Here is a 54,081-nt window from a genome sequence, read left to right on the forward strand (position 1 = left end):
ACGTCAACCCCATCATTTGGGCCTACCGGGACCCTCGCCGATCCCTCAGGTAGGCACACCGCATGCGCGCATTTTGAGTGAGGCAACGTATACCGGCTTCGCGCGCATAAAAGGCGAGTCAACGCGGACCCGGGTTGTCGGTGGTCGAATGTATGTTCGAATGATGTTGGCGACTCCGGTGGACGTGGCGATGACCGCCCTGCGCGCCGCCCACGAGTCGCTGGCCGCCTGTGACCTGGAGATGCTCACCCACCGCGAACTGCTGACAGTGCTGGATGAGCTCGAGACCCTGTCGTGTCAGTTGCCCGCCCAGTGGCATCGCGCCCTGGCCCGGTTGCAGGCCCAGACCACCCCCAAAGAGTTGGGCGCCAAGAACTGGAAAGACGTGCTGCGGATCCGGTGGCGCCTCTCAGCGACCGAGGCCAACCGCCGCCTGACCGAAGCTGAGGTGTTGGGGCCGCGGCGCACCCTGACCGGTGAACCACTGGCGCCGGTGCTGGCGGCCACCGCCGCCGCCCAAGGCGCCGGACAGATCAACGCCGAGCATGTCGACAAGATCCGCGACGCGATGGACCGCCTCCCCGGCTGGGTCGACACGGTCACCCGTGAGCAGATCGAGGCGCAGCTGGTCGGCATCGCGGCCGGTGTCGGACCGGCGGAGTTGAAGAAAGTCGCCGACGATGTGCTGTTTCTGCTGGATCAGGACGGCCCCGCCCCCGATGACACCGAACGCCAGAGGAAACGCGGTCTGCACTGCGGCCCCCAACAACGCGACGGCATGGTGCCCATCCGGGGCTACCTCACCCCCGAAGCGTGGGCGATCTGGGAAGCCATCTTCGCCAAAACCGCCGCACCCGGGATGTGTAACCCCGACGACGAAAACCCGTGCGTCAGCGGCACACCGTCACAGGAACAGATCGACACCGATCACCGCACCCCCGACCAACGCCAACACGACGCTTTCTTGGCGGTCGGGCGCAATGCGCTGGAATCCGGGCAGTTGGGTCAACACAACGGGTTGCCGACCTCGATCATCATCCGCACCACCCTGCAAGACCTCGAATCCCGCGCCGGGGTCGGCACCACCGGCGGGGGCACCACGATGCCCATCACCGACGTCATCCGCCTCGCCGGCCACGCCCACCACTGGCTCGCGGTCTTCGACAAAGCCACCGGACAAGCCCTGGACCTGTTCCGCACCCGACGCACGGCTTCGCCGGCGCAGCGGATCATGCTGATCGCGCGCGACGGCGGCTGCACCAAACCCTGCTGCACAGTCCCGGCCTACGGCGCCCAAGTCCACCACGCCGCCGCCGATTGGGCCGATGGCGGCAACACCAACGTCAACGACATGACCCTGGCCTGCGGCCCCGACAACCGCCTCGTTGCCAAAGACGGTTGGACCACCACCATCAACCATCGCGGCGACGTCGAATGGGCCCCACCACCCGACCTCGACACCGGCCAAACCCGCATCAACTACTACCACCGCCCCGAACTACTCCTCCGCCCACCAGACCAACCCGACGAAAACCCAGACCGCGGACCATAAGTCGCGAACAGTCGCCTCAGCCACCGAAGCGCGCCGCCAGCGCTCGACGGTCCACCTTGCCGATACCGCGACGCGGAATCTCGTCCACGACGTGGATCTCCCGCGGTGCCGCGGTGACGTCCAGACTCGCTGCCACGTGGGTGCGGATTTCGGCCAGCGTAGGGGCGGCGCGTCCGGGCGTCACCACGACCGCGGCCACGACCCGTTGTCCCAGCCGTTCGTCGTCGACGCCGAACACCACACATTCGGCCACCGCCCCGTGCGACGCCACCGCTGCCTCCACCAGTTGCGGCAACACGGTCAACCCGCCCGTGCTGATCGCGTCGTCCACTCGGCCCAGCACCGCCAGCACCCCCGAGTCGTCAACGGCGCCGACATCGTCGGTGCGAAACCACCCGGGCTCGACAAACGGATCGGGTTCGACGGGATTGCGGTAGCCCTTGGCCAGAGTGGCGCCGCCGAGTACCACCCGTCCGCCGTCGATGCGCATCCGCACTCCGTCGAGCGGCAGCCCGTCATACACACAGCCACCCGCCGTCTCGCTCATCCCGTACGTTCGGACCACGGGAATGCCCGCAGCGCAGGCGCGTTCGGCGACTCCAGCCGGCATCGGCCCGCCTCCGATCAGCACGGCGTCCATTGACGCCAACGCGGCGGAGGCGGCCGGATCGCCCAAGGACTTGTCGAGCTGCGCGGCCACCAACGATACGTAGCGTCGTCCGGACCCGAGGGAGTCGACGGCTGAAACCAGCTCCGCCGCAGAGAATCCCGCGGAGATCGCCACCGGGGTGGTTCCCGCGACGACGCTGCGCACCAGCACCTGCAGGCCGGCCACGTGATGCGCGGACAGGGCCAGCAGCCACTGACCGGCACCGCCGAGGCGATCGTGGGTCGCCGACGCGCTGGCCGTCAACGCGGCCGCCGTCAGCATGGCGCCCTTCGGCGTTCCCGTCGTGCCGGACGTGGACACCACGACGGCCACATCGTCATCGATCTCTGCGCCTGCCCGCAATGATGTTGTGATCAGCGAGGTTTCGCGCTCGTCGTCCATCGGCACCGGCAACACCGTCGTGCGTCCGGCGAGTGCGTCCTCCACCACCGGTAGCATCGAAAGCGCCGCAGCGCCGGCCGGGACGGCGACGGGGCGGAGGACAGCTATGCGCCCTCCTCCGGATCACGCGGGTCGTCCAGCGGCCAGCCCTTTGTGGCCAGCCGTGCCCGCACTCGCTCGACGTCCTCGGGCGTCGGTAGCTCGTCGGTGATCTGGAGGATCTGCACGCCGATATCGGCACTGTCGAACTCACCGAGATCCTTCAGCTCCTTGGTGACGGCCTTCACCTCGTCATCGGAAAGGCGGCGCTTGAGAAGCGCGAAGAGCGGCACTCGATCAGGACCGGGCACGCCCTCCGGGTAGCCGGCGGTGATCCACGCGACGATCTTGGCCAGAAAGGTCACTGTCCCTCCGAAATGTCGCGTGTGGTCGATGAGTTTCCGATGCTAATCCGCTTCGGGGACGGTGCGATGACCGCGCTGGGCATCCGTTTACCCCCGCCAAGTCGAACAATGCGTGAACACCTGGCCAGGTCAGATGAAGTGCCTGATCGACACGCCATTTTGAAGGTGCGTTTGGTTAGGCAAATGGCATCCCCGGGCCGCAGAATTAGCGCCGTGAGCGCAGAGCTGATCATCCTGGTGCTGTTGATCGCAACGGCACTGGCATTCGACTTCACGAATGGGTTCCACGACACCGGCAATGCGATGGCGACCTCGATCGCCACCGGCGCACTCAAGCCCAAGACCGCGGTGCTCCTGGCCGGTGTCCTGAACCTCGTCGGGGCGTTCCTCTCGGTCGAGGTCGCGGTCACCGTGACCACCTCGGTGCTGAACGTCCAGGACAGTAAGACCGGCGCGATGCTGCCGGGTATCGACGCGTCGACGGGGCTGACGATCATCTTCGCCGGCCTGATCGGCGGCATCCTCTGGAATCTGCTCACCTGGCTGTTCGGTATCCCCTCCAGTTCCTCGCATGCCCTGTTCGGCGGTCTGATCGGCGCGGGCCTCGCGGCGCTGGGTCTGGCGGGTGTCAACTGGTCCGGGGTCACCGGCAAGGTGCTGATCCCGGCCATCGCCGCACCGGTCATCGCGTGCCTCGTGGCCGCGGGTGGCACGTGGCTGGTGTACCGGATCACCCGCCGGATCGCGGAGAGCCGGCGTCGGGAAGGCTTCCGCTGGGGACAGATCGCCACCGCTTCACTGGTCGCGCTGTCGCACGGAACCAACGATGCCCAGAAGACGATGGGTGTCATCGCCCTCGCACTCATCACGACCGGCCACCTGACGGGCGACGTCAAGGAGAACGGGCTGCCGTTCTGGATCATCTTCAGCTGCGCGGTCGCCATCGGTCTCGGTACCTACCTCGGTGGCTGGCGGGTGATCCGCACCCTGGGCAAAGGGCTCGTCGAGATCGATTCGCCGCAGGGTTTCGCCGCCGAAGCATCCTCGGCCGCAATCATTTTGAGCTCAAGCGCCGCGGGCATGGCGCTGTCGACCACCCATGTCGCCACGGGATCGATCCTGGGCAGCGGCGTCGGAAGGCCGGGTGCCCAGGTGCGGTGGGCCGTGGCGGGCCGGATGGCCGTCGCATGGCTGATCACCCTGCCCGCCGCCGGCCTCGTCGGCGCCCTCTCGTATTGGCTGTCGGACGCGGTCAAGTCGCTGACCCACTCGGCGCTGGCAGGCGACGGCGTGATCTTCCTCGTGTTGGTGGGTCTGTCCTTCTATATGTGGTGGCGCGCCAAGCAGCAGAAAGTGGACAGCAGCAACGTCAACGCCGATTGGGACAGCTCCACGAATTCCGTCGTGCCTTCGGATGTCCGTGGAGCCGCCAAGGAATTCACGCCAACCGCCTCGGTCTAACGGAGAAGCAAGGAACGTTGATGACGTATTTCGAAAACATCTTCAAGGTGCTCGCCGTGGGACTGCTCCTCGGCGCGGGCCTGCCCGCGGTGTTCGCGGCCGGGCTGGTGGCCTACTCCAACGGAGCTGGCGGCCAGAATGCCGACGGCACCACCGTCGCCCCCAACCCGATGGTGAAGTACCTCGGCATCGCACTGTTCGTGTTCGTCGGCTGGGTGATCCTGACCGCAGTCCTCTGGATCACCAGGGGAACGATCATCCACCACACCGGTATTGACCTCTTCCCCTTCATGCCCAAGAAATGAGCGCAGGCGCTATGGCAATGAACCAGACCGTTCTGGACAATGTGCTCGGCTGGCTGCACAAGGGCTATCCCGAGGGTGTGCCGCCGACAGACTATTTCGCGCTGCTCGCCCTGCTGAAGCGCTCGCTGACCGAGGAAGAAGTCATCCGGGCCGCCCAGGTGATCCTGAAGAAGTCCGATTCCGACACCGTGACCGAGGACGAGATCCGCACCGCGGTGCAGGCCGTCATCGACAAGGAGCCCAACCCCGAAGAGGTCCATCAGGTCGCCGCACGGCTGGCCTCGGTGGGCTGGCCGCTGGCGGCGGCCCGCTGACGCTACTGACGGTTGTCGCGACGCAGCGGATGGGTTTCGGGGACCTGCACGAAGATCAGTAGCGTCCCGTCGGGATCGGTGACGTGCATCTCGTGCAAGCCCCACGGCTCTTGGCGGGCTTCACGGTCGATGGGCACGCCGCGGCCGGTCAGTTCCTGCTCGGCGGCGTACACGTCGCGAACCTGAAGCCACATCGTGCCGCCCGCGGTTGGTGCGCCGTGGCCGGCGATTTCGATCAGTGACTGGCCGGCGTAGAACACCGTGCCCGCACCGTAGTCGCGCGCGATCGCCAGTCCGATCTCGTCGCGGTAGAACGTCAGCGAGCGTTCATAGTCCGCCGGCCGGATGAGCATGCGACTGGCCAGGATCTCCATATGGACGTGTCTATCACGCGCGCTCAGCCGATTCGACGGTCGACGCCCGCCCAGTACGGTTCACGAAGCGCTCGTTTGAGGAGCTTGCCGCTCGGGTTGCGGGGCAACACCTTGGCGAAGTCAACGGATTTGGGCAGCTTGAAACCGGCGAGGCGCTCGCGTGCGTAGGCGATCAGTTCGGCCTCGGTCGGTGCGGCCCCCGCGGCAGGCACGACAACGGCCTTCACCGCCTCACCCCACCTCTCGTCGGGAATCCCGATGATCGCCACATCGTCGACGGCGGGATGGGTCATCAACACGTTCTCGACCTCGGTGGGGTACACATTCTCGCCGCCGGAGACGATCATGTCCTTCTTCCGGTCGTGCAGGTAGACGAAGCCGTCGTGGTCGACGTAGCCGGCGTCCCCGGTCTTCAGCCAGCCCTCGTCGGTGACGGTCGCGGCGGTGGCGTCGGGGTTGTTCCAGTAGCCGCGCATGTTCTGCGCCGACCGCGTCCACACCTCACCCACCGTGCCGACCGGCACTTCGCGGCCGTCGTCGTCGACGATGCGCAGTTCGACCCATGGATAGGGCTTGCCGCAGGATCGCAGGAGGTCCGGTCGCCCGACCGGGTCGTGCTCGTCGAGTTGCGTTACGGAGCCGGTGGTTTCGGTCAGCCCGTACACCTGGAGGAACTCACATCCGAAGCGTTCAAGACCCTTCACCAGCACATCGTCGGTGATCGGTGAGGCGCCGTAGACGATGGCCCGCACGCTCGAGAAGTCCGCGGCCTCGACACCCGGAGCGCCAAGCAGCATCTGGATCACCGCGGGCACCAGCAGCAGGTTGGTGACCCGATGTCGGACAACGGAATCCAGGATCGCCACCGGGTCGACGTCGCGCAGCACCACGGTGGTGGCACCTTCGTAGAGTCCGACCAGCACCCACCCCGAACCGGCCATATGGAACATCGGCATCACTGCGAGGCTGACGCTGTCGGCGCTGAACCGCCACTGGTGTGCGATACCGCTGGACTTGCAGAGGTAGTTGCCGTTGGTCAGCATGACGCCCTTGGGCAACCCAGTGGTGCCCGATGTGTACATCAGGAAGGCGATATCGTCGGAACCCGTTGTGACACCAGGGTCTTCATCGGGATGACCGGCCAGCCAGTCCTCGAAGTCCTGCCAGCGGTCGTGCGCTCCGATCGCCACGATGGCGCGCACCGTCGTGAATCGGTCCTCGATCGTTTCGAGATGGCCGAAGAACTCCGATCCCACGACGACGATGTGAGCCTGCGAATCCTCGATGACGTGCAGCATCTCCGGTGGCGCGAGCCGCCAGTTCACCGGCACGCCAATGGCCCCCAGCTTGGCGAGACCGCAGACCACTTCGAAGAACTCAGCGCCGTTCTTCTCGACGAAGGCGACGCGATCGCCGAAGCCGACACCCGACGCGCGGAACGCCTGGGCGGCTCGGCTGGACCGCGCGTCGAGCTCCGCGAAAGAGATCGTCCTTTCGCCGACGACGAGCGCCGCGGCGTCGGGCCGAACCCGCGCCTGGACGCGCACGATATCGGCGATGGTTGAGATCTCGGGCACGGTCAGCTGCTGGGTTGAACGCGTTGCCGTTTCATCAGCGTGTTCACCACACCGGGTGCGACGCTGTTCACCGCTTGGGCGGTGACGGCCATCCGCGGTGCGATACGTATCGGGCGCACGCGCGCCGCCGTGATCATCCAATCGGCGGCCTCGTCGGCGCTCAATCCGGGCAGGCCGTCGTAGGCCCGGGTGGGGGCGATCATCGGCGTAAGGACCAGCGGGTAGAACAGCGTCGTCGAATGGACCCCGTCGTCGCCCCATTCGGTCTCGATGATCCGGCTGACGGAGGTGAGCGCCGCCTTCGACGCGTTGTAGACCGAGAACAACGGCGACGATTCGTTCAGCACGCCCCATGTCGACACGTTGATGATGTGCCCGTCGCCGCGCTCACGCATGCCCGGCGCCAGGCCCCGGATGAGTCGCAGCGGTGAATAGTAGTTCAGCGCCATGGTGCGCTCGACGTCGTGCCATCGGTCCAGGGAGTCCGCCAGTGGTCTGCGGATCGAGCGTCCGGCGTTGTTGATCAGGATGTCGATGCCGCCGAGGTCGCGTTCGAGCTTGGCGCACAGCTCGTCGACGGCGTCCAGATCGGACAGGTCGCAGGCGTGGGCCACGGCCGATCCGCCGGTGGCGGTGATCCGGTCGACCAATTCGTCCAGGAGTTCCTGGCGGCGGGCGGCGACGACGACGGTGGCACCGCGGCGGGCGAACTTCGCAGCGGCGGCCTCGCCGATCCCCGACGAAGCCCCGGTCAGCAGGATCCGCTTGCCGTCGAGGTCGACCTCGTCGCGGTCGGGGCGGTGCAGCATCAGTTGCGGGTCGAGCGGCGGTCGCATGCCGGCCAGCAGCACCTGTTCGGAGAGCCAGCGCAGCGGATTCTTACTCACAGCAGGCGAGTCTAGGTGGCGCCCAATTGCGGTTTGTGGAGTCTTAACCGCGCTCACCGCGGCCGCGGCTCCACAAATCGCAACTAGAAGTAGCGGGGGAACTGGCTCCAGTCGGGGTCGCGCTTCTCAAGGAACGCGTCGCGGCCCTCGACGGCCTCGTCGGTCATGTACGCCAATCGTGTTGCCTCACCGGCGAACAGCTGCTGGCCCATCAGGCCGTCGTCGGTCAGGTTGAACGCGTACTTGAGCATCCGGACCGCCTGGGGGGACTTGCCGTTGATGGCCGCCGCCCACTCGAGCCCGACGGTTTCCAGCGAGGCGTGGTCGACGACCTCGTTGACCGCGCCCATCGCGTGCATCTGCTCGGCGTCATAGGGCCTGCCGAGGAAGAAGATCTCGCGGGCGAACTTCTGGCCGACCTGCTTGGCGAGGTATGCGCTGCCGTAGCCGCCGTCGAAGCTGCCGACGTCGGCATCGGTCTGCTTGAAGCGGGCGTGTTCGCGGCTGGCCAGCGTCAGGTCGCACGTGACGTGCAGGCTGTGCCCGCCGCCGGCCGCCCAGCCGTTGACCAGACAGATGACGACCTTGGGCATGAATCGGATCAGTCGTTGCACCTCGAGGATGTGCAGCCGTCCGGCGCGCGCGGGATCGACCGACTCCGCAGTCTCACCGGATGCGTATTGGTAGCCGCTGCGACCACGGATGCGCTGGTCTCCGCCTGAGCAGAACGCCCAGCCGCCGTCCTTCGGGCTCGGGCCGTTTCCGGTGAGCAGGACGACGCCGATCTCGGGCCACATCCGGGCATGGTCGAGCACCCGGTACAGCTCGTCGACACTGTGCGGACGGAACGCATTGCGCACCTCGGGTCGGTCGAAGGCCACCCGCACCGTCGGCTGCGGTTTCCCGTCGACGACGTGACGGTGATACGTGATGTCGGTGAGGTCGAATCCGTCGACCGGTCGCCACACCGACGGGTCAAAAGGGTTGTCGCTCATGTGCTTACCGCATCGAACCGGAAGACGGGGCAGCGGCCCGCCAGTGCCTCGTATTCGTCGGGGTTCGGACCGGTCACCAGCCCTGCATTCTTGAGGAAACTCACGCCCGTCGGCACCCCGACAGGGAACAGCCGCAGCAGCGGCCTGGCCTCATCGGGCGGCAACTCCACGACGCGGACACGTTCGGTGCTCTTGCCTTGTTTGAGTTCAGCCGCGCCAGCCGCCCGCAGATTGGCGGCCCAGTCGCTGCCCGGCAACCCGCCGAGCACGTACCGCTTGCCCTCGACGACCATCGGGGTGATCGGTGTCGAACGCAGCTTGCCGCTCTTGCGCCCCGGCACGACCAGGATCACCGGACCGTTCTCGCCCATGGGGATGCCGAGTTTCTGGATACCGATCATGATTTTGTTGACGTACTTCAGCCACCACGGCGGCCGGATACGCGCGCTGTCGGACATGGCTGAAACGCTACGCGACCGGTTCGATGCGAAACACCGGCAGGCGGCGGGCCAATCCCGGGCGAACGGATGGGTCGGGACCCGTCATACCTGGACGCCGTAGCCGGCAAGCCCGTCGCGCAGACCGTCGTGGCGCTGCGTCGTCGGCAGCGGATCGACGAGGACGAATCCGCAGCCGAGGGCTCGGGCGCCGCCGTCGGCCTCGTCGCTGTCACCCACCATCACCGCGCGCGAAGCCTCGACCCCCAGCCGGCTCAGTGCGGTCTGGAAGATCGCCGCGTCAGGTTTGATAGCGCCGACCTCGAAGGACAGCACGAATTCGTCGACGAACCCGGCCGCACCGATCGACTCGAACGCCGGCCGGACGTCGAATGCGATGTTGGACACGACCGCGGTCTTGATGCCCTGCCGGTGCAGGCCCTCCAGCACCCCGGCGGTGTCGGGGTAGGGCGTCCAGTTCAGCGGGTCGATCATCAGACCGTAGAGCGCTTCGGCCTGCTGGTCGGCCACCCCGGATTCGCGAAGTACGTGCAGGTAGGCCTCACGATGCAGGTGTGGTGCGAGGTCACGGTTCACCCACGCGTGGTGCGCTTCAGGAGTCATCTCGACGGTCTGGCCCGTCGGCGCGGTCATCCTGCGCATCAGCTCGGCCTGCACGTGGCCGTCGATCTGGCGTTCGTCGACTTCGATGCCGTGAAACCAGCTGTCATCCTCTTCAAGGCGGAACAGGGTGCCGGAATAGTCGAACAGGGCGGCCTGAATATTCACGTGCCCCATGCTGCCAGGTGTGAACTGTGGCGAAACCGGCTAATTAACTGGCATGGCGGAGCTGGAGCAGGCGGTCGTGGTGGTACCTGCGCACAATGAGATCGAGAGTCTGCCGCGCTCCCTGTCCGCGCTGATCGCGGCCTCCATGCACACGTCGGTGCCGGTTCTGATCGTGGTTGTCCTCGATGCCTGCGACGACGGCAGTGATCAGCTCGCTGAGCGGTTCGGGCCGAATGTCCACTTCATCTCGACCGAGGCGGGCAATGTCGGCGCCGCCCGGGCAGCGGGATTCGAGTACGCGCGGTCGGTGTGCACCGACGTCGAGCCGGCGCGCACCTGGTTTGCCACGACCGACGCCGACACCATCGTCGGCAGTCAGTGGCTGACACAGATGATGGAGGCCGGCGCCGACATGGTGCTCGGCACGGTGCGGATATCGGTATGGCGGTTACCCGTGGAGGTTGCCCGCCGCTATCTGGCCGCCTACAACTCAAAAGGGCCCGGCCACGATCACGTCCACGGCGCCAACATGGGGTTCCGGGCCGACGCGTACTGGGCTGTCGGAGGCTTCCGTGCGCTCAGCACCGCTGAGGACGTCGACCTCGTCGAACGATTCACCTCGGCGCACATGAGCATCCACCGGGATGCCAAGCTTTCGGTGGCGACGTCGGCCCGTGAAGATGGCCGCGCGCCCAACGGATTCGCCGCGCACCTCCGCGGACTTGCCCGGCCCCGTCGCAAGGTGCACGTGGAGACATGACAGGTGGACTGATCCGCAGGTGGATTGACTCGGGCGCGTTGGATCTACCGCTCCCCGGCGGCGGTGACACGGCACAACGTTGGCGGCGCCTCGCCGAGCTGGCCGAGGTCGACATCGTCGTCGCCCGCCTCGCCGAGGCCCACGTCGACGCGGTCGCGATCATGGCCGAACTCGGTGCGGATGAGGCGAAACCAGGCCGACTGTGGGGTGTTTGGGCCGCCGAGTCGCGTGATGCGGTGCTCAGCGCGAAGGTCGGCAGGGACGCGACGACGCTCGACGGCACCAAGGTGTGGTGCTCAGGTGCCGGGCTGTGCACGCATGCGCTCGTCACCGCGCGGCTGGACTCTGGCGAGCGCGGACTGTTCGCCGTCGACCTGGGACACGCGGGAGTGCGTCCGCTGCCGAGTGGTTGGCGCAATCCCGGGATGGCCGAATCCGACACCCGTTCAGTGCAATTCAGTCATGTTTCTGCGCTACCCGTCGGCCGACCGGGCGAGTACCTGACCCGGCCCGGTTTCTGGCACGGCGCGATCGGCGTCGCGGCATGTTGGCTGGGTGGTGCCCGGTCCGTGGCCGCGCCGCTGTATAGCCGCGCCGCCGAGGATTCGGCCGACCCGCACACCTTGGCGCACCTCGGAGCGGTGGACGCCGCACTGGCCGCCGGTGAAGCGATGCTCTCCTCCGGAGCAGCAGTGGTCGACGAAGATCCGTTGAACCGCAAGGGCATGGCTGAACTGGTCGCGCGGCAGACGCGGGCGGTGATCGAGACCGCTGTGCAGGAGTCCATCACCAGGACGGGCCGCGCTCTGGGCCCGGGGCCACTGTGCCAGGACGCCGCGCATGCCAAGCGCGTCGCCGATCTCAGCGTTTATGTCAGGCAGAGTCACGCCGAGCGGGATCTGGAACGGCTGGGCCTGCTGGCGGGAGCCACACAATGACGCTCACCCACGTAGGCAACTGCGCCCGATTCGCCGCCACGCCGTTGACGGTCGACGGTACACCCGCGCAGGACTGGCTCGATGCGCTCGCCGCTGCACCCGAACTGGACTTGGACGGGTGTGACGAAATCATCGTCGTGGCAGCACATCCCGATGACGAGACGCTCGGGTTCGGCACGTCGATCGTCACGCTTGCCGAACGCGGAGTGCGGGTACAGGTGGTCGCCGCGAGTGACGGTGGGGCGTCACACCACGGGATCGGGTTGTTGGAGCGGCTTCAACTGGAACGCATCCGCCGCGACGAATTGCATCGAGCCACAACGGTTCTGGGGATACCCGCACCGATTTTCCTCGGCCTGCCGGACGGCGAACTGAGCAAGCATGAGCAGCGCGTCGAAGATCTTCTCACGGAGATCCTCGAGACGACGAGTGGCCGGACCTGGATCGCGGCGACGTGGCGCGGCGACGGGCATCCCGATCACGAGGCCGTCGGCCGCGCGGCGGCGACCGCCGCGCAGCGCTGTGGCGTCGCGCTGCTGGAGTACCCGCTGTGGATGTGGCACTGGGCGACACCCGGCGATGCCGCCGTGCCGTGGGACCGCCTTCGCGTGGTGCCGCCTGCTGCACACGCTCATGCTCGCAAGGCGGCAGCCACGCAGTGCTACCGCTCGCAGATCCAGGTGCCCGAAGCCGATCCGGCCGATCCGGCGCCATTGCTGCCGTCATTCGTCTTACGGCGATTACTCGCCGTCAGGGAGGTGGTGTTCTGATGACTACGAGGCTCTCGACCGGATACTTCGAGCAGATCTATTCCGAGTCGGAAGACCCCTGGCAGCTCGGAGGCCGGTGGTATGAGCAGCGCAAGTACGCGATCACGTTGGCGCTGCTGCCGTATCGGCGTTACCGGCACGCATTCGAACCGGGCTGTTCGGTCGGCGTCCTCACCGAACAGCTCGCCACTCGCTGCGACCACGTCACCAGCACCGACATCGCGAGCGCTGCACTGGATTCGGCGCACCGGCGTCTGGTCGACGCCGGGAGGCGTCGCAACGTGACGCTGCTACGCAGTTCACTGGATGATCCTTGGCCGCAGGAAGGGTTCGATCTGGTTGTGCTGTCCGAGCTCTGCTACTACCTGCATGCCGAGGTGCTGCGCGACACCCTGGATCGCGAGATACCGCTGTTGCGGCCGGGGACGACCGTCGTCGCCGCCCACTGGCGTCACCCGGTCGCCGAGTACCCGATCACCGGCGAATACGCGACCGACGTCATCGCCGCGACGTCGGAACTGCATCACCTGGGCGGATACCGCGACGAAGACATGCTGATTGAGGTGTTCGACACCGGATCGGCAAGGTCGGTAGCCGCACGAACAGGCGTGCCCGGGGCCTAGCTCCGAGCCCGGGTGGCCTTGTCGGCCAGCACGTCCCGCTCACGCTCGTTGTCTGTCAATGCTGCGGCGCGGTCGAATTCGTCGGCAGCCTCGATGTCACGTCCCAGCCGGATCAGCAGTTCGCCGCGCACGCTCGGCAACAGATACGAGCCGTCGAGTCCGGTGAGCCCGTTGACGATCCTCAGCGCCTCGGCCGGCTCCCCGGCCATGGCCACCGCGACCGCGCGGTTGAGCTGGACGACAGGGGATGGCGCCACCTGCACCAGCCCGTCGTAGAGCATCACGATGTGCTTCCAGTCGGTGTCGTCAGCAGTCGGGGCCGACGCGTGGCACTCGGCGATCGCAGCCTGTAGCGCGTACGGGCCCCAGCCAACACCCTTGCGCTGCAACGCCTCCGCAGAGCGGCCCAGCGCCGCCACCCCGCGTTGGATCTGTGCGCGATCCCACCTGGCCCGGTTCTGAGCCTCCAGCAGGATGGGCCTGCCGTCGCCGTCGGTACGGGCGGCGAATCGCGACGATTGGAACTCCATGAGCGAGACCAGGCCGTGCACCTCCGGTTCATCGGGTACCAGCGCCGCCAGCACTCGACCCAATCGCAGTGCCTCACTGCATAGTTCGTCGCGGATCCAGCGCTGGCCGAACGAGGCCGAATAGCCTTCGTTGTAGACCAGGTAGATCACCGAAAGCACGGCTGACAGGCGCCGCGGATACTCCGAGCGCTCCGGAACTTCGAAGGGCACGCCTGCGTCGGACAGGGTCTTCTTCGCGCGGGTGATCCGCGCGGCGATCGTCGCCTTGGACGTCAGGAAGGCGCGGGCGATCTCCTCGGTTGTCAGGCCGCCGATGACGCGCAGCGTCAGCGCGATCTGGCCTTCCCGCGACAGCACCGGGTGTGCGGAGATGAAGACCAGTCGTAACACGTCGTCGTCGATTCGGTCGGGGTCCCAGGCGTCAGGGGAGTCCTGGTCTTGCGTCTCCAGTTCGTGCGCCAGCACCGCGTACTTGGTGTCGAGGTTCTCCTGGCGCCGCCACTGGTCGATCGCCTTGCGCTTGGCCACGGCGGTCAACCAGGCGGCGGCATTCCTCGGCACACCTGTTTCCGGCCACCTGGTGAGCGCATCGATGAGGGCCTCTTGCGCCAGATCCTCGGCGAAACCGACGTCGCCGACCACCCGCGTCAGCGTCGCGACGATCTTGGCGGCCTCCATCCGCCAGACGGCGTCGACGGTCTGCTGGATGTCCGACACGCACCCCATTCTGCCGAGCACCTGCAAAAGTCCGCGACACGCCGACGAAATGGGCCTCTTTGCGTCTGCTCGCGCAGGAGAGTTGACGGTGATGACGCACCGGCTCGTGACCGCGTACCGGGATGGCCGCAAGGCCTACCCGGCGACGATCGCGAACCCCTATGCGGGCATCGGTGACCGCGCTGTGGCGCGGATGTGGCGACTCGGCTGGCAGCGGGCCGCCGACGACAGCCGCTGGATCCCCAGCGAAGAAGAGCGCATCGGTCGGCTGGCTGCCGAGATCGATGAACTCCTGGGCTAGCCGACTCGAGGCTCTGCTCGCCAGGCAGCCTCGCGTCATCCTCGGCATCACCGGGTCACCCGGGGCGGGCAAGACGGCGATGGCATCGCAGATCGCCTCGACCATTGGCGACGCCGTGCACGTGCCCATGGACGGCTTCCACCTCGCAGACGTACAGCTGGCGCGGTTGGGACTGCTCGACGGTAAAGGTGCGGTCGACACGTTCGATGCGTATGGGTATCTGGCGTTACTGCAACGTATTAGGCGTCAGGACACCGAGATCGTCTATGCCCCGGCCTTCGACCGTGATATCGAGCAGCCGGTGGCGGGCAGCATCGGCATCGCACCGACGGCACGGCTCATCGTCACCGAGGGAAACTACCTGCTGGACACCGACGACCCCTGGCCTGCCGTGCGAAGCGCGCTGGACGAGGTGTGGTTCGTCGACCTTGCGACCGAGGAGCGGCGACGGCGGCTCATTGCACGCCATATCGAGTTCGGCAAGTCACCGGAGCAGGCGCAAGCCTGGGTGCGCGCCGTCGACGACCCGAACGCAGAACGGATCGAGCGAGTCCGGCACAGGGCCGACCTAGTCGTCTAGTGCGCCTAGTGCGTCGAGTGCGGCAACGAAATCGTTTGTCTCCCAGAGATTCAAGAAGTTCGTCATCATCAGCAGGCGGCTGCGAGCCTGCTCGTTGTCGGCGATCCGCGCGTCGAAGCGATCGTCCACCGGTTCCGGCAGCAGCCGCAGTAGGTAGGACGGAACGTCGAGCAGCCAGGCCAACCCCATGATCGCGACGTAGAGCACCAGATGCTGCTTGATCGTGGCCGAGGCGAGTGCCGGACCGCCGGCCGCGCCGAACTCCGTCGTGAACGCCTGCAGTAGTCCGTCGAGGTGCTCGTCCCACATTGAGGTCTCGGCGCTGCACATCGCGCCCCAGATCGCCATGGCCACGTTCATCTGGCCGACGCAGCCCCAGTCCATCAGCCCGCATTCGAGGTGGCCACTCCGGTTCCAAAACCACGCGTTGTCCACGTTGGCGTTCCAATGGCACAGCGCCACATAGTCGGAATGCGCTGCCAGCCAACGCCAGATGGCCTTCTCATGCTGCGGGAACCGGGCCACCTCGTGTCTCAGTCGGCGCAGAAACTCAGGCGACCGGACGTTGGCGGGCAGCAGTCCGGGCTGGGCGACCGCGAACTCGGCGAGCCTGTCGACACGGCGCTGTAGCTGATCGGCCGTGTACCCGACACGGTCGCCGACCGACAGGCGCTCCATGTCGACGGGGAACTGGTCGACAAGTCCTGCGGGCAGCCGGCCGGCCTTATGGGTACCCGACAGGCGGCCGAGTGCGCCGAGCAAAGCTCGGTAGTGGCCGACCGGATCGGGCATCATGTAATCCATGCACTTGTCATAGTGCGGCTCGATGCCGTTGGCGTCGTAAGGGATTCGATCGGTGATCAGCAGTCCGGTGCCGGACGGCTCGTGATAGTCGGCGAACAGGCACTTCGGCACGGCGATCGGAAACCCCGGCGTCCGGGACAGCAGCGCGAAGCGAACCTCGAACGCCATTTGAGTGCGCCCGCCATCGCGACCGGTGTCGTCGAAATCGCGGGAGAACTTCACGAAGAGGTCGGTCGGCAGATCACCGCCGTCGTACTCGACGGCCAGCAGTGCCTTGCGGCCGGTGCTGCCCCCGCGAAACTCCGTCAGCTCGGTGATGGCGCGGACGGCATTGTCGGACGCCAATGCACGACTTGCCCGGAACGCGTCGGTGAGGAAGTGCGTGCCGCCGTCACGCAGCGCGCCCACGTGTGCGGGCATGTCGAGGTCGAGGTAATCGCCCCGCACCCAACCCGCATCCGTCACGGACAGCCGTCAGCCGATGGCGCGGTCGGCGCCCTCCCAGAACTGTGCGCGCACCGCCTTCTTGTCGGGCTTGCCCAGCGCGGTCACCGGCACCGACTCGACGATGATCACCTGCTTCGGCGACTGCACCGAACCCTTGCGTTCCTTGACCGCGGACTGAATTTCGGCGGTCATCGTCGCGATCGCCGCCTCGTCGGACGCGGTGTCGGGCCGCAGCACGACCACCGCCGTCACCGCCTCGCCCCACTTCTCGTCCGGCGTCCCGATCACGCATACCTGGGCGACCGAGGGATGCTCTGCCACAACGTCTTCCACCTCGCGCGGGAACACGTTGAACCCGCCGGTGACGATCATGTCCTTCGTGCGGTCGACGATGTACCAGAAGCCTTCCTCGTCCTCGCGGGCCAGATCGCCGGTGTGCATCCAGCCGTCTCGAAAGGTCTCGGCCGTCGCCTCCGGCTTATTCCAGTACCCGCCGGACACCAACGGCCCCGATACGCAGATCTCGCCGACCTCGCCCTGCGGCACCTGATTTCCGTCGGCATCGAGCAGCGCGGTCCGCGCGAAAACGGTCGGCCGACCGCAGGAGGTGAGGCGCTTGTCGTCGTGGTCACCCTTCGGCAGATAGGTGATCACCATCGGGGCTTCGGACTGGCCGTAGTACTGCGCGAAGATCGGGCCGAACCGCCGGATCGCCTCCTTCAGGCGCACCGGGTTCATCGCCGAAGCGCCGTAGTACACCGTTTCCAGCGACGACAGGTCGCGGGTCTGCGAATCCGGATGGTCCATCAGCGCATAGATCATCGACGGCACCAGCATGGTGGCCGTGATCTTTTGCTCTTCAATGGTTTTCAGTACCTCGGCGGGATCGAACTTGGTGAGCACCACCAGTTCGCCGCCCTTGATGATCGTCGGAACGAAGAACGCCGCGCCCGCATGCGACAGCGGTGTGCACATCAGGAACTTGGGGCGCTCGGGCCATTCCCACTCGGCGAGCTGAATCGTCGTCATCGTGGTGATCGACTGGGCGGTGCCGATCACGCCCTTCGGCTTGCCGGTCGTGCCGCCGGTGTAGGCCATCCCACCGATGTGATCCGGCGGCAGATCGGCGGCGACCAACGGCTTCGGTGAGTACTTGGCCGCCTCGGCCGTCAGGTCCACCGCTGTGACGTCGCTGTCCGCCAGCTCCTCGGGGACCGGGCCGATCGTCAGGATCTGCTTGAGGCCGGGGACCTTCTCGAGCAGTCCCTTGGCCCGTTCGACGAACATCGGGTTCGGATCGATGGTCAGCGACGTGACGCCGGCGTCGTTGAGGACGTACGCGTGGTCGTCCAGCGAGCCGAGAGGGTGTAGTGACAGGCGCCGATAACCCTGCGTCTGGCCGGCGCCGAGAATCATCAGCACCTCGGGCCGGTTGAGTGCCAGCAGCCCGCTCACGACCCCCGTGCCCGCCCCCAGCGCCTCGAAGGCTTGGATGTACTGACTGATGCGCTCGGCCAGTTCGCCGCCGGTCAACGTGGTGTCGCCCAGGAACAGGACCGGCTTGTCCTTGTTGCGCTTCAGCGCGCCGACCGTGAGGTGCCCGGAGTGGATGGGGTGACGCAGCATTGAGTCGCTCATGCCTTCAGATTAGAACGTGTTACAGAAATGGTTTCAAGGGCCGGGTAAACGGGCTTATCTCGATCAGTGAGTGAGCAGCGATTGCGTGCGGCGATCCTGGCGCTGGCCCGCGAGCGCGCGCCGGCCAAAACCATCTGCCCGTCGGACGCAGCACGCGCCGTCGGCGGTGATCAATGGCGTGACCTGATGAAGCAGGCCCGCGATACGGCGCGAGACCTCGCGAGTGCCGGCGAGGTGGAGATCATGCAGCGTGGCGAGGTGCTCGACCCGCGCGCGCAGTGGCGCGGACCCATCAGGATCCGCGCCAGATCACGGTGACGCTCAGCAAACGAAAAAGGGAGTTTCGCCCGATTCGCTGTCGCTGCATTTCTGATGAGTTAGCGTGCGGTTGTTCCACCCTTCGAGGGAGCAGGCATGGGGCGAATATGCTTCGGCGTCAATAATATTGGCCGACACATCGCTCCTCCGGGCCGCACAAAGGAGCGAATGATGAGTTGGACCGATGTCTCTCGAGTCCGCAACACAATGGCGAAAGGTGCTCTGGCCGGTGCGCTCGTCGTCGTAGCCGCGACGGGTTCGGCCGGTTCGGCGATCGCGATGCCCGCCTTCGGTGGAACATCCATTGCCCCGGTGCCGCTCCAGCCGTCTGGACCACCGACCGGGCCGGACGATCCCAGATGCATTTCCCAGCCCACCAACCCGGTGTGCCAGGGCGGCCCGTATGCGCCTCCGCCGCCGCAGGGGGCGTCAGTCATCACTGGCCCGGCCGATCCCGCATGCGTCAGCCAGCCTGCGAATCCGATATGCGCGGGCGGCCCGTACGCGCTGCCAACACCACCGCTGGCCCCTCCGCCCCCACCACCCCCTCCGATGGCTCCGGTCGCTCCGATCGCTCCGCCGCCGATGGCTCCGGTCGCTCCGCCGCCGATGGCTCCGGTCGCTCCGATCGCTCCGCCGCCGATGGCTCCGATGGGCATGGGTGGAATGCCCGGAGACATTTAACGAGAGGAGCGGCATGACCATCACTCGCGAGCTGCCCGCAGCGATCCTCCTGGCGGCCGGCTTGGCGATCGCCTCGGCAGGTAGCGCATCGGCCGACGGGGGTCTCCAGCCTGCACCGGGCGAGCTGAGCGGTACGTACGCCTATGAGTCCGACACCGGCAGAGCCAACACGTGGGTAATGACGCCCTGCGGTCCCGGATGCGCCGACGTCGCCGTCACACCCGTCACCGACCCGAGGGTCGTGCCGTATGGCGGGCGGGCCCTGCTGAACAACGGACGCTGGGACATGACCGTCCAGTACGCCCATGCGGTTCGGTGCAAGCCGCCCAATGACAATGTGACCGTCCCTGGCACAGTTGTGTTTTCATTCGAAGCGGCAACTCTGGACGGTAGCGCGGTCAACACGCAGACCGTCGCGGCTTGCGGCGATCCTGCCGGGGCCACTTACCAAAGTGGCTTCAGCTTGGCGAAAGCCGCGTAGGTACTGCGAAGCAGCGCTGCTTGACTGCGAAAGCAGCGCCGCTTCGTAGCAGGCCGAGCCGGCTCAGCGACGTGCGAACTTGTCGGCGTCCGCGCGGGCCTGGGCCGCGATCTTCTCGGCCAGCTCGGCCTTCCACTGGATCTCCTTCTGGACCCACGGGTTGTCCTGCGGGAACTCCTCGGTCTCCGACACCCGGCGCACCTCGACCTTGACGCCCTTGCCGAGCGGGATCTTCTGAGCCCACTGCTTGGCTTCCTCCTTCGAGGACACGTCGAGGATCCAGAACCCGTTGAACAGTTCCTTGGCCTCGGTGTACGGGCCGTCGGTGACCACGGGCGGGTCGGAGTTGAAATCGACGACGAAGCCCTCCTCGGGCCCCGTCAGTCCCTCACCGGCGAGCAGCACACCGGCCTTGATGAGCTCCTCGTTGAAGCGGCCCATCTCCTCGATGATCTGGTCGAAATCGATGTTGGCTTCCGCCATGGCCGCCTCGGCCTCGGCGCTGGACCGCATGATCAGCATGTAGCGCGACATTGTTGTCTCCTTCTAGTGGGGAAGGGGCCCGTCTATCGTGCCCTCGTTGACACGTCGAATGGCAACCCACATAAATCGACACTGCCCGAGAAGTTTTTTCATCGAATTTTCCGAACCCCGCGTGAATTGCGCCGACGCCTCAGAACCGAGCGGGAACGTGGCCCGTTTCGCGTACCCAGCCCTTGCGCGCGGCGGGGTACCACTTGAGTGACGCCGGGACGTAGGTCCAGCCCGACCGGATGCTGGCGCGGATGGCTCGATATCGCCGATCGTCTCGCCGGCTCCATGGAATGCCGAATCGGTCGCGGACGAATGCCGGCAGCCCACCGAAGATCACCAATCTCATCGGCGGTGCCAGCGCCGTCCGCACCGGAAGGGTGGGAAGCAACGCATTGGTCAGTGGCCGCAGCCGCGGATGCGTCGGGTAGTCGGGCGACGCGCTCATATCGGGAATCGATCGCCGATTGATGAATTCGATCAGATAGCTCGAGGCGGGGTTCGGAACGAGAACATCGCGGCAGTAGCGTTCGACCTCGCTCTCGAAAGCCGCCCGATCCGGCGGTACGACACTGCCCGTCATCCCGTAACGGCGGTACCACTCGCAGCCCTCGGCATACAGCTGCTCGGTCTGCTCGTCGGTCAGATGGTGACGATCCCAGTACATGGCGAGGCGGTCGACCATGCGCTGAAAGGTGGCGTGCGCCCACCAGAAGGTCTCCGGTTGCAGCGCGTGGTAACGGTCGCCGCCGGGCAATTCGCCCTTGATATTCCGATGAAAGTCGCGAACACGCACTCCGGTGGCGTCTGCATGCTCGCCGTTGTAGATCGTTCCCAAGATTCCCGGCAATGAACGAAACACGCGGTCCACCGGGTCGTCGAAGAAGTCTGAGTGATCGATGAGCCCCTGTCCGACTGCCGGATGCATGGTCTGCAGCAGACCCGCGGTGCCGCCTTCGAAAGCGATGCGCATATCGCCCGCCCACCGCCAAAGCAACGACTCCGGCCCCAGGTCGATCCGCGGCCGGTCAGACGGCGAGTTGTCCGACGTCATGCTTCTGTGCTCCGAAGTATTTTGTCAGCAGCTTCTCGCTCGACCGGTCGCCCCAGCGCAATAAATATGCCCGCCCGAAGCGGGTACGTGAAAGAACCTGGTAGCGAACGCTGTTCTTGGCGAGCGCCGGGAGCACCGCCCAGGGGATCGAACGGGGCAGTTCGAGGTCGCGCATGCCTTCGCCGCGCAAGAAGTAACTGAGCATGCTCAGCAACCGCGCACGTTGGTAGGCACCGCGTATCCGAGACATGTTGGGATAGTGCAGAAACCGCTGCGCGTCGACAATCGCCTGCGCGAGCGGCGGTCCGGCCGCGCTCACGGTGGATTGGGTGATGAGGAAGTGGTAGTTGAGCCGGTGTTGTTGAGCTTCGTTGTCGCACAACCAGTCTTCGTCGACACCCATCAACCAGCCGACGTACTTCCACAGGTGCATGATGGCTTTTGATTCGGACTTGCTGACCCGAACGCCGAGAAGCCGCACCCCCAGCAGCAGGGCGCCGTTGAAGAGCCCCAGGGTGGAGGCCTGGTCGGTCTGATTGATCGGAAGGCCCCACTCGTCGATCTCCCAGCGGCCGTTCGTCTCGAATTGATGGTTCACCAACGCATGCATCAATCGGACGTGGACGGTGAGCTTGAATCCCTCTCCCTGTCGTTGCATGGCGTCGGGCTGGGATACCGACACTGCCCATTTCTGGGTCTCGGCCAGGCGCCGCACGGTCGTGCGGCCGGTCAGCCCGCCGGTTTCGACCAGCAGGTCGGCAGGCCCACCGAATCGGTAGCCGCCGATCAGCGATAGCTGCAGCATCACGTCGGCGGCATTGCTGCCGAGGCGCCGGTAGGCCGCGGCACCTTCATTGATCAGTTGCATGTCCACCCAGTGCGGGATCCGCTCGACCTCGGCGAAGAACTCGCGCAGTGCGCGCGGACAGTCCGGTACGGCGTCGGCCCCGCATTCGAGCGCGGTCTTGAACTGGCCCATGGTGACGCGCTCGGGGTCCTCGGCGTCGCCGATGCGCATGGCGCGGACGAGGGCTGCGCCAACCTCATCGCGCTGCATCAGCCGTTGACCGATCAGCTCGACCAACTCGGGATCGGGACGCATCGTCTTGGTGAGCAGTCGTAGCGGACGCCCCACGCGGCGGTTGCGCTGCGGCGCCGCCATGAAACGACGGGGATGCGACGCCAGCGCCGGTTGTGCGACCATGATCGCATGCTGACACGAGTAATGACTCGCATTCAATTCGCCTTCTGATGGCGAAGGTAGATCCTGCGCTGCGAAGGACGCCGCGCCAGGAGCGTTCCCGCATGATGGTCGATCGCATCCTCGACGCCGGCCAGCAGATGCTGATCACCCACGGTTATGACGGCGCCTCCACCAATCGGATCGCCGCTGCCGCGGGTATCAGTCCCGGCTCGTTGTATCAGTACTTCCCGAACAAGGACGCGATCGCGGCAGCGGTGATCGACCGGTACAGCGACGAGCTCTCCGCTCGCGTCGCGGCCCGGGTGTCCGAACGACTGAGCCGGCCGGCGCCGGACTATGTGCGCGAGTCGATCGCCGCGCTTCTTGACGCCCTCGACGTGCACCCGGAGTTTCTGCGAGCGGTGATGGAGCAGACGCCGCGCCTCGGTACGAGTAGCAAGCTCATTGCGTTCGAGCACCGCATCGGCGACCTCACCAAGGCCTATCTGACGATCAATCAGAAACAGATTCGGCCTGTCGGCTCGCATGACACGGCGGCATGGATGCTGGTGCGAATGGTCGAGCACCTGTGCGTGCGGTACATCCTGGATCAGCCATCCATCGGCCGCGACGAGTTCATCGACGAGCTCACCGTCATGGCACTGAGCTATCTGCGACCATGGCCGGCTCCGCCAGAAGAGTGCTTCTGACGGAACGCGAATTGAACGCGAGCGACCGCTCGTGTCAGCATGTGACCGTGGCTGCTCCACCATGCTTGAAGTGAAAGTGCATGACCGTACCTAAAAGTATTGTTGTCTCGGATGGATGTCATTTGCGGATCGAAAAAGAGTCGCTGAACTCGCAATAGAGCGAAATCGACGCCCAATTGTTGTTCGCGGCATGTCAATTATGTTAATGACTATTCCGAAACTTCTTGACGTTGGTGGGTAGCCAGCCATAGCGTGTCGAGCGGTAGCGAGGTTGCGCTACCGAACGCGCCGACCCGGATCGCCGGGTCGGTTTCGGATCTGGGGGTTGAGGTTGATTCGGCGCAGACCAATGCGACTCGGCGGCTGATCGCCTTGCCGCAAGGGGTTCGAGGCCGTTGACCGCTCCGCCTGCCGGCCGGGCGAAAGCCGGCGACACCGATGACGGCCTCGAAGCCATTCAAGAGTGGAGCGCCGGATACGTTCGCCGCCACCCGTTGGCTTCGCTGGCGACGGTCGGCGACCAGTTCGTCCTCGCCATTCGCACCATCCAGTACTTGTTCGTCGACCTCTTCACGGGTCGCTTTCAATGGCAGGAGTTCGTCCGCCAAGGCGCGTTCATGGCGGGCACCGCGGTGCTCCCGACGGTCCTCGTGGCCCTGCCGATCGGCGTCACCCTGTCGATTCAATTCGCATTGTTGGCCGGCCAGGTGGGCGCCACGTCGCTGGCCGGCGCCGCCAGCGGCCTCGCGGTCATCCGGCAGGCCGCGTCGCTGACGGCCGCGATCCTGATGGCCGCCGCCGTCGGATCGGCGATCACCGCGGATCTCGGCTCGCGCAAGATGCGTGAAGAGACCGACGCGATGGAGGTCATGGGGGTCTCGGTGATCCGGCGCCTAGTGGTGCCGCGCTTCGCCGCAGCCATCATGGTCGGCGTCGCACTCACCGGTGTCGTCTGTTTTGTCGGCTTCTTGGCGAGTTACCTGTTCAACGTCTACTTCCAGAACGGCGCACCGGGAAGCTTCGTCGCCACCTTCGCCTCGTTCGCGACCACCGGGGATCTGATCGTCGCGTTGGTGAAGGCGGTGATCTTCGGCGCGATCGTCGCCGTGGTGTCGTGTCAGAAGGGGATGTCCACCGTCGGTGGTCCGACCGGCGTCGCGAACTCGGTGAACGCGGCGGTCGTCGAATCGATTCTGGTCCTGATGGTCGTCAACGTCGTCATCAGCCAGCTCTACATCATGATGTTCCCGCGGGTGGGTCTGTAGATATGGCAGTCGCCCCTTACCGACCCAAGGTTTTCGTTCCCGCCGTCCGGGCCTACCGGAGATTCATCGTGCCGATCATTCGGCTCGGACACATGCTGGTGTTCTTTGTCAGGGCGCTGACGGGGATACCGGTGGCATTGCGTCACTACCGCAGCGAGTTCGTCCGACTGCTCTCCGATATCTCCTGGGGCAATGGATCTTTGGTGGTCGGCGGCGGCACCGCAGGGGTGGCGGTCGTACTCGGCATCACCGTCGGCGCCCTGGTCGGAATCGAGGGGTACAACTTCCTCGACCTCTTGGGCCTTGGGCCCGCGACGGGAATCATCTCGTCTCTGGTCAACACTCGCGAGCTCGCGCCGATCGCGGCGTCGTTGGCCTTCGCCACCCAGGCCGGTTGCCGGTTCACCGCCCAGCTCGGATCGATGCGCATCGCCGAAGAGATCGACGCGCTCGATTCGTTGGCGATCAGGCCCATTCCCTACCTGGTGACCACGCGTCTGATGGCGTCGGTGGTGGCTGTCGTCCCGCTGTATGTCGCATGCCTCGCCGTGAGCTACCTGACGACACAGGTCGTCGTCTATGTCATCAGCGGAGGCTCGACGGGCTCGTACCTGCATTACTTCTCGCTGATGCTGTCCGGTCAGGACATCATCTACTCATTGATCAAGACCATCATCTTCGTCTGGATCGCCTCGACCGTGCAGTGCTACTACGGCTTCTACGCATCCGGCGGTCCGGAAGGCGTGGGAGTGGCTGCCGGACATGCGATGAGGGCGAGCATCACCGTCGTGATCATGGTCAACATGCTGCTGACGATGGCGCTGTGGTCCGTCGATGCCGGCGCGCGGTTCGGGGGTTGAGGATGTCCAATTCCCTTGACCCGGACGGGCGCGGACCGTCCACCCGCCAGCTGCTGGGCTGCGGTGTGGCCGTCCTCGTGGTCGTAGCGCTGGTCACCGCGACGTTGTTGGTCAAGTCGACGGGTCGGCTCGATCCGTATGTCCGGGTGGTGGCCGACCTCGTCAACGTCGGTGACGGCCTGCCGCAACGGTCCGACGTCAAGTATCACGGTGTGCTCGTCGGGATGGTGGACAGTGTCACTCCGGCTGCCGACGGCAATCCGAACTTCGTTCATATCGACCTCAATCCCCAATATGCACAGTCGATTCCGGCCGATGTAACCGCACGTGTGGTGCCGAGCAATGTCTTCGCGGTGTCCTCGGTTCAGCTCGTGGACCAAGGGTCGGGTCCCGCCATCCGTGCGGGTGCCCACATCCCGGAGGACGTCGAGCTGCCGACGGTGTTGTTCCAGACCACCATCAGCAAGCTGCGTGACATGCTGGCCGCGACAGGGCGGGGCCGTGAAGACAAGACGGTGGGCATCCTCGCGGCGGTGAACGCCGCGACGGAGGGCAAGCGGACCGAATTGCTGGCTTCCGGTGCGCAATTGAACAGATTGATCGATCAGCTCGACTCGATCGTAGCCACCGAACCCGATGAGACGACGGTCTCCGCGCTCATCGATGCGACGCGCGGTCTGCAGTCGGCGGCACCAGAGCTTGTCGACGCGTTGCATCAGGCGGTGGAGCCGATGCAGACCCTCGTCGAGCAGAGCGCGCAGCTCGACGCGCTCATCTCCGGTGGCGTACACACCACGGGCACTACCTACACCGCGTTGAACAACCACGCCGACCGGATGGTCAAGATCACCGGGGAGCTGACGCCGGTGATCGGCGTGCTTGCGCAGACGTCGCACAACTTCGTCCCGGCGTTCGTGAAGCTCAACACGGTGGCCGACAGGTTCTTCGAGCATGTATGGATGCCCGATCGCGATATCGGCAACATGCGGATCAACCTGTCGTTCACACCCACCTACACCTACAGCCGCGCGGATTGCCCGCAGTACGGAGAGCTCAAGGGGCCGAGCTGTTTCACCGCGCCACTGGTTCCGACCCGACCCGAACTGCCCGATGTCCTGATACCGCAGAACTACCAGCCACCACCGGATCTCGCACCACCGCCCGGCACGGTCCTGGGTGAGAACGGGAACCTGGTGGCCGTCGGCCCGCCGTTGATCAACGCGAATCCGAGCCTGGCCGATCCCAATCCGCCACTGCCGTCGTGGATGCCGCCCGCCCCACCGGTGCCGGGAACTGCCAATCCGGCGCTGATACCAACCCCACCGCCGCCGGTGCCGCTGTCACCACCGGCGCCGGTGGCCCCGAAACCATGGCAAGATCCGACGGCGCCGAACACGAGAAGCGCGGGGCAAGCACCGCCGGCGCTACCGGCGCAGGCCGCGCCAGCGTCTTACGGCGGCAACGTCGGGCCGGTCGGCAGCCCACAGGAGCGGGCCCAGTTCGCTCTGCTCACAGGCCAACCGGTGACGAGCGCCACCCAATTGCTGCTCGGTCCGCTCGCTCGCGGGACGACGGTGTCCGCTGTGCAGGAGGCAGGATGAGATACCGCGGGGCGTTCATCGGGCTGGCGCTCTTCATGGTCGTGGCGACCGTGTTGACATGGCTGGTCTATGTCACGCTGCGCCGTGACGTCGCGGGCAGGACGGTGCCCTACGCGGCGGTGTTCACCGATGTGTTCGGCCTGCGCGAGGGTGACGACGTGAGGATGGCGGGCGTTCGCGTCGGTCGCGTCGAAAGCATCGAATTGCAGGGAACTCTGGCGAAGGTCTCGTTCGTCGTACAAGCCGAACAGCAGGTGCTGGGCACCACCGTCGCGTCGGTGACCTACCAGAATATCGTCGGCCAGCGCTATCTCGGCTTGTCACTGGGCAACCTCGGGCAACCGGGACCGCTGCCGCCGGACAGTGTCATCCCGGTGGAGAGAACCGACCCCTCCTTCGACGTCGGTACCCTCCTCAACGGCTACGAACCCCTGTTCAGCCTGCTCAACCCCCGGGACGCCGACAACCTCACCAAGGGCGTCCTGCAATCGCTGCAGGGCGACGCCGGGTCGATCACCGCCCTCGTCGACCAGATCTCGCAGCTGACGGAAGCATTCGCCGGCCGCGACGAGGAACTCGGTGCTGTCATCACCGATCTGAACACTGTGGTGTCGAATCTGGCCAGGCACAACGAAGATCTCGACCACGTACTCACCGAAACCCAAACGGTCGTATCGGATTTCGACGCCCGGCGCCCCGAGCTGGTGGCGTCCACGGGGGCAATCGCGAAAGTGGTGCGGCAGCTGTCGACAATCTCCGATGAGGTCTATCCGTCGCTGAACGAGCTCGTCACCCGAGAGCCGGGATTCGCTTCCCACATGGTCGGCCTCGAGCCGCAGCTGGCGTTCACCGGTGCGAATCTGCCACTGCTGCTCAAGGGATTCGCACGCATCACCAGCGACGGCCCCTACGCCAACGCCTACGCCTGCGACCTCAACATCCAAGGCTTCTTCCCCGGGCTCAACGACGTGATTCCGATCATTGTCGATGCCGCTTCACCGGGGCCAGGGACGCAATACTCGCCGAAGTGCAGGAATATGGCCAATGGCTGATCAATCACCGAAGCGGCGGCGAATACCGCTGGAGGATCGCAACAAGACCTGGCTCGGCGTCATCGCCGTCGCGGTCGTGACGGTGGTGATCGGGGCGATGCTGCTGATCAAGGTGGCCGATGTCGGCTATCGCCACTACACCGCGCAGTTCCTGCAGGCAGCGGCGCTGAAGGTGGGCAATCCGATCACGATCGCGGGCATCCCCGTCGGTGAAGTAACCAGCATGGAGCTGGCTGGCGACCACGTCGAAGCTGGGCTCAAGGTCCGCGACGACATCCCTCTTGGTGCGCAATCCAGCGCGTCGATCAAGGTCACCACCATCCTCGGCTCCCGCTACCTGTCGTTGGAGCCGGCAGGGGAGGGGTCGGTGCCCAACAACACCTTTGACCTCGGGCACACGGAGGTTCCATACGATCTGCAGGAGGCGTTGTCCGACGTCACCACGACCTACGAGCAGGTTGATTCGGACCAGTTCGCTGAAACGCTCGGCGTGCTCGGTAAGCAATTGCAAACGCTCCCGCCGGTCATTCCACAGGCGTTGGCCAATACCAAGACGCTGGCGGAGATCATCGCCCAACGACGCGACCAGTTGGGTTCGCTGCTGAAAACCACCGAGACGGTGACGAATACGTTGCGCCGTCAGCAATCCACCATCGGAACTCTGGTCAGGCAAGGCAATTCGCTCGTCGGCGAGTTCGTGGCCAGGCGTGCGACCTTTCACGCGATGATGGCCGCCCTCACCAACCTCGTCGAAACGCTCAGTGGAATCGTCATCGACGACCGACCGCAACTCGAGGAGTTGTTGCGTAACGTCCGTGAACTGTCGGGCATGCTCGGACAGCACGATGACTTACTGCGCAGCACCTTGCAGTCCGGTCCTGTCGCACTGCGCAATCTGACCAACGCCACCGGTACCGGCAACGCGGTCGGATTCAATGCACCCAATGGCTTGCTCGTCGACTCCTGGATGTGTGCCATCAGCGAGCGCGCCGAGCAGTTCAACATGATTCCGTACTTCCAGGACTGCAAATGAGAACCAAAGTGCTCGCAATCGGTGCCGTCCTGCTCGTCGTGGCGGTGGTGAGCGCCGCGGTTCTATGGAACGTGACGAAGGAGCAACTGGGTACCGTCAAGCTCACCGCCCAGTTCGACAACGCCGCAGGACTTTACGAGAACAACACCGTCGCGGTGCTCGGCATGCCGGTCGGTGAGGTCACCAAGATCACACCCAAGGGTGGATACGTCGAAGTCGAGTTCACCGTGGACAAGGACGTACAGGTACCCGCGGACGCGCAGGCGGTGACCATCTCGAACTCGATCCTCACCGATCGCCAGATCGAGTTGACGCCGCCCTACCGGGGCGGTCCGACGCTGAGCAATGGCGACACCATCGGGCTTAACCGAACCAAGACTCCGGTCGAGTTCGCCCGTGTGCTCGACGTTCTCGACAAGCTGTCGGTTTCGCTGCGCGGTGACGGTCACGGCAACGGCCCGGTCGCCGACCTCGTCAACGCCAGCGCCGCCATCGCCGATGGCAATGGTCAGCAGATGAAGGATTCCCTCGGTGAGTTGTCGGCAGCCCTGCGGCTCAGCGCAGACGGCGGTGAGGTGACCCGCGACCAGTTGACGACCATCATCCGCAACGTCAGTTCTCTGCTCGACGCCGCCGCCGCCAACGATGCGACGCTTCGCGAGTTCGGATCGAACGTCAATGTACTCAGCCAGGTCATCGCCGACGAGGATCTGGGAAGTGGAACCACCGGTAAGAAGTTGAACGAGGTGCTCGTCCAGACGGGCGAGGTTCTCGAGGCCAACCGCGACAACATCAAGGGCATCGTCGACAACGCCAACACAGTGTCGGGCACGACCGTGGAACACCAGCGCGATCTCGCGGAGTTCCTCGATCTGGCGCCGATGACGCTGGACAACATCTACAACATCATCGATCAGCGCAACGGTTCCATCCGGGCCAAGGTGCTCACCGACCGTGTGCTCTTCGACTCTCAGACGATGAAGGAAGTCTGCAACATGATGGGTCTGCGCCAGCTCGGCTGCAGCACAGGCACATTGCAGGACTTTGGGCCGGACTACGGGCTGACCTACATGCTTGACGGCCTCGCCGCGATGGGACAGAAATGATGGCCGGCCGCAGAGTGGCCGCGCTGGCCGCAGCTGTATGCCTGACCGTATCCAGTTGTGCTTCAGAAGGTTTGGCGAGCCTGCCGCTACCCGCCCCCGGCGTCGGCACCGGCGGTTACACGCTGACTGCCGTGTTCTCCAACACGCTCAACCTGCCTGCCAACGCAAAGGTCAAGCTTGCCGGTGCCGACGTCGGCCAACTTGAATCGATGGTGGCCCGTAACTACACCGCGGTGACCACGTTGCGGATCATGGACGGGGTGCGGCTGCCGAAGGGCAGCACCGCCGAGCTACGGTCGGCGACTCCGCTCGGCGACGTGTTCGTCGCGCTCAAGCCGCCGAGTCCTGCCGAACCTGATGCGCCGCTGCTGAAGGACGGCGACACCATCGATCTGGAAGCGACGACGGCGGCCGCCACGGTCGAGTCGGTGCTCAGTTCGGCCTCGATATTGGTCAACGGCGGCGCGGTGCGAAACTTCACCAACATCGTCAACGGCCTCGGCAAGGCGACCGGGGATCAGGGCCAGGCCTTCGGCGCCCTCATCCGTAAGACGAACCGCACCTTCGGAACGCTCAATGCGCGGTCGGAACAGATCGCCACCGCGATGACCGAAACGTCGCGACTTGTCGATGTCATCGAGGCCAAGAACCAGGCGGTCAGCGATGTCCTGGCGGAGGCCCGCCCCGCCACCGACACCCTGGCCGTCCATACGACTGAGATAGCCGACCTCGTCGTGCAGGTCGGTGCCGTCTCCGATCAGCTGCGCAAGTTCCCGTCGATCGCAGGCACCGACAGCAGCGGCCGAAGCGTGATCGCCGATGCCAACGAAGTCGCGCGGTCGTGGAACGACGTGGTGCTGACCCCCGACGCCACGCTGTATTCGCTGAACCGGCTGATGCCACCGTTCGTGAAGTCGACCACCAGTACTGCGCTGGCGGTCAATGGCAGCATCGACCGACTGGTTCTGGGATCCATCCCCGACATCGGGTTCGCCGGTGACCCTGGGTTGCACGGCCCGAAGCGGTACAACTGGCATCAGCTTGTCGGAACGGTTCAGTACACGCTTTACCGGTTGCAGGAACGGATCGTCGGCAAGGGGCCCGGCGTCCCGCAGGTACCGGTGATCCCCAACCCGGACGTCCCGGGAGAGGTGATGATCGCGCCGCCGCCGCCACCCGGTGTGCTGCCGCCGGTCCTGCCGCCGCCGCCCGGTGTGCAGCCGCCGCCAGCCGCCGTCCCGGTAGTCCCGCCGAGGACGCCATGATCGCCGCGACCGCCAATCGCATCGTCGCTGTCGTGCGTGCCTGCCATCGCCGGAAGGCGTGGCTGTCCGCGGGTGCGCTGATCCTCACGCTGGTCGTGGCCGCCGGATACCTGTCTCTCGGGGCCCTGCAGGTGAATCCGCTGGCGTCGACCTACCGGGTGACCATCGAACTGCCGGAGTCGGCGGGGCTGCTCCCGAATCAGGACGTCACGCTGCGTGGTGTGCGGGTAGGGCGGGTGGATCGGCTCGATATCACACCGTCAGGCGTCAATGCCGTTGTCAACGTCATCTCTACGGTGCACATCCCGGAGTCCAGCGACGTACGCGTATCGGGACTTTCGCCCGCAGGTGAGCAGTACATCGACTTCGTAGCGCAGTCCAATGACGGGCCTTATCTGGGTGACGGCGCCGTCGTCACCCAGGGCAGGGCCACCGTCCCGGTCAGCCTGGCGGAGCTGCTCGCCAATGCCGACGGCATGCTGGCCCAGGTCGACACGGCCAAGATCGAGCTCATCAAACGCGAACTGAGCCTGAGCAAGGACGGGCCCCGCAAGCTCGCCGACATCGTCAGCGGCGGCACGTTCCTGCTGTCCACCCTCGACTCGGTACTTCCGGAAACCACCAGCGTCCTGCGTAACAGCCGCACGACGTTCACCCTCGTCGCCGACAAGAACGCCGGAATCGACGTCGCCGCAGACAATCTCAGCGAAAGCTTTGCGGGGATAACCAAGATGCGGGATGGCTATCGCAGACTCACCAATGAGGCGCCGGGCGCCCTGTCGGACGTCGATGCGTTGTTCATCGACAACTCCGACACCATGGTGCAGTTGCTCGGGAACCTGACCACCACATCGCGACTGCTCTACCTTCGTGTTCCCGCGCTGAACGCGCTGTTTCCGACCTATCGCACGTCGGTACTGGACGCGATCGGCAGCACCTTGCACGACAACGGACTGTGGGCGACTGCAGACCCCTACCCGCAGTACTTCTGTGACTACGGAACGCCGCGTCTGCCACCGTCTTCGGCCGACTTTCCCGAGCCGTTCATGTACACCTACTGCCGCGACGATCACCCGGGTGTGCTGGTTCGCGGAGCGAAGAATGCGCCGCGCCCCGCCGACGACGACACTGCCGGGCCGCCACCGGGCGCCGACCTCGGTCGCCAGACCGATCCGACACCCAAGGGCCGCTTCACGATTCCCACGCCCTATGGCGGCCCCACTCTGCCCATCGAGCCACCGCGCTGACTCGCACTACCTGTGAGGAGAAGTAGATGACAGTGACCACCGAGAAGAAGCACGACCCCGATACAGACGAAAAGCCCGACGCTGCAGAAGTGGATGTCGAGGAGACCGCCGACGAGACCGCCGACGAACAGCCCAGGGGTCGGCGATGGCCGCGTGTGCTCATCGGCTCGGCAATCTCGATCTTCATTGCCGCACTTGCAGGTTCGGGATTTCTTGGATGGCAATTGTGGCAGGAGCGCCAGGTCGACCTGGCCGGTGAGCAAGCCCAGCAAGCCGCGGTCGCGTACGCGCAGGTGCTGACGAGCATCGACGCGAACAAGGTCGACGAGAACTTCGCTCAGGTCCTCGACGGCTCCACCGGCGAGTTCAAGGACATGTACTCGCAGTCGAGCATGCAGCTGAGGCAACTGCTCATCGACAACAAGGCGTCGGCGCACGGTGTCGTCGTGGATTCGGCCGTGCAGTCCGCGTCCAAGGACACGGTCGTGGTGCTGCTGTTCGTCGACCAGTCCGTGTCGAACACCAGCGTGCCCGATCCTCGAGTCGACCGCAGCAGGATAAAGATGACGATGGAGAACGTCGACGGGCATTGGCGCGCAAGTAAAGTCGAGCTACCGTGATTCTGCGCCGCCTGAATCTGGGTAGCGTGATAGCTCTGGCGGCTGCGGCTGTGGTCGCCACCGCACCCGCCGCGTCGGCATCAGCGCCGGGCTTTTGTAGTGAGCTGGGCGGTCAGTGGGACGGGCAGTTCTGCAGCACGTCGGTGGAGTCGGAGCGCAAGGCGGTTCGCACCATCAAGATGGCGTTGCCCGGCGATCTGGTGGGCAACCCCACGATCCGGGAGTACCTGACCAACCTGATGAACAACTGGCGCAACGCGGCGCAGAAGATGGCCCAAGACAGCTTCGGCGAGCAGCAATTCCAGATCTTCCAGCACGGGGACGCGATGACGGTCGTTTTCCACGAGATGTACTCGGGCACCGTCGGTACCGACGCCCTCGCACACCCGAACGCGCCCATCATCAGCGACGCCTACCGCACTTTCACCTTCGCGGGCGGGCGACAGTTGAAGCTGGCCGACCTGTTCAAACCGGGAGTCGACCACGGTGCCGAGATCCCGCGTTTAGGTGCGCCGTTCATTGTCGCGGCCCTCGATTCCGCGCCGCCGCCGCACCAGCCTGGCACCTATCCGTTCACCCCGGACCGCTGGACCGCGGACAAGGTGTACTCCGGTGGCTACCGGGCATGGGCGCTGACGCCCGGTGAGTTGATTCTCTACATGCCCGACTATCCGGTCGGTCACGACACCCCATTGGATTACACGGTCGGCCGCATGCAGTGGGCGATGGACGGCGGCACCGTGCAGGCCCACATCCCGCTCGCGGCGTTGGCGCCGGTGCTGCGGCCCGAGTTCGGCGGGGCCTGACCTTTTCGCTGCCGAAGTCCGCTCCGGCCCGACCCTGCGCGGCCATACTGGGCCGATGTCCACAGCGGATCTCGTGCTCACCGGAACTGTCCTCACCGTCAACGAAGCGCAGCCGACCGCCGAGGCGATCGCCGTGGCGGACGGCCGCATCGTGGCGGTCGGGACGCGGGGCGAGGTCAACGCGTGGATCGGCCCGGAAACGCGAACAGTGGATCTCGGGGGCAGCTGCGTGATGCCGGGTCTCGTCGAGGCGCACGGGCATCCGCTGATGGAGGCCATCGTGCTGTCGGACCGGATGGTCGACATCCGCCCGGTGACACTGCCGAATGCCGACGACGTCGTTGCGGCGATCAAAGCCGAGGTCGCCAGGCGGGGCGCCGACGGCGCCTACCTCAACGGCTGGGACGCGCTGTTGCAGCACGGCCTGCCCGACCCGACGCTCGCCTGGCTCGACGGCGTCGCCTCCGAAACCGCACTGGTCATCGTCCACAACTCCGGCCACAAGGCCTACTTCAACTCCGCGGCCGCGGCGCGCGTCGGCCTCACCCGCGACACCCCTGACCCAAAGGGGGCCAAATACGGGCGGGACGGGAACGGCGACCTCAACGGGACAGCCGAGGAGATCCAGGCGGTATTCCCATTGCTCGCAGGGGCGATCCAGCCCAGCGATTACCCCGCGATGCTGCACGCCGAACTCGGCCGGCTGAACCGCGCCGGGCTGACGACGTGTTCGGAGATGGCGTTCGACCCGATGTTCCGATCAATGGTCGAGCAGATGCGCGACGAACTGACGGTTCGGCTGCGCGTCTACGAGATGTCCACCGCCGCGATGGCCACCGACCAGGTGCCCGACAACGGCGACGACATGTTCCGGCAAGCGGGGATCAAAATCTGGGTCGACGGGTCCCCGTGGATCGGCAACATCGACCTGACGTTCCCGTATCTCGACACCGAGGCGACCCGCAGCATCGGCATCCCGAAAGGATCGTGCGGCTGCGCGAACTACACCCGCGAACAGCTGACCGAGATCGTCGGCGCCTACTTCCCGAAGGGCTGGCAGATGGCGTGCCACGTCCAGGGTGATGCGGGTGCCGACACCATCCTCGACGTCTACGAGGAGGCCCTGCGCTCCCACCCTCGCGACGACCATCGGCTGCGGCTCGAACACGTCGGCGCGATCCGCGACGACCAACTGCAACGCGCCCACGATCTCGGCGTGACCTGCAGTCTGTTCGTCGACCAGATTCATTACTGGGGTGACGTCGTCGTCGACGACCTCTTCGGCCCCGAGCGCGGAAACCGTTGGATGCCATGCGGTTCGGCGATGGCGACGGGTATGCGCATCTCGCTGCACAATGACCCGCCCGTCACACCCGAGGAGCCGCTGCGCAACATCAGCGTGGCCGTCACCCGCACCGCGCCGAGCGGCCGGGTGATCGGTCCCGAGCAGCGGATCACGGTCGATCAGGCGATCCGCGCCCAGACCATCGACGCGGCCTGGCAACTGCACTCCGACGATGTCGTCGGTTCGCTGGAAGTCGGCAAGTACGCCGACCTGGTGGTGCTGTCGGCCGATCCGCGTTCCGTGCCGCCCGAGACGATCGCCGACCTCGAGGTCCTGGGGACGTTTTTGGCGGGACGGCAGGTATATGGCGAACTTTGATTGACAACCGTGGTTGTCATGGCACGCTCATGGACATGTCTGCAGCCCTGGCCGAACCCCGATTCCTCGACGAACGCACGGCCCACTGGGCCGAGACAAAGCCCGACGCCGAGGCGTTCGATTATCTCGACCGATCTTGGACGTGGGCGCAGTGGAATGACCGCGTTCGCCGGCTGGCGGGTGCGCTGCAGGAGCGTGGCGTCAAGCGCGGCGACGTGGTGGCGTTCCTGGACAAGAACCACCCCGCCTGCGTGGAGCTGACGCTGGCCGCCGCGTCACTGGGTGCGGCCAACGCGATCATCAACTTCCGGCTGGCTGCCGACGAGCTCGACTACGTGCTCAACGATTCCGGCGCCAAGCTCCTGATCGTCGGCAAGGACCTGCGGGAGAACATCGACAAGATTCGCGACAAGCTCACCCATGTCGAGCACGTCATCGAGGTGACGCCGGAGGGCGGTGACGGCGACGAATACGAGGCGATGCTGGCGGCGGCCACCGCAACGGGCCGAGCGGACGATGTCGAACCCGACGACGTCGCGATCATCATGTATTCGTCAGGCACAACGGGCAAGCCGAAGGGTGTGCAGCTGACGCAGGCGAACATCATCGCGCACACGGTGAATGCGCACGAGGGGTTCGAGTTCGACGAGGGCGACAAGAACATGGTGTCGATGCCGCTGTTCCATGTCGGCGGTTCGTCCTACGTGCAGTTCGGAATTCACGACGGCTTCCCCAGCGTGATGACCCGCGAGGTCGACGGCGCTTCACTGGCCGGCGCGATCTTCAAGGGCGCCAACCGGACATTCCTGGTGCCCGCGGTGCTGGCCAAGGTGCTCGACTCCGGTGAGGATGCCGTCAAGCTGTTCGGATCGCTGAAGACGTTCGCCTACGGCGCTTCGCCGATGCCGCTTCCGTTGCTGCGTCGGGCGCTGGAAGCCTGGCCGAACACCGATTTCATGCAGGCGTACGGGCTGACCGAACTGTGCGGCGTCATCAGCCACCTGCTTCCCGAGGCGCACCGCGACCCGGGCAAGGAGGAGCGGCTCTCGAGTGCGGGGACGCTGGTGCCCAGCGCGGAGGTGCGGGTGGTCGATCCCGACACCCTCGAGGACGTGCCGGAAGGTGAGCAGGGCGAATTATGGTTCCGCTCACCACAGTTGATGAAGGGCTATCACAACAAGGCGGAGGCGACGGAGGAGTCGATCACCGAGGACGGCTGGTTCCGCACCGGTGACATCGGCCGCGTCGACGACGGCGGCTACATCTTCGTCGAGGACCGGCTCAAGGACATGATCATCTCCGGCGGCGAGAACATCTACTCGATCGAAGTGGAGCGGGTCCTGGCCGAGCATCCCGCGGTCGTCGATGTCGCGATCATCGGGATACCCGACGATAAGTGGGGCGAGGTCGTCAAAGCCGTTGTCCAGCTTGACGGTGAGGTCACCGAGGCCGAACTGATCGCCTTCGCCAGAGAGCGGTTGGCCGCCTACAAGTGCCCGAAGTCCGTCGATGTCCACGACGAGTTGCCGCGGAACCCGACCGGGAAGATCCTCAAGAAGGATCTGCGCAAGCAGTACTCCTAAGGCATAACCGGGATCGCGATCTCGTTGCGCCGCCGGAACGGCAACGTCCACGGCGGGTCATAGAACCACGCAACCGGCTCGCCGACCGCCTGGATGTCGTTGTCGCCCAGGGTTCTCCGCAGCTCGTCGGTACGGTCGGCAACTGCTTGCGGACTCCGGTCGCCGCTGAATCGGAGCACGGCGACCGTCTCGCCGGGGACTGGCACGAGTCGGACCTTCTCGTCGTCGGGCTCGGGAAGGGTGTCCATCGTCCACTTCGACGGCATGAAAAACCGGATCACCGACTCGCCGGCAGCGTTTCTGGACTGGGCGACCGGAGCGGTCATGGCAATCGCGTCTCCGCGCTGCTGGCTGACCGGCGCGGTCATCGCGATCTGCTCGTCGCGGTGATTGGCCCCGAAGATATAGCCGGCCAAGCGCCGAAATCCGATGCTTCTGGCCCGCTCGTCGTCGGCGGTCACCGTCGTTTCGGCGGCGATCCGCGGGCCGTAGCGGCGCAACTCCACCCGGTCGGTCAACTTGCTGGCCAGATGGTGAGGCTCTTCGGTCCCGATCCGCACGCCGACGATCGAGAGAACCGATTCGACGGCTTGGCCCGGTATGTCGATCAGCCGCATCAGCGCCGCCTGTTCAGAGCCCAGATATGGGTCGAGAGCGCCGTGGCGAACGCGCACCATGCGGGATAGGCGGCCAGGGGAGCGGCCTTGGCACCCTGCACGGCCATCGAGCGTCTGGTGAGGTCCACGCTGCTGGCTGTGAGAGCGGCCGCGGCGATCGCGGACGTGCCGAGCCGTCGCTGGTTGAAGAACAGCCAGGACCAACTGCCGTTGAGCACCAGGTTCGACACCAGCGCGGCGATGTACGCGCGACGCTGTTGCTGCTGGCCGCGTTGTTCGAGTTCATCCAGCGTGGCGGCGGAGGTGACCGCGATATTCGCGTACAACACCGGCCACACAATCGGAAACGCCTGGCGCGGAGGCTGATAGGGCGGCTTCTTCAACTTCTCGTACCACGCCGACTGCGCCGGGCGGCTCGCCAGGCCGCCGATGACAGCTGTCGCCGCGGTCGCCAACGCGGTTCCTGCGATCGTTCCTGCCTTCAAGATCTGCTCCTCGTGACTTCGTTAAGTTTCTTAACTATATCCAGGTCGTGGCGATCTAAACCTCGGCCAAAAGTGACCGGTCGATGACCAATGAGGTCACCAGCCCGTCGAGCCAGGCACTCCTTTGAAGGGGCCCGCGACCCGACTCGTGATCCACCCGCCGTAAAAGCCCCCTGGCTGCGGAATCACCTCTTCCCCGTCGACGGTGCAGCGGTCCACCAGTGCGGGCATCACGGCGAGAGCGCCGGCGATCGCGGCGAATCCTCCGGTCGGCGAAACATAGGTCCACGCCGCTCTTGACGCGATCCGCTGCGGGCTGACGAGATCGAAATAGCTCGCTTGCCCCTTCCACTCGCACCATGAGGAGCCGGCCGTCGCGCGCAGACTGCCATCGATGAAACTGCTGGCAGGCAGGTAGTACGTCGGTGGATGGCTGGTCTCGAGGACGCGCCACGCCGCCGTCGTCGATGCGATCACGACGCCACCGAGTTCGACGGTGACCGAACCGCGGAACTCCTCCAACCGCGGCGGCCGCGGGTAATCCCACACCGACTCCTGGCCGGGCTGCGGCTTGTCGGGGACGGGCATGTCACCACTGTAGGGCCGCGGTGCAGTATGGAGACCGTGCCGCAGCTCGACGACCTCCTGGACCGGCTGCATGTCGTCTCGCTTCCGATGCGAGTTCGGTTCCGCGGCATCACCGTTCGGGAGGTTGCGCTCATCGAGGGGCCGCTGGGCTGGGGTGAGTTCGGGGCGTTCGCAGAATACGCGCCGCCCGAGGCGGCGCACTGGCTCGCGTCGGCCATCGAGGCCGCCTACCAGGCACCGCCCGACGTTCACCGCGATCGCATTCCCATCAACGCCACCGTCCCTGCCGTCGCGACCGAGCAGGTGCCCGAGGTGCTCGCCCGGTTTCCCGGCGCGCGCACCGCGAAGGTCAAAGTGGCCGAGCCCGGTCAGTCCCTCGCCGACGACGTGGCGCGCGTCAACGCCGTTCGGGCGCTGGTGCCGACGGTGCGCGTCGACGCCAATGGCGGCTGGAGCGTCGACGAGGCCGCCGCCGCGGCCGTCGCATTGACCGCCGACGGGCCACTCGAGTACCTCGAGCAGCCCTGCGCGACGGTGTCCGAACTGGCCGCGCTGCGGCGCCGGGTCGCCGTGCCGATCGCCGCCGATGAAAGCATCCGCAAGGCCGACGACCCGCTGCATGTCGTGCGGTCCGGGGCCGCCGACATCGCGGTCCTCAAGGTCGCGCCGCTGGGCGGCGTCACCCGAATGCTCGAGATCGCCGATCAGATCGACATCCCGATCGTGGTGTCCAGCGCGCTCGACTCGGCGGTGGGCATCGGGCGCGGACTGCTTGCGGCCGCGGCGCTGCCCGACCTGCGGTATGCCTGTGGCCTGGGTACGGGTGGTCTTTTCGTCGACGACATTGCCGAGCCGGTCGTACCCGTCGACGGGTTTCTGCCGGTCGCAGCCGTGCGGCCGGATCCGGCACGGCTGGCCGCGCTGACCGCGTCGCCCGAGCGCCGCCGGTGGTGGATCGACCGGATCAAGGCCTGCCAACCGCTGATGTCCTAATCTGTGGGGGCCCGGGCCTAGACGCCACGGCATCGCTCGCCAACACTGAATGCGTGCGGTCGGTGGTGATCCTCGGATTTCCGGGCGTCCAGGCTCTCGACCTGGTCGGCCCGTTCGACGTGTTCACCGGCGCGACCATCGCGCTGGCCGGTCAGGGCCGTGCGGACGAGGGCTACACGGTCAGCGTGGTCACCCGCACCGGGGAACCCGCCGCCACCCACACCGGACTCGCTCTGGTCGCCCAGCCCTTCCCCGATCCGCGTGCACCGATCGACACGCTCGTCCTGCCCGGCGGTATGGGCGTGGACGATGCGCGGCGGGACCCCGACACCATCGGATGGATCCGGATCGCCGCCGAGCAGTCGCGCCGCGTCGTCAGCGTGTGCACGGGTGCGTTCATCGCCGCGCAAGCCGGTCTGGTCGACGGCTGCGTCGCAACCACGCACTGGGCGTTCGCCGCACAGATGGCGCGCGAATTCCCCGCCGTGACCGTCGATCCCGAACCGATCTTCGTGCGCAGCTCCGAGCAGGTCTGGACGGCAGCGGGCGTCACGGCGGGCATCGACCTGACACTGTCGCTCGTCGAGGACGACTACGGCACCGACGTCGCGCAGACGGTCGCGCGCTGGATGGTGATGTACCTGCGACGGCCCGGTGGTCAGACGCAGTTCGCCGCCCCGGTGTGGATGCCGCGCGCCAAGAGGGCCCCGATCCGCGACGTGCAGAACGCCATCGAGGCCGAACCCGGTGGTGCGCACAGTATTCCCGACCTCGCTCGCCGCGCCTCGATGAGTCCGCGGCACTTCACTCGGGTGTTCACCGACGAAGTCGGGGAGGCGCCGGGAGCCTACGTCGAGCGGATCCGCACCGAGGCTGCCCGCCGGCAACTCGAGGAGACCGATGACACCGTGACAGTCATCGCAGCCCGCTGCGGCTTCGGTAGCGCCGAGACGCTACGCCGCAATTTCGTTCGTCGACTGGGCATCTCGCCCGATCAGTACCGCAAGACGTTCGCCTAATAAAGGAGATGGCTCGAAATGTCCCAGCAGATCGCGATCATGGTGTACCCCGGATTCACCGCACTGGACTTCATCGGCCCCTACGAAGTGCTGCGCAATCTGCCCGATGCCGAGGTGCGATTCGTATGGCACGAACCCGGTCCGATCGCCGCGGACTCCGGTGTGCTGCTCGTCGGCGCCACACATTCGTTCGACGAGACTCCCAATCCTGACATCATTTTGGTGCCAGGAGGGATGGCCACCTTCGAGCACGCCCGCGATGAGAAGGTGCTCGACTGGGTGCGCAAGGCCCACGAGACGTCCACCTGGACGACGTCGGTGTGCTCAGGCTCGGTGATCCTCGCCGCCGCGGGCATCCTCGACGGCCGCCGCGCCACGTCGCACTGGCTGGTGCTGCCGATGCTGAAGCCGTTCGGCGTCGAGGCCGTCGACGACGAGCGGATCGTCCGCGAAGGCAAGATCGTGACCGCGGCCGGCGTCTCGGCCGGTATCGATCTCGGGCTTTGGCTGTTCGGCCAGATCTGCGGCGACGCCAAGGCCAAGGCCGTGCAGCTGGTGATCGAGTACGACCCGCAGCCGCCCTACGACTCCGGCCATATGTCGAAGGCCTCGGCGGCGACCAAGGCGGCCGCCACCGCCGCGTTGAGCGTGGAGACCATCAAGGGGCATCAGCTGGCGCCGACGGTGCAGCTGCTGTGGGGAGCTGCGATCGACCGCGTGCGCAAACTTGCGAATTCGGCGCGCTGATCAACCGTGAGGGTGCGTCAGCGCGCCGAATCCGCAGCTGAAGTACGGTCGGGGCGTGGGAATTCCCGAGGTACCGCCCGATCCGCCGTCACGCGCCGTCAGGGCGGGAGCCCGCTTCATGGCGACCGGTCCGGCGCAGACGTTCCTGCGCCGATACGGCTGGCGTATCGATCGCGCCCTGATCAAGGCGACCAAGGGCCACGTGTCGATGTCGATGGTCATGCCGGAGGTGCTGCTCACCCACACCGGCGCGAAGTCCGGTCAGCAGCGCAGTACGCCGCTGACGTACTTCACCGACGGCGGCCGCGTGATCGTCATCGCCTCGAACTACGGTGGCGTTCGTCATCCCGCCTGGTATCACAACGTCAAGGCGCATCCCCGAGTCACGCTTACGTCCCGCGGCTACCAGGGCACTTTCGTCGGCGAGGAGATGCTCGACGCCGAACGTGACCGGTTGTTCGGGCTGGCCGTCCAGTTCATGCCGAACTACGCGGGGTACCAGAAGACCACCGGCGGACGCCGCATCCCGGTGGTGGCGTTCACCGAGGTCGAGTGAGCAAGTAGCGTCTTCGGCGTGGATTTGGCGTACGACGACCGCGGCAAAGGCGATCCGGTGCTGTTCATCGCAGGCAGGGGCGGTGCGGGCCGCATGTGGCACCTGCATCAGGTGCCGGAGTTCCAGCGCGCCGGTTACCGCTGCATCACCTTCGACAACCGTGGGATCGGTGCCACCGAGAATGAAGACGGCTTCGGGACTGCGGAGATGGTCGCCGACACCGCCGAACTGATCGAGAAGCTCGACGCCGGGCCCGCGCGCATCGTCGGGGTATCGATGGGCGCGTACATCGCCCAGGAGCTGATGCTGGCGCGACCGGAGCTGGTTCGTGCGTCGGTGCTGATGGCCACCCGCGGCAGGCAGGATCACGCCCGCGAATTCTTCCGCGGGGCCGAACGGGAACTCTACGACGCCGGTATCGAACTGCCCGCCTCTTATGACGCGAAAATCCGTCTGGTGGAAAGCTTTTCACCCAAAACGCTGAACAATGACAACTTCGTGCGTGACTGGGCCGAGATGTTCACGATGTGGCCCACCAAGCCGTCGTCGGGCTTGCGCTGCCAGATTGACGCCGGGCCGACGGCCGATCGCCTCCCCGCTTACAAAAGTATTACGACGCCGACGCTCGTCATCGGGTTCGCCGACGACATCGTGCTGCCACCACACCTGGGCCGCGAGGTCGCCAATGCCATCCAAACCGGCTACTACCAGGAGATTGCCGACACCGGCCACCTCGGATTCATTGAGAAACCGCAGGAAGTCAACGCCGCGGTGCTGAAGTTCTTCGCCGATAGTCTGTAGTGGTGAACCCCTCGACTGCGCAGACCCGCGTGGTTGTCGACGAACTGATCCGCGGCGGCGTCCGCGATGTCGTGCTCTGCCCGGGATCGCGAAACGCTCCGCTGGCATTCGCGCTGCAGGACGCCGACCGCGCGGGCCGGCTTCGGCTGCACGTGCGCATCGACGAACGCACCGCAGGCTTCCTGGCCATCGGCCTCGCGCTCGCTGAGCGCGCGCCGGTGTGCGTGGCAATGACGTCGGGCACCGCGGTGGCCAACCTCGGCCCCGCGGTCGTGGAGGCCAACTACGCGCGGGTGCCGCTGATCGTGCTGAGCGCCAACCGCCCGTATGAGTTGCTCGGCACCGGCGCGAATCAGACGTTCGAGCAGCTGGGCTATTTCGGCACCCAGATGCGTGAGACCATCAGCCTCGGCCTCGCCTCCGAAATCACAGGGGCCAGGCCCGACGAATTGAATTCCCTCAATGCGCAATGGCGCTCGGCGACGTGCCGAGTATTGGTGGCCGCCACCGGAACTCGCTCGGCCAACGCTGGGCCGGTGCAGTTCGACATCCCGTTGCGGGAACCTCTGGTGCCCAGCGTCGACGATCCCGCTACGCCCTACGCGCCGGAAGGGCGTCCCGGTGGCAAGCCGTGGACCTACACGCCCGCGGTCACCTTCGATCAGCCGCTCGACATCGATCTGACACCCGACACCGTCGTCATCGCGGGACATGGCGCCGGTGTCCATCCCAATCTGGCCGAGCTGCCGACCGTCGCGGAGCCCACCGCACCCCCCGCCACCAACCCGCTACATCCGTTCGCGCTGAGACAGGTCCGACCTCGGCAGGTCATCATGCTCGGCCGCCCGACGCTGCATCGGCCGGTGTCGGCGCTCCTGGCCGATCCGTCGGTCCCGGTGTACGCGCTGACGACGGGTCCGCGCTGGCCCGACGTCTCGGGGAACTCGGCTGCCACAGGCACCCGCGCGGTGACCACCGGCCAACCCGATCCTGCCTGGTTGAAGCGCTGCGCCGAGGTCAACCAGCACGCGGTCGAGGCGGTGCGCGCGCAGCTGGAGGCACATCCGCTCAAGACCGGCCTGCATGTCGCGGCCGCGGTGGCCGACGCGGTTCGTCCCGGCGATCAGCTGGTCCTCGGGGCATCCAACCCGGTCCGCGACGCGGCGTTGGTCGGCCTGAACACCCAGGGCATCAAAGTGCGGTCCAACCGGGGCGTCGCGGGCATCGACGGCACGGTGTCGACGACGATCGGCGCGGCGCTGGCCCACGAGCGGGAGTCGGGTGGCAGCACTGCGCGCCGCACCATCGCGCTGATCGGCGACCTGACGTTCGTACACGACAGCTCCGGGCTGCTGATCGGTCCGACCGAGCCGGTGCCGCGCAACCTGACCATCGTCGTGTCCAACGACAACGGCGGCGGCATCTTCGAACTGCTCGAGCAGGGCGATCCACGGTTCTCTGACGTTTCGTCGCGGATCTTCGGTACGCCGCACGATGTGGACGTCGGTGCGTTGTGCCGCGCGTACCACGTCGAGTGCCGTCAGATCGAAGTCGACGGGCTGGTGGATGCGCTGAATGAGCCGTTCGACGGGATGCGGGTGCTGGAGGTGAAGGCCGACCGGTCGTCGCTGCGGGCGTTGCATGCGTCGATCAAGGCCGCACTGTGAGCCGAGCGAACAAGGCCGCACTGTGAAGCGGGTTATCTCGTTGTGGCGCAAGCTGGTGCCGCGGTTGACCCGTGATCCCGACGAGACGCGGTCGCAGCGCACGTTCCGGCGCATCCGGATCGGAATCGTGGTCGTGGCATCCCTGGTGACGCTGCAATCAGCACTCATGGTGATGGGCGCCTGGCGTGATGATCGGCAGATCGAACGGCACATGGGTGTGGCGGCCGCCGAGGTGCTCAGCGCGGGACCGCGTCGGTCGACGATCGAGTTCGTCACGCCTGACCGCGTGACCTATCGCCCCGAGCTGGGTGTGCTGTATCCGTCCGAGCTGGAGACGGGCATGCGCATCTATGTCGAATACGACACCAACAACCCGGATTTGGTGCGGGTGCGGGATCGCAACGCGTCGCTGGCGATCATCCCGGCGGGCTCGATCGCAGTGGTTGGCTGGTTGATCGCCGTGGTGCTGCTGGCCGGCCTCGCCGTCTGGGAACCTCGGCTTGCCCGAATTGACGCTTCGACGCAGAAGGTCCAGTAGACCGCTCAGGTCTGCATCAGCTTGGTCAGCCAGTCGTTGTCGTAGATGTCGATCTTCGTGTCGTTCGCCACGTCGTAAACCGTTGGGGTGCCGGTGTCCATCATGTCGACGTCATACAGGTACCCGAAGTTGGCATCGTCCATCTCCGCGACGTCGATCGCCGACCCACCCTCGGCGATGCGGTCGGCGACAGCGTCGGGCATGCCCGCGGACTTCGCCATCTCAGCCATCTCGTCATCGGTGGGGCCGGGCCCACCCTTGGTCCGTTGCTGGTGGACGTACAGCTCCTGAACGAAGCGCTGGAACTGCGTCCCCGTCGCGCCGCCCTCGGCGGCGTTGAACAACGCGTTGCTCACGTTCGCCGAGTACCCGCCAGAGCCGGAATCCAGGAACGTCAGCGGCCGGTAGGTGATTCTCAGCGCGCCGGTGCCGATGTAATAGGCGAACTGGTCGCCGAAATCGGTCTGCAAATCCGCGCAATGCGAACACTGTGGCTCGGTGAAGATCTCGATCTGGGTCGGTGCGTCCTCGAACCCTGCGACGATGCCGAAGCCGTCTTCGCTCACCGAAAGCGCGGGCTGAGCGGGATCCCGTTGCGCAGTGCCAGATACTTGCGTCGTACAGCCGGCAACGGCAAGCATCACAGCGATGGCCAGCACCGATGCCACCCGGAATATCCGCATGTCAACCGCCTTTCTCTGTGCGCACCATACTCGAAATCGCCCACGTGGAGAATCCGTTCATCGGCACGAGCTATTTGCGTGACATATCCCTGTACGAAACCTTGCCGACAGCCGCCGATGGGACTCTCGAGGCGTGCGCGTTGCAATCGTCACAGAGTCCTTTCTCCCGAATGTCAACGGCGTCACCAACTCGGTGCTTCGGGTGATCGAGCATCTCCGCTGCACGGGTCATGAGGCCCTCGTCATTGCGCCGGACACCCCGCGGGGTGAGCCGCCGGCCGACAAGATCCACGAGGGCGTCCGCGTTCACCGGGTGCCATCGCGGATGTTCCCGAAGATCAACTCGCTTCCGCTGGGCATCCCACGCCCGCGGATGGTGAGCGTGTTGCGCGGGTTCGACCCCGACGTCGTGCACCTGGCGTCCCCGGCGCTGCTGGGCTACGGCGGGCTGCACGCCGCGCGTCACCTCGGCGTGCCGACAGTCGCGGTATTCCAAACCGACGTCGCAGGTTTCGCCGAGAGCTACGGCGTCGGTTTTGCCGCCAAGACCGCCTGGGCGTGGACGCGGCACCTGCACGGTAAGGCCGACCGCACGCTGGCGCCGTCTACCGCGGCGATGGAAAACCTGACGGCCCATCGGATCCCGCGGGTGCACAAGTGGGCGCGCGGCGTCGACATCACCGGTTTCGCGCCATCGGCGCGCGACGAGAACCTGCGTCGCATGTGGTCGCCGCAGAACAAGCCGATCGTCGGTTTCGTCGGCCGACTTGCCCCCGAGAAGCACGTCGAGCGGTTGGCGGCACTGTCGGCGCGCGAGGATCTCCAGCTGGTCGTCGTCGGTGACGGTGTCGATCGCGCGAAGCTCGAAACTCTTTTACCGTCAGCAGTTTTCGCGGGCGCACTGTACGGCGATGAGCTGGCAACTGCGTACGCGAGTATGGATGTGTTCGTTCACCCCGGCGAACACGAGACGTTCTGTCAGGCGGTGCAGGAGGCGATGGCCTCGGGCCTGCCGGCGATCGCGCCCAACGCCGGCGGGCCGCGTGATCTCATCACCCCGTACCGCACCGGCCTGCTGTTGTCGGTCGACGAGTTCGAAGCCAAGCTGCCCGAGGCCGTCGACCATTTGATCGCCGAACGGCAGCGTTACTCGGTGGCGGCGCGTCGCAGCGTGTTGACCCGGACATGGCCGGCGATCTGCGACGAGTTGCTCGGCCATTACGACGACGTCATCGGTCTGCGTCGCCTCAGGGCCGCTTAGCCTTGCCCGCCGCAGATGGCTTGAACTGGAGTATTTGCGCTAGCGCAATGAATGCCGGTAAGACGAAAGTGTGGGTGAATTTTGTCTGCCGACTCATGGAGTCTTAGGCCATAGCAGCGTCCGGGTCGCTGCATCATCGGCTGATTCCCCGGCGGCCTCGGCGAATGCGGCCAACGCGGCGGCTAGCACGTCGCGCTGCGCTGCAGGCATATCGTGGAGGACACGCTCGATCGCCGACCGGCGCCGACTGGTCACCTCGTCGACCAGCTGCCGCCCCGTCGGAGTGAGGGTCAATGTCACCTGTCGCCGATCAACTGCTGACTCGCGCCGCCGAAGTAGTCCCGCCTTGATGAGGCGGTCGCAGATCCGGCTGGCATTGGACGGATTCACCTCCAGTTCCTCGGCCACGGCGGCGAGATTCGACGGTCCGCGGCTGAACAGGATCACCAGTACCCGGAATTGCGGAACAGTGACGAGTTCGTCGATGCCGGACATGGAGGCAGCCGCGATGCCCACCAGCGCACGTGACGCACGCAGCACTGCGTCGACCTGTTCTGGGGGAGGCCGGTCACCACTCGTACGGTGTCGCAGGGGCATAGCAGGGATTGTGCCGACCGGATTTGTCTTGCCGCAAGGCCCATTCCGGGACGGAATCAGCTAATGGCATCGGGCAGGTTGAGGAGGTTGCAGTGTTGGACACGCTCAAAGCACGCGGCGTGAAACTGGTTGAAAACGTGTTGCATTCACGGAAGCTCACCCGTGCACCGATCTGGGTGTATCGTGCACGCCTCGGCGCTTTCTTCGGTTCGCGGATGCTGATGCTCGAGCACACCGGCCGGCGCACAGGCGCACCGCGATACGTCGTGCTGGAAGTCATCGACCATCCCGGGCCTGGCAGCTACATCGTGGCGTCGGGTTTCGGGACTCGAGCGCAATGGTTCAAGAACATCCAAGCAAGTCCGAAGGTGAAGATCTCGGTCGCCGGCCGCCGGTCCGTTCCGGCCGTGGCTCGCCATCTGACCACCGCGGAAGCCGATGCCGCCCTGCAGTCCTACATCGCCAGGCATCCCGGCGCATGGTCGGCACTCAAGCCGGCGATCGAAGGCGCCCTCGGACAGCCGATCTCTGAGCACGACACCGCGCTTCCGATGGTCGAGTTCAGCCTCAGCTGATGGGCGCACATCGCCTGTGGTTCGCCGGTCTGGTGGTGTGCGCGGTCGCCTGCGGCTGCTCGCAGGCACCGTCGGATTCCACTGCGTTCAGCACGACGGCGCCGCCGCCGACGGCTCAGTCGGAGAGCCCGGCGACCCGCGCAGGTCCGTTGGGCGCACCGACTGCGCACGGTCTTGTCGAGGCGCTCGAGCACTCAGGCCTCGAGATGCAGAATCCGGTCGACACCACCAAACAGGAATGCCGCGCGATCGGATGCCGTCAATCTGTCGTTACCGACCGCCTGCGCATCAGGTCCTTCGACGAGACCGGCCAAGCGCAGAAGTATGCGGCGGAGGCGGGCGCCAGCCAAGTGGAAACGGTGGTGGTGACCTTCGCTCCGGTGGTGCCCGACGCAGAGCGCGAACGCTACTGGGCAGAAATCGTGAGGCTTGTCACGGCGGGATGACCCCGCGGCGAAAAACTCAGCCTTGCGCCTCGATCGCGACCGGCTGCCATTTCTCCCACGTCGCGAGCCGGCTTTCGTAGTCGGCCTTAGCCAGCCGCAGCGGCAGCTCTCCGAAAAAGACTCGCAACGGCGGCTTTTCGGCGTCGACGATCTTGAGCACCGCCGCCGCTGACGCCTTCGGATCACCTGGCGCCGAGACGCGCTGGCTGCGAAGACGGTCCGCCTCGTCGTGCACCTCTTGGTAGCCGGGCAGCGGCTGCGACCGCTTCGACGACGAGCCCGCCCAGTCGGTCGAGAAGCCGCCCGGCTCGATCAACGTCACGTGGATGCCGAAGGACGCGACCTCCTGCGCCAGCGACTGCGAGAACCCCTCAAGGGCCCACTTCGACGCGTTGTAGATGCCGACGTTCTGGAACGCGGTGATCCCGCCGATCGATGACACCTGAAGGATTGGCCGCTGCGCTGAGCCCGCAGATACGGCAGCGCCGCCTGGGTGATCCACAGCGCGCCGAACACGTTGGTCTCGATCTGGTCGCGCGCCTCCTGTTCGGTCAGCTCCTCGATGAAGCCGAAGTGGCCGTAGCCCGCGTTGTTGACGACGATGTCGAGCCGTCCGAAGTGGTCGTGTGCAGCCTTGACGGCGGCGAAGCCCGCGTCGCGGTCGGTCACGTCGAGTTGAATCGGCAACAGTGCGTCGCCGAACTTCGCGGCCAGATCGTCGAGAGTCGCCGTGTTCCGTGCCGTCGCCGCAACCTTGTCGCCGCGTTCGAGTGCCGCGATGGCCCACTCTCGGCCGAAGCCACGCGATGTCCCGGTGATGAACCAAACCTTTTCAGCCATGTGCGGTAAATGCCCACGCAGGCGCATTCCATTCCCGGTGCGCGCATGTTGACAGGTAGCGTCGCTTTTGTGAACCGCGCGACGCTGGACAAGGACCCCCACGAGGTCGCATCGATGTTCGACGGGGTAGCGCGCCGCTACGACCTGACGAACACGGTGTTGTCCCTCGGCCAGGACCGGTTCTGGCGACGGGCGACGCGCGAGGCGCTGCGGATCGGGCCCGGCGACAAGGTGCTGGACCTCGCTGCCGGCACCGCGGTGTCGACGGTGGAGCTCGAGACCTCGGGGGCGTGGTGCGTGGCCGCGGACTTCTCTGTCGGCATGCTCGCCGCGGGTAGCGGCCGCAAGGTGCCCAAGGTCGCTGCCGACGGGACGAAGCTGCCGTTCGACGACGGCGTGTTCGACGCGGTGACCATCAGCTTCGGGCTGCGCAACATCGTCGACCACGGCGCCGCTCTTCGTGAGATGGCGCGGGTGACGCGGCCCGGCGGGCGGCTGGTCGTGTGCGAGTTCTCGACACCGACGGCCCGGGTGTTCGCGACGGCCTACAAGGAGTACCTCATGCAGGCTTTGCCGCGCATGGCGCGTGCGGTGTCGTCGAACCCCGACGCCTACGTGTACCTCGCCGAGTCGATCCGCGCGTGGCCCGACCAACCCGACCTTTCGCGTCACATCGCCGACGCGGGCTGGTCGGCGGTGCGGTGGCGCAATCTGAGCGGTGGCATCGTGGCGTTACACGCCGCGATCAAGCCGTCGCGGTAAAGAGCGCGCTCGGCACAGCCGACTTCATTTCACGCAGATTTCAACTGGTCACCATTTGGCGCGATCTCGATAGCGTGCGAATAGCCGATATTTGCAATTGCTTTCGAGGGGAACGTGGGAATGACTGCTGCAACCGATACCCGTCTTGACGTAGCGCCGCTGTCCGGTTGGACCGGTGCACTGATCAGTGGAGTCGACCTGTCGTCGCCGCTGTCGGCCAACGACGTGAAGACCATCCGCGATGCATTGCACACGTGGAAAGTCGTCTTCTTTCGCGATCAGACGCTCGACCACGCTGCGCAGATCGCGTTCGGCGCTCAATTCGGCGAGGTGACGCCCGGCCATCCGTACGAGGGCGATTCGGCGCCACCGGAATTCCCGCAAATCCATACCGTCTCACCGGCGGCCTATGACCACCGGTATGGCACCAAGTACCGAAAGAAGCAAAGCCCCAACGGACCTGGCTGGCACGCCGACGTCACCCCGCTGATCAATCCGCCGTCCCATTCGATCCTTCTCGCCGAAAAGGTACCGCCCTACGGCGGGGATACGCAGTTCGTCAACGTCGCCGCCGTCTACCAGGGCCTCGCGCCTGCGGTGCGTGCGCTCATCGACGACCTGCGCGCCGAGCACCGATTCGAGTCGACCGCCACCGCGGAGCGCAGCACCGAGAAGATCGGTGACCTCGTGCGCACCAATCCGCTTGCGTCGGTTCACCCGGTGGTTCGCGTGCATCCGGAGACCCAGGAGCGCGTCGTGTACGTCAACCCCTCCTTCACCAAAGAGATCGTCAACCTGTCGCCGCGTGAAAGCAGGCATCTGCTCGACCTGCTGTTCGAGCAGATCGCCCGCCCCGAGTACGCGGTGCGCTTCAAATGGGAGCCGGGTAGCGTCGCGTTCTGGGACAACCGCGCCGCACTGCACCTCGCTCCGCGCGATTTCGAGCACGTGCACGGCGATCGCGTACTGCATCGGATCACGCTCGTCGGTGACGTCCCGGTAGGTCCCGATGGCGTTGCCTCCGAGTCGATCTCAGGTGAGTTCTTCGGAGCTGCCTGACATGACCAGCGTCCTTTCGCGGCCGTCGACCAGCGACCGGGTCGGCACCGGTCTCGTCGATCCGAGAACGGTCGTCAAGAAGAGTCAACGGGGCCAACGTGTTCCGCGCCAGGTGCAGCGGCTACTCGGCCCGGTACTGCTTGTCGCGCTGTGGCAGCTCCTTTCGGCGACAGGTGCATTCGATCAGCGCACGGTGCCGCCGCCCACCAGGGTCGTGCGCGCCGCCTACCGGCTCATCGCCGACGGGTCGCTGGCAGACCACATGTCGACCAGCCTGCTTCGCGTCGGCTACGGGTTGGTTTTCGGCATAGTCCTCGGACTGGGCCTGGCATTGATCACCGGCCTCTCCAGACTCGGTGAGAATATCTTCGACGCGAATATGGAAGTGCTGAACGCGATTCCGAACTTCGCGTTGGTGCCCTTGTTGATCGTGTGGTTCGGCATCAGCGAGGTGCCCAAGATCCTGCTGATCACCCTGGCGGTGGCGGTGTCCATCTACATCAACACGTTCAGCGCCATCCGCAGCGTCGATGCCGGACTCGTGGAAGCGGCCCGCTCGCTCGGCGCAGGGCGGGCGGAGATGATCTACCGGATCATCATCCCCGGCTCACTGCCGGGCTTTCTGGTCGGCCTGCGCCTGGCGCTCACCGCGTCGTGGTTGGCGCTGATATTCGCCGAAACTATCAACGCGAAGAAGGGCCTCGGCCGCATGATGACCGACGCGCGCGAGTACTTCCAGGTCGACGTGGTGTTCGTGCTGATCGGTGTGTATGCCGCCCTCGGCCTGTCCTCGATCCTCATCGTCCGGTTCCTGGAAGGTCGGCTGCTGACCTGGAGACGGGCCTATGACGGTGACTGACACGGCGACGGAGACCGTTGTCGTCGCTCGTGACCTCCGAAAAATATTCGGCGACAACGTCGTTCTCGACGGGCTGGACTTGCAGATCCGCGCGGGCGAGTTCGTCGCACTGCTGGGCCGCAGCGGCTCGGGCAAGAGCACCTTTCTGCGCGCGCTCGGCGCACTGGACGGCGATGTCGAGGGCATCCTGCAGGTCCCCGAACGGCGCGCAATCGTATTCCAGGATCCGCGACTGCTGCCCTGGCAGCGCGTCCTGACGAACGTGACGGTCGGCTTGCCCGCCACCTCCGCGGTGCGCAGGCAGGCGCTCGACGCGCTCACCGAGGTGGACCTGGCCGACAAGGCCAAGGTGTGGCCGCGCACCCTGTCCGGCGGCGAAGCGCAGCGGGTGGCGCTGGCCCGCGCCTTGGTACGCGAGCCTGAATTGCTCTTGCTTGACGAACCTTTCGGTGCGTTGGATGCGCTGACCCGGATCAGGATGCACGGGCTGCTTCAAGATCTGTGTCGACGACATACGCCGGCTGTCCTGCTGGTCACCCACGATGTCGACGAGGCGATCCTGCTGGCCGACCGAGTCGTGGTCTTGACCGCGGGCGCCATCTCGCTCGACCTCGAAGTCGAGGTGCCCATACCCCGTCGGCGGGAATCGGCGGAGTTCGCGACACTGCGACGCCGGCTATTGACCGAGCTCGGCGTCATCGACGACCCACAGATCTAGCGACAAGAGAGATTCGAAACCATGCGTATGTCATCACGATGGAAACTGCCGGTGGCCCTGTCGATCACGCTGCTGGCCGGCGCCTGTGGCCTGTCCGACGATGCGGGCGACGCCGCCATCGACTCGGTGCGCATCGCCAACACGGTCGACGTTCCGAGCGGCACGAAGCTGGTGATCGCCGAGCAGAACGGCACCCAGTCGTTGCCCTGGAGCCTGGCCAACGCAGGGAAGGAAGCACCGTATTCGGTGGAGTTCGCGGACTTCAGTGGCGGCGCCGCGGTGATCGAGGCGCTGCGCTCAGGTGCGGCCGACGTCGGCTCCGTCGGTGAGGCGCCCGTGCCGATCGCCGTCGACAGCGGCGTCACCGACCTCGTCACCATCGGCCTGCAAGCCAATCCGGGCACCAGCGGCGGCTACTACCTGGTTGCCCGTCCCGACAGTGGGATCACCAGCATTGAGCAGTTGCGCGGCAAGCGGGTGGCGTATCCGCCGGGGTCCGGACGGCAGATGATCACCGCAGGCCTGCTCAAGCAGCACGGGCTGGACCTCAAGACCGATGTGCAACCGGTCGAACTCGCTGGGGCCGAGGTGGTTCCGACATTCGCAGCAGGTGCCGTCGAGGCGGCGATCGTGCTCGGCAACCAGTACTACCAGCTGGGTGAACCACCGATCCTCGGCGACGGCAAGGGAATCAATACCGGTATCCAGACCTTGATCGTGCGCAAAGACATCCTGGACGATCCGGTGAAGGTGGCGGCGATCGGCGATTACGTCGGCCGTGCGATCGCGGCCAACAACTGGAAGGACAGCCACGCCGACCAGTGGATCGACGCCTACTACGTCGACCAGCAGGGCATCACGTTCGATCAGGGCAAGAAGCTGTACGACGAAGACGGTCTCGCGCCGTACTACCCGATCGACGCGCAGTCCACCGCGCTGTTCCAGGACGTCGCC

At 65.8% G+C, this 54,081-nt stretch carries 60 protein-coding genes and 1 pseudogene (1 of these 61 only partly in view); 41 read left to right on the plus strand and 20 right to left on the minus strand.

The window, feature by feature from the left end:
* Positions 1 to 148: 148 nt before the first annotated feature.
* Positions 149 to 1,552 (plus strand): HNH endonuclease signature motif containing protein, encoded by a 1,404-nt coding sequence (locus CSQ99_RS14960; protein WP_099039833.1) that lies wholly within the window; start codon positions 149 to 151, stop codon positions 1,550 to 1,552.
* 16 nt (positions 1,553 to 1,568) lie between these two features.
* Here the strand turns inward: CSQ99_RS14960 and menE are convergent, their stop codons facing one another.
* On the minus strand, positions 1,569 to 2,660 hold the full coding sequence (gene menE, locus CSQ99_RS14965; protein WP_218014591.1) for an o-succinylbenzoate--CoA ligase: 1,092 nt from the start codon (positions 2,658 to 2,660) through the stop codon (positions 1,569 to 1,571).
* 47 nt (positions 2,661 to 2,707) lie between these two features.
* Positions 2,708 to 3,007: a DUF3349 domain-containing protein gene (locus CSQ99_RS14970; RefSeq protein WP_099039835.1), complete on the minus strand. Its 300-nt coding sequence runs from the start codon at positions 3,005 to 3,007 to the stop codon at positions 2,708 to 2,710.
* A gap of 213 nt (positions 3,008 to 3,220) precedes the next feature.
* Between CSQ99_RS14970 and CSQ99_RS14975 the strand changes: the two genes are divergently transcribed.
* The 3 genes from CSQ99_RS14975 to CSQ99_RS14985 are packed head-to-tail and all read left to right on the plus strand — an operon-like array spanning position 3,221 to position 5,087.
* Entirely contained in the window at positions 3,221 to 4,468 is a 1,248-nt protein-coding gene (locus CSQ99_RS14975) for an inorganic phosphate transporter (RefSeq protein ID WP_099039836.1), read from the plus strand.
* Between the two features lie 20 nt (positions 4,469 to 4,488).
* A complete protein-coding gene (locus tag CSQ99_RS14980; RefSeq protein ID WP_099039837.1) occupies positions 4,489 to 4,773 on the plus strand; it encodes a hypothetical protein in 285 nt (94 codons plus the stop codon).
* Positions 4,774 to 4,784: 11 nt separating this feature from the next.
* A complete protein-coding gene (locus CSQ99_RS14985; protein ID WP_099039938.1) occupies positions 4,785 to 5,087 on the plus strand; it encodes a DUF3349 domain-containing protein in 303 nt (100 codons plus the stop codon).
* A gap of 2 nt (positions 5,088 to 5,089) precedes the next feature.
* Here the strand turns inward: CSQ99_RS14985 and CSQ99_RS14990 are convergent, their stop codons facing one another.
* The 6 genes from CSQ99_RS14990 to CSQ99_RS15015 all read right to left on the minus strand — a co-directional run bounded on the left by CSQ99_RS14990 (position 5,090) and on the right by CSQ99_RS15015 (position 10,155).
* A complete protein-coding gene (locus tag CSQ99_RS14990) occupies positions 5,090 to 5,461 on the minus strand; it encodes a VOC family protein (protein WP_099039838.1) in 372 nt (123 codons plus the stop codon).
* Between the two features lie 23 nt (positions 5,462 to 5,484).
* Positions 5,485 to 7,038, minus strand: a complete 1,554-nt coding sequence (locus tag CSQ99_RS14995; protein ID WP_099039839.1) for a long-chain-fatty-acid--CoA ligase — start codon at positions 7,036 to 7,038, stop codon at positions 5,485 to 5,487.
* Positions 7,039 to 7,040: 2 nt separating this feature from the next.
* Positions 7,041 to 7,925: an SDR family oxidoreductase gene (locus tag CSQ99_RS15000; RefSeq protein ID WP_099039840.1), complete on the minus strand. Its 885-nt coding sequence runs from the start codon at positions 7,923 to 7,925 to the stop codon at positions 7,041 to 7,043.
* An 83-nt stretch (positions 7,926 to 8,008) separates the two neighbouring features.
* Positions 8,009 to 8,920 (minus strand): 1,4-dihydroxy-2-naphthoyl-CoA synthase, encoded by a 912-nt coding sequence (locus CSQ99_RS15005; RefSeq protein WP_099039841.1) that lies wholly within the window; start codon positions 8,918 to 8,920, stop codon positions 8,009 to 8,011.
* Entirely contained in the window at positions 8,917 to 9,378 is a 462-nt protein-coding gene (locus tag CSQ99_RS15010) for a nitroreductase/quinone reductase family protein (protein WP_099039842.1), read from the minus strand. The genes CSQ99_RS15005 and CSQ99_RS15010 overlap by 4 nt, the downstream gene beginning before the upstream one ends.
* Positions 9,379 to 9,462: 84 nt before the next feature.
* Positions 9,463 to 10,155 (minus strand): HAD family hydrolase, encoded by a 693-nt coding sequence (locus CSQ99_RS15015; RefSeq protein ID WP_099039843.1) that lies wholly within the window; start codon positions 10,153 to 10,155, stop codon positions 9,463 to 9,465.
* Between the two features lie 43 nt (positions 10,156 to 10,198).
* On the opposite strand from CSQ99_RS15015, the gene CSQ99_RS15020 reads away from it, so the two are divergent.
* From CSQ99_RS15020 to CSQ99_RS15035, 4 genes are read left to right on the plus strand one after another with little or no spacing between them, the layout of a single operon-like run.
* On the plus strand, positions 10,199 to 10,906 hold the full coding sequence (locus tag CSQ99_RS15020) for a glycosyltransferase family 2 protein (RefSeq protein WP_099039844.1): 708 nt from the start codon (positions 10,199 to 10,201) through the stop codon (positions 10,904 to 10,906).
* Positions 10,903 to 11,844, plus strand: a complete 942-nt coding sequence (locus tag CSQ99_RS15025) for an acyl-CoA dehydrogenase (RefSeq protein WP_099039845.1) — start codon at positions 10,903 to 10,905, stop codon at positions 11,842 to 11,844. The genes CSQ99_RS15020 and CSQ99_RS15025 overlap by 4 nt, the downstream gene beginning before the upstream one ends.
* On the plus strand, positions 11,841 to 12,614 hold the full coding sequence (locus tag CSQ99_RS15030) for a PIG-L deacetylase family protein (RefSeq protein ID WP_099039846.1): 774 nt from the start codon (positions 11,841 to 11,843) through the stop codon (positions 12,612 to 12,614). Before CSQ99_RS15025 ends, CSQ99_RS15030 begins: the two co-directional genes overlap by 4 nt.
* Complete coding sequence (locus tag CSQ99_RS15035) at positions 12,614 to 13,237, plus strand: SAM-dependent methyltransferase (protein WP_099039847.1); 624 nt, start codon at positions 12,614 to 12,616, stop codon at positions 13,235 to 13,237. The genes CSQ99_RS15030 and CSQ99_RS15035 overlap by 1 nt, the downstream gene beginning before the upstream one ends.
* On the opposite strand, the gene CSQ99_RS15040 is transcribed toward CSQ99_RS15035, so the two are convergent.
* Positions 13,234 to 14,493, minus strand: coding sequence for an RNA polymerase sigma factor (locus CSQ99_RS15040; RefSeq protein WP_099039848.1), 1,260 nt, complete (start codon positions 14,491 to 14,493; stop codon positions 13,234 to 13,236). The two genes, CSQ99_RS15035 and CSQ99_RS15040, sit on opposite strands and share 4 nt — an antisense overlap.
* Between CSQ99_RS15040 and CSQ99_RS15045 the strand changes: the two genes are divergently transcribed.
* Positions 14,474 to 14,785, plus strand: coding sequence for a hypothetical protein (locus CSQ99_RS15045; protein ID WP_245908920.1), 312 nt, complete (start codon positions 14,474 to 14,476; stop codon positions 14,783 to 14,785). The two genes, CSQ99_RS15040 and CSQ99_RS15045, sit on opposite strands and share 20 nt — an antisense overlap.
* On the plus strand, positions 14,769 to 15,365 hold the full coding sequence (locus CSQ99_RS15050) for a nucleoside/nucleotide kinase family protein (protein WP_099039850.1): 597 nt from the start codon (positions 14,769 to 14,771) through the stop codon (positions 15,363 to 15,365). Before CSQ99_RS15045 ends, CSQ99_RS15050 begins: the two co-directional genes overlap by 17 nt.
* Here CSQ99_RS15050 and CSQ99_RS15055 read toward each other — a convergent pair.
* Positions 15,354 to 16,589 (minus strand): hypothetical protein, encoded by a 1,236-nt coding sequence (locus CSQ99_RS15055; RefSeq protein ID WP_099039939.1) that lies wholly within the window; start codon positions 16,587 to 16,589, stop codon positions 15,354 to 15,356. The two genes, CSQ99_RS15050 and CSQ99_RS15055, sit on opposite strands and share 12 nt — an antisense overlap.
* A 54-nt stretch (positions 16,590 to 16,643) precedes the next feature.
* Positions 16,644 to 18,254, minus strand: a complete 1,611-nt coding sequence (fadD8, locus tag CSQ99_RS15060; RefSeq protein WP_099039851.1) for a fatty-acid--CoA ligase FadD8 — start codon at positions 18,252 to 18,254, stop codon at positions 16,644 to 16,646.
* 66 nt (positions 18,255 to 18,320) lie between these two features.
* Here fadD8 and CSQ99_RS15065 point away from each other — a divergent pair, with 66 nt between their 5' ends.
* The 3 genes from CSQ99_RS15065 to CSQ99_RS15075 all read left to right on the plus strand — a co-directional run bounded on the left by CSQ99_RS15065 (position 18,321) and on the right by CSQ99_RS15075 (position 19,737).
* Positions 18,321 to 18,572: a DUF3253 domain-containing protein gene (locus tag CSQ99_RS15065; protein ID WP_099039852.1), complete on the plus strand. Its 252-nt coding sequence runs from the start codon at positions 18,321 to 18,323 to the stop codon at positions 18,570 to 18,572.
* Positions 18,573 to 18,743: 171 nt separating this feature from the next.
* Complete coding sequence (locus tag CSQ99_RS31000; protein WP_176561035.1) at positions 18,744 to 19,256, plus strand: hypothetical protein; 513 nt, start codon at positions 18,744 to 18,746, stop codon at positions 19,254 to 19,256.
* 13 nt (positions 19,257 to 19,269) lie between these two features.
* Positions 19,270 to 19,737 (plus strand): hypothetical protein, encoded by a 468-nt coding sequence (locus CSQ99_RS15075; RefSeq protein WP_099039854.1) that lies wholly within the window; start codon positions 19,270 to 19,272, stop codon positions 19,735 to 19,737.
* Between the two features lie 63 nt (positions 19,738 to 19,800).
* On the opposite strand, the gene CSQ99_RS15080 is transcribed toward CSQ99_RS15075, so the two are convergent.
* The 3 genes from CSQ99_RS15080 to CSQ99_RS15090 form a co-directional block, all read right to left on the minus strand.
* Entirely contained in the window at positions 19,801 to 20,271 is a 471-nt protein-coding gene (locus CSQ99_RS15080; RefSeq protein ID WP_099039855.1) for a YciI family protein, read from the minus strand.
* Between the two features lie 139 nt (positions 20,272 to 20,410).
* The gene (locus CSQ99_RS15085; protein WP_099039856.1) at positions 20,411 to 21,322 is read right to left on the minus strand and encodes an oxygenase MpaB family protein; all 912 of its coding nucleotides are present in this window, start codon (positions 21,320 to 21,322) and stop codon (positions 20,411 to 20,413) included.
* On the minus strand, positions 21,297 to 22,526 hold the full coding sequence (locus CSQ99_RS15090) for an oxygenase MpaB family protein (protein WP_099039857.1): 1,230 nt from the start codon (positions 22,524 to 22,526) through the stop codon (positions 21,297 to 21,299). Before CSQ99_RS15090 ends, CSQ99_RS15085 begins: the two co-directional genes overlap by 26 nt.
* Positions 22,527 to 22,627: 101 nt before the next feature.
* Between CSQ99_RS15090 and CSQ99_RS15095 the strand changes: the two genes are divergently transcribed.
* The 13 genes from CSQ99_RS15095 to CSQ99_RS15155 all read left to right on the plus strand — a co-directional run bounded on the left by CSQ99_RS15095 (position 22,628) and on the right by CSQ99_RS15155 (position 37,316).
* Entirely contained in the window at positions 22,628 to 23,215 is a 588-nt protein-coding gene (locus tag CSQ99_RS15095) for a TetR/AcrR family transcriptional regulator (RefSeq protein WP_342746704.1), read from the plus strand.
* Positions 23,216 to 23,610: 395 nt separating this feature from the next.
* Positions 23,611 to 24,480, plus strand: coding sequence for an MlaE family ABC transporter permease (locus CSQ99_RS15100; RefSeq protein ID WP_099039858.1), 870 nt, complete (start codon positions 23,611 to 23,613; stop codon positions 24,478 to 24,480).
* 2 nt (positions 24,481 to 24,482) lie between these two features.
* Positions 24,483 to 25,340 carry an MlaE family ABC transporter permease gene (locus tag CSQ99_RS15105; RefSeq protein WP_099039859.1) on the plus strand — a complete coding sequence of 286 codons (858 nt, stop codon included), beginning with the start codon at positions 24,483 to 24,485 and terminating at the stop codon, positions 25,338 to 25,340.
* A gap of 2 nt (positions 25,341 to 25,342) precedes the next feature.
* On the plus strand, positions 25,343 to 26,941 hold the full coding sequence (locus tag CSQ99_RS15110; protein ID WP_099039860.1) for an MlaD family protein: 1,599 nt from the start codon (positions 25,343 to 25,345) through the stop codon (positions 26,939 to 26,941).
* Positions 26,938 to 27,993 (plus strand): MlaD family protein, encoded by a 1,056-nt coding sequence (locus tag CSQ99_RS15115; RefSeq protein WP_099039861.1) that lies wholly within the window; start codon positions 26,938 to 26,940, stop codon positions 27,991 to 27,993. Before CSQ99_RS15110 ends, CSQ99_RS15115 begins: the two co-directional genes overlap by 4 nt.
* Positions 27,986 to 29,026: an MCE family protein gene (locus CSQ99_RS15120; RefSeq protein ID WP_099039862.1), complete on the plus strand. Its 1,041-nt coding sequence runs from the start codon at positions 27,986 to 27,988 to the stop codon at positions 29,024 to 29,026. The genes CSQ99_RS15115 and CSQ99_RS15120 overlap by 8 nt, the downstream gene beginning before the upstream one ends.
* Entirely contained in the window at positions 29,023 to 30,132 is a 1,110-nt protein-coding gene (locus CSQ99_RS15125; protein WP_099039863.1) for an MCE family protein, read from the plus strand. The genes CSQ99_RS15120 and CSQ99_RS15125 overlap by 4 nt, the downstream gene beginning before the upstream one ends.
* On the plus strand, positions 30,132 to 31,397 hold the full coding sequence (locus CSQ99_RS15130; protein ID WP_425437825.1) for an MlaD family protein: 1,266 nt from the start codon (positions 30,132 to 30,134) through the stop codon (positions 31,395 to 31,397). The genes CSQ99_RS15125 and CSQ99_RS15130 overlap by 1 nt, the downstream gene beginning before the upstream one ends.
* On the plus strand, positions 31,394 to 32,644 hold the full coding sequence (locus CSQ99_RS15135; protein ID WP_099039865.1) for an MlaD family protein: 1,251 nt from the start codon (positions 31,394 to 31,396) through the stop codon (positions 32,642 to 32,644). The genes CSQ99_RS15130 and CSQ99_RS15135 overlap by 4 nt, the downstream gene beginning before the upstream one ends.
* Before the next feature lie 26 nt (positions 32,645 to 32,670).
* Complete coding sequence (locus tag CSQ99_RS15140; RefSeq protein ID WP_099039866.1) at positions 32,671 to 33,264, plus strand: hypothetical protein; 594 nt, start codon at positions 32,671 to 32,673, stop codon at positions 33,262 to 33,264.
* Positions 33,261 to 34,070 carry a mannan-binding protein gene (locus CSQ99_RS15145; protein ID WP_425437826.1) on the plus strand — a complete coding sequence of 270 codons (810 nt, stop codon included), beginning with the start codon at positions 33,261 to 33,263 and terminating at the stop codon, positions 34,068 to 34,070. Before CSQ99_RS15140 ends, CSQ99_RS15145 begins: the two co-directional genes overlap by 4 nt.
* A gap of 55 nt (positions 34,071 to 34,125) precedes the next feature.
* Positions 34,126 to 35,733 carry an amidohydrolase gene (locus tag CSQ99_RS15150; protein ID WP_099039867.1) on the plus strand — a complete coding sequence of 536 codons (1,608 nt, stop codon included), beginning with the start codon at positions 34,126 to 34,128 and terminating at the stop codon, positions 35,731 to 35,733.
* A gap of 29 nt (positions 35,734 to 35,762) precedes the next feature.
* The gene (locus CSQ99_RS15155) at positions 35,763 to 37,316 is read left to right on the plus strand and encodes a long-chain-fatty-acid--CoA ligase (protein ID WP_099039868.1); all 1,554 of its coding nucleotides are present in this window, start codon (positions 35,763 to 35,765) and stop codon (positions 37,314 to 37,316) included.
* Here CSQ99_RS15155 and CSQ99_RS15160 read toward each other — a convergent pair.
* The 3 genes from CSQ99_RS15160 to CSQ99_RS15170 form a co-directional block, all read right to left on the minus strand.
* Positions 37,313 to 37,933 (minus strand): SOUL family heme-binding protein, encoded by a 621-nt coding sequence (locus tag CSQ99_RS15160; protein ID WP_099039869.1) that lies wholly within the window; start codon positions 37,931 to 37,933, stop codon positions 37,313 to 37,315. The genes CSQ99_RS15155 and CSQ99_RS15160 overlap by 4 nt on opposite strands.
* Complete coding sequence (locus CSQ99_RS15165; RefSeq protein ID WP_099039870.1) at positions 37,933 to 38,418, minus strand: TspO/MBR family protein; 486 nt, start codon at positions 38,416 to 38,418, stop codon at positions 37,933 to 37,935. The genes CSQ99_RS15160 and CSQ99_RS15165 overlap by 1 nt, the downstream gene beginning before the upstream one ends.
* A 96-nt stretch (positions 38,419 to 38,514) precedes the next feature.
* The gene (locus tag CSQ99_RS15170; RefSeq protein WP_099039871.1) at positions 38,515 to 39,006 is read right to left on the minus strand and encodes a DUF427 domain-containing protein; all 492 of its coding nucleotides are present in this window, start codon (positions 39,004 to 39,006) and stop codon (positions 38,515 to 38,517) included.
* A 27-nt stretch (positions 39,007 to 39,033) separates the two neighbouring features.
* On the opposite strand from CSQ99_RS15170, the gene CSQ99_RS15175 reads away from it, so the two are divergent.
* The 7 genes from CSQ99_RS15175 (at position 39,034) to CSQ99_RS15205 (ending at position 45,327) form a co-directional block, all read left to right on the plus strand.
* The gene (locus tag CSQ99_RS15175; protein ID WP_099039872.1) at positions 39,034 to 39,999 is read left to right on the plus strand and encodes an o-succinylbenzoate synthase; all 966 of its coding nucleotides are present in this window, start codon (positions 39,034 to 39,036) and stop codon (positions 39,997 to 39,999) included.
* A 62-nt stretch (positions 40,000 to 40,061) separates the two neighbouring features.
* Entirely contained in the window at positions 40,062 to 41,018 is a 957-nt protein-coding gene (locus tag CSQ99_RS15180; protein WP_099039942.1) for a GlxA family transcriptional regulator, read from the plus strand.
* An 18-nt stretch (positions 41,019 to 41,036) separates the two neighbouring features.
* On the plus strand, positions 41,037 to 41,765 hold the full coding sequence (locus tag CSQ99_RS15185) for a DJ-1/PfpI family protein (protein WP_099039873.1): 729 nt from the start codon (positions 41,037 to 41,039) through the stop codon (positions 41,763 to 41,765).
* Positions 41,766 to 41,820: 55 nt separating this feature from the next.
* Entirely contained in the window at positions 41,821 to 42,321 is a 501-nt protein-coding gene (locus tag CSQ99_RS15190) for a nitroreductase family deazaflavin-dependent oxidoreductase (RefSeq protein ID WP_099039874.1), read from the plus strand.
* A gap of 18 nt (positions 42,322 to 42,339) precedes the next feature.
* Positions 42,340 to 43,122 (plus strand): alpha/beta fold hydrolase, encoded by a 783-nt coding sequence (locus CSQ99_RS15195; protein WP_099039875.1) that lies wholly within the window; start codon positions 42,340 to 42,342, stop codon positions 43,120 to 43,122.
* 2 nt (positions 43,123 to 43,124) lie between these two features.
* The gene (menD, locus tag CSQ99_RS15200; RefSeq protein ID WP_099039943.1) at positions 43,125 to 44,789 is read left to right on the plus strand and encodes a 2-succinyl-5-enolpyruvyl-6-hydroxy-3-cyclohexene-1-carboxylic-acid synthase; all 1,665 of its coding nucleotides are present in this window, start codon (positions 43,125 to 43,127) and stop codon (positions 44,787 to 44,789) included.
* Positions 44,764 to 45,327: a DUF3592 domain-containing protein gene (locus tag CSQ99_RS15205; RefSeq protein ID WP_099039876.1), complete on the plus strand. Its 564-nt coding sequence runs from the start codon at positions 44,764 to 44,766 to the stop codon at positions 45,325 to 45,327. The genes menD and CSQ99_RS15205 overlap by 26 nt, the downstream gene beginning before the upstream one ends.
* Before the next feature lie 5 nt (positions 45,328 to 45,332).
* Here the strand turns inward: CSQ99_RS15205 and CSQ99_RS15210 are convergent, their stop codons facing one another.
* Positions 45,333 to 46,010 (minus strand): DsbA family protein, encoded by a 678-nt coding sequence (locus CSQ99_RS15210; protein ID WP_176561036.1) that lies wholly within the window; start codon positions 46,008 to 46,010, stop codon positions 45,333 to 45,335.
* Between the two features lie 133 nt (positions 46,011 to 46,143).
* On the opposite strand from CSQ99_RS15210, the gene CSQ99_RS15215 reads away from it, so the two are divergent.
* On the plus strand, positions 46,144 to 47,271 hold the full coding sequence (locus CSQ99_RS15215; RefSeq protein ID WP_099039877.1) for a glycosyltransferase family 4 protein: 1,128 nt from the start codon (positions 46,144 to 46,146) through the stop codon (positions 47,269 to 47,271).
* Positions 47,272 to 47,364: 93 nt separating this feature from the next.
* Here the strand turns inward: CSQ99_RS15215 and CSQ99_RS15220 are convergent, their stop codons facing one another.
* Positions 47,365 to 47,868 carry a MarR family winged helix-turn-helix transcriptional regulator gene (locus CSQ99_RS15220; protein ID WP_099039878.1) on the minus strand — a complete coding sequence of 168 codons (504 nt, stop codon included), beginning with the start codon at positions 47,866 to 47,868 and terminating at the stop codon, positions 47,365 to 47,367.
* A 119-nt stretch (positions 47,869 to 47,987) separates the two neighbouring features.
* Here CSQ99_RS15220 and CSQ99_RS15225 point away from each other — a divergent pair, with 119 nt between their 5' ends.
* Together CSQ99_RS15225 and CSQ99_RS15230 are read left to right on the plus strand one after the other, a co-directional pair.
* Complete coding sequence (locus CSQ99_RS15225; protein ID WP_245908922.1) at positions 47,988 to 48,443, plus strand: nitroreductase family deazaflavin-dependent oxidoreductase; 456 nt, start codon at positions 47,988 to 47,990, stop codon at positions 48,441 to 48,443.
* The gene (locus tag CSQ99_RS15230; RefSeq protein ID WP_099039880.1) at positions 48,443 to 48,889 is read left to right on the plus strand and encodes a hypothetical protein; all 447 of its coding nucleotides are present in this window, start codon (positions 48,443 to 48,445) and stop codon (positions 48,887 to 48,889) included. Before CSQ99_RS15225 ends, CSQ99_RS15230 begins: the two co-directional genes overlap by 1 nt.
* Before the next feature lie 16 nt (positions 48,890 to 48,905).
* Here the strand turns inward: CSQ99_RS15230 and CSQ99_RS15235 are convergent.
* A pseudogene (locus CSQ99_RS15235) lies at positions 48,906 to 49,729 on the minus strand (SDR family oxidoreductase).
* 69 nt (positions 49,730 to 49,798) lie between these two features.
* Between CSQ99_RS15235 and CSQ99_RS15240 the strand changes: the two are divergent.
* From CSQ99_RS15240 to CSQ99_RS15260, 5 genes are all read left to right on the plus strand, one after another.
* On the plus strand, positions 49,799 to 50,491 hold the full coding sequence (locus tag CSQ99_RS15240) for a demethylmenaquinone methyltransferase (RefSeq protein ID WP_099039881.1): 693 nt from the start codon (positions 49,799 to 49,801) through the stop codon (positions 50,489 to 50,491).
* Between the two features lie 114 nt (positions 50,492 to 50,605).
* The gene (locus tag CSQ99_RS15245; protein WP_099039882.1) at positions 50,606 to 51,550 is read left to right on the plus strand and encodes a TauD/TfdA dioxygenase family protein; all 945 of its coding nucleotides are present in this window, start codon (positions 50,606 to 50,608) and stop codon (positions 51,548 to 51,550) included.
* 1 nt (position 51,551) lies between these two features.
* A complete protein-coding gene (locus tag CSQ99_RS15250) occupies positions 51,552 to 52,409 on the plus strand; it encodes an ABC transporter permease (protein ID WP_099039883.1) in 858 nt (285 codons plus the stop codon).
* The gene (locus CSQ99_RS15255; RefSeq protein ID WP_099039884.1) at positions 52,396 to 53,127 is read left to right on the plus strand and encodes an ABC transporter ATP-binding protein; all 732 of its coding nucleotides are present in this window, start codon (positions 52,396 to 52,398) and stop codon (positions 53,125 to 53,127) included. The genes CSQ99_RS15250 and CSQ99_RS15255 overlap by 14 nt, the downstream gene beginning before the upstream one ends.
* 21 nt (positions 53,128 to 53,148) lie before the next feature.
* Positions 53,149 to 54,081 carry the 5' portion of a PhnD/SsuA/transferrin family substrate-binding protein gene (locus CSQ99_RS15260; protein WP_099039885.1) on the plus strand. It continues 132 nt past the right edge of the window, so the window shows 933 of its 1,065 coding nt (coding positions 1-933); its start codon is at positions 53,149 to 53,151; the stop codon falls past the right edge of the window.

Source organism: Mycobacterium neglectum (genome assembly GCF_002591975.1).
Lineage (GTDB): Bacteria > Actinomycetota > Actinomycetes > Mycobacteriales > Mycobacteriaceae > Mycobacterium > Mycobacterium neglectum.

Excerpts from the sequence above, each read along its gene's own strand:
- CSQ99_RS14960 (WP_099039833.1), top strand. The coding sequence starts at position 149 with ATGTATGTTCGAATGATGTTGGCGACTCCGGTGGACGTGGCGATGACC.
- menE (WP_218014591.1), bottom strand. The coding sequence starts at position 2,660 with ATGCTACCGGTGGTGGAGGACGCACTCGCCGGACGCACGACGGTGTTG.
- CSQ99_RS14980 (WP_099039837.1), top strand. The coding sequence starts at position 4,489 with ATGACGTATTTCGAAAACATCTTCAAGGTGCTCGCCGTGGGACTGCTC.
- CSQ99_RS14985 (WP_099039938.1), top strand. The coding sequence starts at position 4,785 with ATGGCAATGAACCAGACCGTTCTGGACAATGTGCTCGGCTGGCTGCAC.
- CSQ99_RS14990 (WP_099039838.1), bottom strand. The coding sequence starts at position 5,461 with ATGGAGATCCTGGCCAGTCGCATGCTCATCCGGCCGGCGGACTATGAA.
- CSQ99_RS15005 (WP_099039841.1), bottom strand. The coding sequence starts at position 8,920 with ATGAGCGACAACCCTTTTGACCCGTCGGTGTGGCGACCGGTCGACGGA.
- CSQ99_RS15010 (WP_099039842.1), bottom strand. The coding sequence starts at position 9,378 with ATGTCCGACAGCGCGCGTATCCGGCCGCCGTGGTGGCTGAAGTACGTC.
- CSQ99_RS15015 (WP_099039843.1), bottom strand. The coding sequence starts at position 10,155 with ATGGGGCACGTGAATATTCAGGCCGCCCTGTTCGACTATTCCGGCACC.
- CSQ99_RS15020 (WP_099039844.1), top strand. The coding sequence starts at position 10,199 with ATGGCGGAGCTGGAGCAGGCGGTCGTGGTGGTACCTGCGCACAATGAG.
- CSQ99_RS15025 (WP_099039845.1), top strand. The coding sequence starts at position 10,903 with ATGACAGGTGGACTGATCCGCAGGTGGATTGACTCGGGCGCGTTGGAT.
- CSQ99_RS15030 (WP_099039846.1), top strand. The coding sequence starts at position 11,841 with ATGACGCTCACCCACGTAGGCAACTGCGCCCGATTCGCCGCCACGCCG.
- CSQ99_RS15035 (WP_099039847.1), top strand. The coding sequence starts at position 12,614 with ATGACTACGAGGCTCTCGACCGGATACTTCGAGCAGATCTATTCCGAG.
- CSQ99_RS15045 (WP_245908920.1), top strand. The coding sequence starts at position 14,474 with ATGTCCGACACGCACCCCATTCTGCCGAGCACCTGCAAAAGTCCGCGA.
- CSQ99_RS15040 (WP_099039848.1), bottom strand. The coding sequence starts at position 14,493 with ATGGGGTGCGTGTCGGACATCCAGCAGACCGTCGACGCCGTCTGGCGG.
- CSQ99_RS15050 (WP_099039850.1), top strand. The coding sequence starts at position 14,769 with ATGAACTCCTGGGCTAGCCGACTCGAGGCTCTGCTCGCCAGGCAGCCT.
- CSQ99_RS15055 (WP_099039939.1), bottom strand. The coding sequence starts at position 16,589 with ATGCCCGCACACGTGGGCGCGCTGCGTGACGGCGGCACGCACTTCCTC.
- fadD8 (WP_099039851.1), bottom strand. The coding sequence starts at position 18,254 with ATGAGCGACTCAATGCTGCGTCACCCCATCCACTCCGGGCACCTCACG.
- CSQ99_RS31000 (WP_176561035.1), top strand. The coding sequence starts at position 18,744 with ATGAGTTGGACCGATGTCTCTCGAGTCCGCAACACAATGGCGAAAGGT.
- CSQ99_RS15075 (WP_099039854.1), top strand. The coding sequence starts at position 19,270 with ATGACCATCACTCGCGAGCTGCCCGCAGCGATCCTCCTGGCGGCCGGC.
- CSQ99_RS15080 (WP_099039855.1), bottom strand. The coding sequence starts at position 20,271 with ATGTCGCGCTACATGCTGATCATGCGGTCCAGCGCCGAGGCCGAGGCG.
- CSQ99_RS15085 (WP_099039856.1), bottom strand. The coding sequence starts at position 21,322 with ATGACGTCGGACAACTCGCCGTCTGACCGGCCGCGGATCGACCTGGGG.
- CSQ99_RS15090 (WP_099039857.1), bottom strand. The coding sequence starts at position 22,526 with ATGGTCGCACAACCGGCGCTGGCGTCGCATCCCCGTCGTTTCATGGCG.
- CSQ99_RS15095 (WP_342746704.1), top strand. The coding sequence starts at position 22,628 with ATGATGGTCGATCGCATCCTCGACGCCGGCCAGCAGATGCTGATCACC.
- CSQ99_RS15105 (WP_099039859.1), top strand. The coding sequence starts at position 24,483 with ATGGCAGTCGCCCCTTACCGACCCAAGGTTTTCGTTCCCGCCGTCCGG.
- CSQ99_RS15110 (WP_099039860.1), top strand. The coding sequence starts at position 25,343 with ATGTCCAATTCCCTTGACCCGGACGGGCGCGGACCGTCCACCCGCCAG.
- CSQ99_RS15115 (WP_099039861.1), top strand. The coding sequence starts at position 26,938 with ATGAGATACCGCGGGGCGTTCATCGGGCTGGCGCTCTTCATGGTCGTG.
- CSQ99_RS15120 (WP_099039862.1), top strand. The coding sequence starts at position 27,986 with ATGGCTGATCAATCACCGAAGCGGCGGCGAATACCGCTGGAGGATCGC.
- CSQ99_RS15125 (WP_099039863.1), top strand. The coding sequence starts at position 29,023 with ATGAGAACCAAAGTGCTCGCAATCGGTGCCGTCCTGCTCGTCGTGGCG.
- CSQ99_RS15130 (WP_425437825.1), top strand. The coding sequence starts at position 30,132 with ATGGCCGGCCGCAGAGTGGCCGCGCTGGCCGCAGCTGTATGCCTGACC.
- CSQ99_RS15135 (WP_099039865.1), top strand. The coding sequence starts at position 31,394 with ATGATCGCCGCGACCGCCAATCGCATCGTCGCTGTCGTGCGTGCCTGC.
- CSQ99_RS15140 (WP_099039866.1), top strand. The coding sequence starts at position 32,671 with ATGACAGTGACCACCGAGAAGAAGCACGACCCCGATACAGACGAAAAG.
- CSQ99_RS15150 (WP_099039867.1), top strand. The coding sequence starts at position 34,126 with ATGTCCACAGCGGATCTCGTGCTCACCGGAACTGTCCTCACCGTCAAC.
- CSQ99_RS15155 (WP_099039868.1), top strand. The coding sequence starts at position 35,763 with ATGGACATGTCTGCAGCCCTGGCCGAACCCCGATTCCTCGACGAACGC.
- CSQ99_RS15160 (WP_099039869.1), bottom strand. The coding sequence starts at position 37,933 with ATGCGGCTGATCGACATACCGGGCCAAGCCGTCGAATCGGTTCTCTCG.
- CSQ99_RS15170 (WP_099039871.1), bottom strand. The coding sequence starts at position 39,006 with ATGCCCGTCCCCGACAAGCCGCAGCCCGGCCAGGAGTCGGTGTGGGAT.
- CSQ99_RS15175 (WP_099039872.1), top strand. The coding sequence starts at position 39,034 with ATGGAGACCGTGCCGCAGCTCGACGACCTCCTGGACCGGCTGCATGTC.
- CSQ99_RS15185 (WP_099039873.1), top strand. The coding sequence starts at position 41,037 with ATGTCCCAGCAGATCGCGATCATGGTGTACCCCGGATTCACCGCACTG.
- CSQ99_RS15205 (WP_099039876.1), top strand. The coding sequence starts at position 44,764 with ATGCGTCGATCAAGGCCGCACTGTGAGCCGAGCGAACAAGGCCGCACT.
- CSQ99_RS15210 (WP_176561036.1), bottom strand. The coding sequence starts at position 46,010 with ATGCGGATATTCCGGGTGGCATCGGTGCTGGCCATCGCTGTGATGCTT.
- CSQ99_RS15220 (WP_099039878.1), bottom strand. The coding sequence starts at position 47,868 with ATGCCCCTGCGACACCGTACGAGTGGTGACCGGCCTCCCCCAGAACAG.
- CSQ99_RS15230 (WP_099039880.1), top strand. The coding sequence starts at position 48,443 with ATGGGCGCACATCGCCTGTGGTTCGCCGGTCTGGTGGTGTGCGCGGTC.
- CSQ99_RS15250 (WP_099039883.1), top strand. The coding sequence starts at position 51,552 with ATGACCAGCGTCCTTTCGCGGCCGTCGACCAGCGACCGGGTCGGCACC.
- CSQ99_RS15255 (WP_099039884.1), top strand. The coding sequence starts at position 52,396 with ATGACGGTGACTGACACGGCGACGGAGACCGTTGTCGTCGCTCGTGAC.